Genomic DNA, 54,445 nt, shown 5'->3' with positions numbered 1-54,445 from the left:
TCGTCGCCGTTGTGGATGCGCCCCAGGGCTTCCAGCTTGCTGGCCTGGAAGCTCTGGATGCCGATGGACAGGCGGTTGATACCCAGCTGCCGGTAGGCGCGGAATTTCTCCTGCTCGAAGGTGCCCGGGTTGGCTTCCAGGGTGATCTCGATGTCGGGCGCGAACGGAATGCGCTGCTCCACGCCCTCCAGCAGCCGCCCTAGCGCCTTGGCGCTGAACAGGCTGGGCGTGCCACCACCGAAGAAGATCGAGCTCAGGGGGCGCCCGTAGGCGGCCGGCAGGTCGATGTCCAGGTCGGCCAGCAGCGCGTCCACGTACTCTTCTTCCGGCAGCTCCGGGCTGGCGGCGTGGGAGTTGAAGTCGCAGTACGGGCATTTGCGCACGCACCACGGGATATGGATGTACAGGGCCAGGGGCGGCAGCACGGGCAACGGCGCCCGCGGTGCTACCGAGGAAAAACCATCCTCACCGGCAAACAGCGTGGTGGTGGTCATGCAAGGCCCAGGCGTTGACGCAGGATGGCCATGGCGCGGGCGCGGTGGCTCAGCTGGTTTTTTTCCACCGGGCTCAGCTCGGCGCTCGAGCAGTCGCGCTCGGGCACCCAGAACAGCGGGTCGTAGCCAAAGCCGTGGTCGCCGCTGGCGGCGTGCAGGATGCGCCCGTGCCACAGGCCTTCGCACAAGATGGGCAGCGGGTCATCGGCGTGGCGCACCAGGGCCAGCACGCAGACGAACTGCGCGCCGCGCTCGGCGTCCGGCACGTCCTTCAGGGCGTCCAGCAGCTTGGCGTTGTTGGCCGCGTCGCCCTTGCCGTCGGCGTAGCGCGCCGAGTAGATGCCCGGCGCACCGCCAAGGAAGTCCACCGCCAGGCCCGAGTCGTCGGCCAGGGCCGGCAGGCCGGACAGGCGCGAGGCGTTGCGGGCCTTGAGGATGGCGTTCTCGACGAACGACAGGCCGGTCTCTTCCGGCTCTACCTGGCTGAATTCGCCCACCGAGCGCAGCTGCACGCTGCCGCCCAGCATGGCCTGGAGTTCCTTGAGTTTGCCGGCGTTGTGGCTGGCCAGCACGAGTTGCGTGAAGTTCATGAGTCGCCCGGGAAGAGTTCTTGGTCGAAGGTCAGGCGGTGTTCGTCACCGGCCGCCTTGACGCTCAGGTCAAAGGTATAAGTCGCGTCCTGCGGAATCTGAAACTGTGTAACGTAGGACACGGCGCCCTGTTCGGTTACCTGGGTGAAGGTCAGCTGCTCTTTCTTGCCGCCCGGCCCGCTGACGGTGCCGCTGATGGCGGCGGGGAAGGACTTGCCGGCCTTCTCCAGTGCCACGTTGAGCACGCCCAGGTTTTTGCCGCGCAGCAGCCCTGCAGCCTTGGCGATGCCTGGCTGGAGGATGCTGGAGGTGATCGCATTGTAATGCACCGTCAGCTCGCCGAACTGTTCCTGGCGGTTGTCCCTGGCCGCATCGGCGGCGAAGGCCGGCAGGGCGAGGCAGCAGGTAAGCAGGAGCAGGGCGAGCTGGCGCATGATCGATCTCCGTGGGTGGGCAGGTCACACCGCCAGGCGATGCTCCTGCAGGCCCGGGCTGTTGACCCGGTAGATGCCGATTTCACCCAACAGATTAGGCCACAGTTTGCTCGCCCAGCCATGCCTGTGCTGGTGGTCTACCGCCAGACGGTCGAGGACCTGGGCGCTGCGCTCGCGGCACAGCTCCTCGAAGTCCTCGAAGGTGCAGAAGTGGATGTTGGGCGTGTTGTACCAGGTATACGGCAGGAATTCCGACACCGGCATGCGGCCGTTGCGGGCCAGGTACCAGCGGCAGCGCCAGTGGCCGAAGTTGGGGAAGGTGATGATGCACTGGCGGCCCACGCGCAGCATCTCGTCGAGGATGCGGTCGGGGTATTCCACGGCCTGCAGCGCCTGGGTCATCACCACCACGTCGAAGCTGTTGCTGGCGAAGTTGCCCAGGCCCTTGTCCAGGTCCTGCTCGATGACGTTGATGCCCTTGCGCACGCACTCGTTGATGTTGGCGGCGTCGATTTCCAGGCCGTAGCCGGTCACCTGCTTGTTGTCCCGCAGCCAGGCCAGCAGTTCACCGTCGCCGCAACCGAGGTCGAGCACGCGGCTGCCGGCCGGAATCCAGTCCTGGATGATTTCAAGATCGGCTCTCATGGCTTCCTCAGATCGCAATTCGGTTCATGTAGCTGGTGAAGGCCTGCAGGTAGCGCGGGATCGGGATCAGGAAGGCGTCATGGCCTTGCGGGGCGTCGATCTCCAGGTAGCAGACGTTCTTGCGCGCAGCCATCAGCGCGTCGACGATCTCCCGCGAACGGGCCGGGGAGAAGCGCCAGTCGGTGGTGAACGACATCACGCAGAAGTCGGCCGTGGCGTGCTTGAAGGTCTCGGCCAGGTCGTCGCCGTGCTGGGCGGCCGGGTCGAAGTAGTCCAGCGCCTTGGTCATCAGCAGGTAGGTGTTGGCGTCGAAACGCCCGGAGAACTCCTCGCCCTGGTAGCGCAGGTAGCTTTCCACCTGGAATTCCACGCTGTGGAAGTCGTAGTTGAGCTTCTCGCTCTTCAGGCCACGGCCGAATTTCTCGCCCATGGAGTCGTCCGACAGGTAGGTGATGTGACCCACCATGCGCGCCAGCATCAGCCCGCGCTTGGGGATGACCCCGGCTTCCTGGAACGAGCCACCGTGGAACTCGGGGTCGGTGAGGATGGCCTGGCGCGCCACTTCGTTGAAGGCGATGTTCTGCGCCGACAGCTTGGGCGCCGAGGCGATGGCCACGCAATGGCGCACGCGGTCGGGGTAGGTGATGGTCCACTGCTGGGCCTGCATGCCGCCCAGGCTGCCACCGACTACGGCGGCCCACTGGTGGATGCCAAGGTAGTCGGCCAGGCGCGCCTGGCTGTGCACCCAGTCTTCCACGGTCAGCACCGGGAAATCGGCGCCAAACGGCTTGCCGGTGTCCGGGTTGATGCTGCTGGGGCCGGTGGAGCCGTTGCAACCGCCGAGGTTGTTGAGGCTCACCACGAAGAACTTGTTGGTGTCGATCGGCTTGCCGGGGCCGATGCAGCTATCCCACCAGCCGGGCTTGCGGTCATCGGCCGAGTGGTAGCCGGCGGCATGATGGTGCCCCGACAGCGCGTGGCAGATGAGGATCGCGTTGCTGGCGGCGGCGTTGAGCTGGCCGTAGGTTTCGTAGATGAGGTCGTAGGCGTTCAGCGCGCGGCCACAGGCAAGGGCCAGGGGTTCGCTGAAGTGGGCTATTTGCGGTGTGACTAAACCGACGGAATCTTCGGGGAAGACAGTGGACATCGACCCTGCTCTCGCATAAATGAGGCGTAAGTCTAAAGACCCCTGCACCCAGCGGCAAGCGGCGCCGGTGACGCGGCCTGCGGCCGCTGCTACAAGGCCTGTAGCAGCGGCCGAAGGCCGCGTCCCGGGAGGTCAGATCAGCATACGCAGGATGCTTGGCATCATGGTCATGGCGGCGAGGTTGTTGATCACCAGCATGTCCAGCAGCTTGAGCACCATGAACGCCAGGATCGGCGAGATGTCCAGGCCGCCCAGGTTGGGCAGGATGCGGCGGAACGGCGCAAGGGCCGGTTCGCAGATCTGGTTGACCAGCTCGGCGCCCGGGTTGTGGCTACCCGGCGCTACCCAGGAGAGAATCACGCTGATGATCAGCGCGTAGAAGAAGATCTTCAGGAACAGCGCGGTGACGCCAATGATCGACCAGATCAGCAGCTGCAGCGGGTTGCCGGTGGTGCCGTAGGCCAGCAGCAGGGTCAGGCCCATGACGATCAGCTGGATGACGATGGCCAGTAGCAGCGACGACATGTCCAGGCCGAACAGGCTGGGCACGATGCGGCGGATGGGCTTGAGCAGCGGCTGGGTGGCGCGCACCGCGAACTGGCTCAGCGGGTTGTAGAAGTCGGCGCGCACCAGTTGCAGCACGAAGCGCAACAGCACGATCAGCAGGTACAGGCTGCCGACGGTTTGAATGATGTAGATGCCTGCGGTGTTCAATCCGATCATGTCGGCTCCTTACTTGCCCAGTTGTTCGGCCATCTCGGCCGAGCGGTGTGCAGCGGCGCCCAGCGCCTTTTCCACCAGGGCTTCGAAACCACCGGCCTGGAACGATTTGATTGCAGCTTCGGTAGTGCCGGCCGGCGAGGTGACGCGGCGGCGCAGCTCGGCGGCGTCGACGTCGCTGGAAACCGCCATGTGCGCGGCGCCCAGGGCGGTCTGCAGGGTCAGTTTGGCAGCGGTCTCGCGCGGCAGGCCAAGCTTCTCGCCGGCGGCGGTCATGGCTTCGATCAGTAGGAAGAAGTACGCCGGGCCACTGCCCGAGACGGCGGTGACGGCGTCCAGTTGCTGTTCTTCGTCCAGCCACAGGGCGATGCCCACGGCCGACAGCAGTGCCTCGGCCTGCTGGCGTTGCTGCTCGGTGACCTGCGCGGTGGCGTACAGGCCGCTGACGCCCTGGCGCAGCAGCGCCGGGGTGTTGGGCATGCAGCGCACGATGGGCTGCTGGCCCAGCCACTGAGTCATGCTGGCGCAGGTGATGCCGGCGGCGATGGAAACCACCACCTGGTTGGGCGCAAGGCTGGGGCGCAGGGCCTCGCACACGGCCTTCATGGCCTGCGGCTTGACCGCCAGCACCACCACGTCGGCGCCTGCCACGGCCTGGCCGTTGTCGGCGAAGGTTTCGATGCCGTGTTCGGCGCTGATGCGCGCGCGGGTCTCTTCGCCCGGGTCGCTGGCGCGGATCTGCTGTGCTTCCAGGCCTTGGGCGCGCAGGCCGCCGATCAGGCTGGCGGCCATGTTGCCGGCGCCGATAAACGCAATACGAGTCTTGCTCATGTCAGGTCCTTGAGAGGTTGCGGGGGTACCCGCGCTACGGCTGCTGGCCATAGTCGCGGGCGCCGAACAGGGCAGTGCCGATACGCACCCAGGTGGCGCCTTGTGCAACGGCGGCTTCCAGGTCGTGGCTCATGCCCATGGATAAAGTGTCCAGTGGCAGGTTCAGGCTGGCCTGCAGGCTGCGCACGGTGGCGAAGGCCGCGTCTTGCTCGGCACGGTCCTGGGTAGGTTCGGGAATCGCCATCAGGCCGCGCAGTTTCAGGCGCGGCAGGGCGGCAATGGCCTGGGCCAGCGCCGGCAGGTCCGCAGGGGTGCAGCCGGACTTGCTGGCCTCGCCACTGACGTTGACCTGGATGCAGATGTTCAGCGGTGGCAGGTCGGCCGGGCGTTGCTCGGACAGGCGTTGGGCGATTTTCAGGCGATCCACGGAGTGTACCCAGGCGAAGTGCTCGGCAATGGCACGAGTCTTGTTCGACTGAATGGGGCCGATGAAATGCCAAGTCAAGGGCAGGTCGGTCAATTGCGCCTGTTTGCCCAGGGCTTCCTGCAGGTAATTTTCGCCGAATTCGCTGATTCCGGCGGCGAACGCCTCGCGAATGGCCTCGGCGGGCTTGGTCTTGCTGACCGCCAGCAGGCCGATGCTCGCAGGGTCGCGCTGCACGGCCTGTGCGGCGGCGTCGATTCGGGCGCTTACCCGTAAAACGTTGTCTGCTATCGTGGACATTAATTTGTGCCAGCGGGTCTTGGGGTCCGGGGCATTCTACCTGCTTGTCTGTTTTTGGGGAGTCTCATGGACATTACTGAATTGCTGGCTTTCAGCGCCAAGCAAGGCGCTTCCGACCTGCACCTGTCCGCCGGGCTGCCGCCAATGATCCGGGTCGATGGTGATGTACGCAGAATCAATTTGCCAGCACTGGATCACAAGCAGGTCCACGAGCTGATCTACGACATCATGAACGACAAGCAGCGCAAGGACTTCGAGGAGTACCTGGAGACTGACTTCTCCTTCGAAGTACCTGGCGTGGCACGCTTCCGGGTCAACGCCTTCAACCAGAACCGCGGCGCTGGCGCAGTGTTCCGTACCATCCCCTCCAAGGTGCTGACCATGGAAGACCTGGGCATGGGCGATGTGTTTCGAAAGATTACCGATGTGCCCCGCGGCCTGGTGCTGGTCACCGGCCCCACCGGTTCGGGCAAGTCCACCACGCTGGCAGCGATGATCGACTACCTGAACAACAACAAGCACCACCACATCCTCACCATCGAGGACCCGATCGAGTTCGTCCACGAGTCGAAGAAGTGCCTGGTCAACCAGCGCGAGGTGCACCGCGACACCCTGGGCTTCTCCAACGCCCTGCGCTCAGCCCTGCGTGAAGACCCGGACATCATCCTGGTGGGCGAGATGCGCGACCTGGAGACCATCCGCCTGGCGCTGACCGCGGCCGAGACCGGCCACCTGGTGTTCGGCACCCTGCACACCACCTCGGCGGCCAAGACCATCGACCGGGTGGTGGACGTATTCCCGGCAGAGGAGAAATCCATGGTCCGCTCCATGCTCTCCGAATCGCTGCAGGCGGTGATCTCCCAGACCCTGCTGAAGAAAATCGGCGGTGGCCGTGTGGCGGCGCACGAAATCATGATCGGCACCCCGGCCATCCGCAACCTGATCCGCGAGGACAAGGTGGCGCAGATGTACTCGTCGATCCAGACCGGCGGTGCGCTGGGCATGCAGACCCTCGACATGTGCCTCAAGGACCTGGTGGCCCGCGGGCTGATCGGCCGCGAGGCGGCGCGCGAGAAGGCCAAGACCCCCGACAATTTCTGACCGCTGGACGCGAGGTGTAGGCCATGGAATTCGAAAGGCTGTTGAAACTGATGGTCGACAAGGCCGGTTCCGACCTTTTCATCACGCCAGGCCTGCCACCCTCGCTCAAGGTGCACGGCAAGATCATGCCGGTCACCAAGAACGCCATGAGCCCCGAGCAGGTGCGCGAGGCCGTGCTGGGGCTGATGAGCGAGCCCCAGCGGCTGGAGTTCGCCGAGCACCGCGAGTGCAACTTCGCCATCCACGCCCGCGACATCGGCCGCTTCCGCGTCAGCGCGTTCTGCCAGCGCAGCCTGCCGGCCATGGTCATCCGCCGCATCGAAAGCCGCATCCCCACCTTCGATGAGTTGAAACTGCCCGACACCCTCAAGGGCCTGGCCATGCTCAAGCGCGGCCTGGTGCTGGTGGTGGGGGCGACGGGCACCGGCAAGTCCTCGACCCTGGCGGCGATGATCGACCACCGCAGCAAGCACAGCAGCGGCCACATCATCACCATCGAGGACCCTATCGAGTTCCTCCATGAACACCAGAACTGCATCGTCACCCAGCGCGAGGTGGGCATCGACACCGACTCGTTCGAAGTGGCGCTGCGCAACACCCTGCGCCAGGCGCCGGACGTGATCATGATCGGCGAGGTGCGCAGCCGCGAGACCATGGGCCAGGCCCTGAGCTTCGCCGAGACCGGCCACCTGTGCGTGGCCACCCTGCATGCCTCCAACGCCGACCAGGCGCTGGAGCGGGTGATCAGCTTCTTCCCCCAGGACCGCCACACCCAGGTGTGGATGGAGCTGTCGCTGAACCTGCGCGCCATCATCGCCCAGCAACTGGTGCCCACCCCGGATGGAACTAGTCGGCGTGCCGTGGTCGAAATCCTGGTGAATACGCCGCTGATGGCCGACCGCATTCGCCGGGGCGAGGTGCCGGGGCTGAAAACCCTGATGCGCCGCACCAACGACCAGGGCATGCGTACCCTGGACCAGGCGTTGTACGAGTTGTACCGGGAGAAGGCGATCAGCTACGAGGACGCGCTGGCGTACGCCGATTCGGCGAACGATTTGCGGTTGATGATCAAGCTGGAGTCGAGCACGGGCGCGGAGCCCAGGGAGGGGTTGAACCTGGCGCCGGAACGGGGCCCGACGCCAGGGTCACGGTGAATCAGCGCTGGACCACGCGCATGGCCTGGTCCTTTGGCAGGACGCGCTTGGCAACAACGTAGTGTTCCTGCCAGTACGGCTTGTTCAGGGTATCGATGGTCACCGACTTGCCGCGACGCGGCGCGTGGATGAAGCGATCGTTGCCCAGGTAGATGGCCACGTGGTTGACCCGGCGGCTCTTGATGTTGAAGAACAGCAGGTCGCCCGGCTTCAGGTCCTTCTGGTCCACCTTCTGGCCGTGGCCGGCGGCCATGGCGTTGGAAGTGCGCGGCAGGTCAACCGCATGCACGTCGTTGAAGGCGTATTTCACCAGCCCGCTGCAATCGAACCCTTTACTTGGGCTGCTGCCGCCCCAACGATAGGGAGTACCCAGGACGTTGACCGCGCGCGACAGCACTTCGCTGCTCTGCTTGGGCGACATCTGGGCCACGGCCTTGGCCGCCGGGCTGTTGCTGCTGCCGCTGTTGCGGCCGTGGCGGTTGCGCCCCGACTGCTTCTTGCTGCGGCTGGTGGATTTGCTGGCCAGCACCTCGGTACGTTCTACCGGGGTGGATGTATGTTCTGCTGCGCCGGTCTTGGCAGCGTGACCGGTGAAGCCGGCGGGTAGTCGTTGCTCACGATTGGTGGCGTGGGCGGCCAGTGGCAATAAAAGGCAGATGGTTAGCCATGTCTTCAAAAATGGACGCATTCGGCAAGGCTCTTGTGGGTAAGCGCGCAACTTTATAACAGCTTTTTGATCAGTTTTTAACCCGCTGGTCGGCAGTGATCCTGATCGAAAAGTGATCAATCTACGGCAAATTCCCACAATTTTTGCGTGGAAGTCAGGCGGGGCAAGGGTTTGCTCGACTCGGTGGTCACACAACCACACGTCGGCACGGGACAAAAAAGTCACATAAATGTTTAGAAAATTTAATTATCAGAGGGTACGAAGCCGCTCATGAACAGCTATCAGCAAGACAGCCAGTACCAGGACACCCACAGCGTGGTGCTGGGTTACCTGTTGTGGATTTTCGGTTTTACCGGGTCGCATCGCTTCTATTACGGCAAGCCGATCACCGGCACGTTGTGGTTCTTTACCTTCGGCCTGTTCGGCATTGGCTGGCTGATCGACCTGTTCCTGATACCAGGGATGGACCGCGAGGCGGACATGCGTTTCTTCGCCGGCCCCACCGACTACAGCGTGGCCTGGATCCTGTTGACCTTCCTGGGGGTGTTCGGGGTGCATCGCATGTACCAGGGCAAATGGATCAGTGGCCTGATCTACCTGCTCACGGGCGGGTTCTTCCTGATTGGCGTGCTGTATGACTTCTGGACGTTGAATGACCAGATTTCGCTGAAGAACGCGCAGAACCGATAAGCAGCGGCGCCTGGGGACGCGGCCTGGCGGCCGCTGCCACAGGGATTTGCGTCAGCCGTTGTGGGCGATGTGGCCGTCCACCAGGGTGTAGCGCACCACGCCCGGCAGGGTATGGCCGATGAACGGGCAGTTGTCGCCCTTGGACAGCCAGCGCTCGCCCGCCACGGTGGACACGTTGCGGGCGAACAGCACCAGGTCGGCCGGGCCACCCACTTTCAATTCGCCTACCGGCAGGCGCAGGGCCGCGGCCGGGCCGCTGCTCAGGCGTGCCAGCAGGGTGGGCAGGTCCAGCAGGCCGTCTTCCACCAGGGTCAGCGCCAGTGGCAGCAGCAGCTCGACGCTGCTGATGCCCGGCTCGGTGGCCCCGAACGGCGCCAGCTTGGCGTCGCGCTCGTGGGGCTGGTGATGGCTGGAAATGGCCTGGATCACCCCGGACCTGACCCCCTCACGCAGGGCGTCGCGATCGGCGCGGGTGCGCAGCGGCGGCTGCACGTGGTACAGGCTGGAGAAGTCGATCAGCGCCTCGTCGGTGAGGATCAGCTGGTACAGCGCCACATCCGCCGTCACCGGCAGGCCACGGGCGTGGGCCTGGGCAATCAGCTCCACGCCACGGGCGCTGGTCAGCTGGCTGAAGTGCGCGCGCACGCCGCTCTGTTCCACCAGCAGCAGGTCGCGGGCCAGGGCCACGGTCTCGGCGGTTTCCGGAATACCGGCCAGGCCCAGGAAACTGGCGGTGGGGCCTTCGTGGGCCAGGCCACCCTGGGCCAGGTCGCGGTCCTGGGAGTGGAACACCACGGTCAGGTCGAAGGTGGCGGCGTATTCCAGCGCCCGGCACAGGGTGCGGGTGTTCTGGAAGCTTGCCAGGCCGTTGCCGAAGGCCACGCAACCGGCGTCACGCAACGCCACCAGCTCGGCCAGCTGTTCGCCTTCCAGGCCCTTGCTCAGGGCGCCGATGGGGAACACCTTGGTGTGGCCGGCCTCGCGGGCGCGGTCCAGGATCAGTTCGGCCACCGCCGGGGTGTCCAGCACCGGCCTGGTGCGTGGCGGGCAGCACAGGCTGGTGGCGCCACCGGCGGCAGCGGCGCGGGTTTCGCTGGCGATGGTGCCCTTGCGGCTGTAGCCCGGCTCGCGCAGGGCCACGCTCAGGTCCACCAGGCCCGGGGCGGCAATCAGGCCCTGGGCTTGCAGCACCTGGCTGGGCACGAAGCCTGCGGGCGCGGCGCCCATGGCCAGCAGCTTGCCTTCGCTGATGTGCAGGTCGCAGACCTGGTCCAGGCCGGTGGCCGGGTCGATGACGCGAGCGCCGAGGATACTGAGGCTCACTGGGCGTTCTCCTGGTCGAGTTGACGCTGGGCATTCTGGCCGCTCATGGCCATGGACAGCACGGCCATGCGCACGGCGATGCCATAGGTGACCTGGTTGAGGATGACCGAGTGGGCGCCATCGGCCACTGCCGATTCTATTTCCACGCCGCGGTTGATCGGCCCGGGGTGCATCACGATGCAATCGGGCTTGGCGCCGGCCAGGCGCGCGGTGGTCAGGCCGAACAGGCGGTAGAACTCACCCTCGCTGGGCAGCAGGCCGCCGGCCATGCGCTCGCGCTGCAGGCGCAGCATGATCACCACGTCGACGTCCTTGAGGCCCTGGGCCAGGTCGGTGTACACCTTGACCCCGTATTGCTCCACGCCAACCGGCAGCAGGGTCTTGGGCGCCACCACGCGGATGTCCGGGCAGCCCAGGGCCTTGAGCGCGATCATGTTCGAACGTGCCACCCGCGAATGCAGGATATCGCCGACGATCGCCACCGACAGGTGCTCGAAGCCGCCTTTGTGCCGGCGGATGGTCAGCATGTCGAGCATGCCCTGGGTGGGGTGCGCGTGGCGGCCGTCGCCGCCGTTGATGATCGCCACCTCCGGGCACACGTGCTCGGCGATGAAGTGCGCGGCGCCGGAATCGGCGTGGCGCACCACGAACATGTCGGCGGCCATGGCCTCCAGGTTGCGCAGGGTGTCGAACAGCGTCTCGCCCTTGCTGGTGGAGGACGTGGACACGTTCAGGGTGATGACGTCCGCCGACAGCCGCTGGGCCGCCAGCTCGAACGTGGTGCGGGTGCGCGTGGAGTTCTCGAAAAACACGTTGCACACGGTCTTGCCGCGCAGCAGCGGGACCTTCTTGACTGCCCGCGCGCCCACTTCCAGGAACGAGTCGGCGGTGTCGAGGATCTCGGTCAGCAACTCGCGGGGCAGGCCGTCGAGCGAAAGGAAATGGCGCAGCTGGCCCTGGTCGTTGAGCTGCAGCGGGCGCTTGGCGTCGATAGGCGTCATCACGGGAACTCTCAAAGGGCGGAGGCGAGGTCCTGGCGCTCGAGGGCGAGCGGGGCGGGCCCGGTCAGTTTGATCCGTTGGTGCGGTGCCAGCGACAGGGTGGCGCCGACGACGTTGGGGCGAATCGGCAGCTCGCCGGCGTCCAGGTCCAGCAGGCTGACCAGGGTCACGCTGGCCGGGCGGCCGTAGTCGAACAGTTCGTTGAGGGCGGCGCGCACGGTGCGGCCGCTCATCAACACGTCATCCACCAGCACCAGGTGCTGGCCTTCGATCTCGAACGGCAGGTCCGAAGGGCGCACTTGCGGGTGCAGGCCGTTCTGGCTGAAGTCGTCGCGGTAAAAGGACACGTCGAGGGTGCCCAGCGGCGCGTCCTTGCCCAGGGCGTGCAGCAGGGCCTGGGCCACCCACACACCGCCGGTGCGGATGCCGATGAAGCGCGGCTCGGCGATGTTGCGCCGGGCCAGGTGCGCCGTGAGGTCGGCCGCCATCTGGCTGATCAGCTGGGCGGGGTTTGGAAGGCTCATGACTTGCTCCTTGAGAGACCGGGCGGCGCGCGCCCGGCGGTGCAACGGGGATGTTCAGGCACCGAACTGGCCGGCGTGCTCCTCCAGCCAGCCCTGCAGCAGCAACGCCGCGGCGATGGCGTCCACCGGGTTGTCGCGGTAGCTGCCTTTCTGGCCGCCACGGTCGCGGCGCTGGCCCTTGGCCTCGAAGGTGGTCAGGCGCTCGTCGTGGGTGTGCACCGGCAGGTTGTAGCGGCCGTTGAGGCGGCGGGCGAACTTCTCGGCGCGCTCGCACATCTCGCTGGGGGTGCCGTCCATGTTCAGGGGCAGGCCGACGACAATGGCGTCGGGCTTCCACTCCTTGATCAGGGCTTCCACCTGGTTCCAGTCGGGCACGCCGTTCTGGGCCTTGAGGGTGCACAGCTCGCGGGCCTGGCCGGTGATGACCTGGCCCACGGCGACGCCGATCTGCTTGGTGCCGTAGTCGAAGCCCAGCAATAGACGAACCTGGGCCATCAGGCGTGCCCCGCCTGGTTGGTCAGCAGGCTGAGGTTGACCCCCAGCAGGGCGGCGGCGGCGCTCAGGCGCTGCTCGCTTTCCATGCCGAACAGGATGTCGGCGTCGAACGGGCAGGTCAGCCAGGCGTTCTCGGCCAGTTCGGCCTCCAGCTGCCCGGCTTCCCAGCCGGCGTAGCCCAGGGTGATCAGGCTCTGCTTGGGCCCCAGGCCGTCGGCGATGGCGAACAGCACGTCCTGGGAGGTGGACAGCGAGATGCCGCCCAGGTCCACGGTGGCCTGGTAGGTCGGGCCGCTGGGGTGCAGCACGAAGCCGCGGTCGGTCTGCACCGGGCCGCCACTGTAGATGGGGATGTGCTGGCAGCTGGCGGGCGGGTCGACGTCCGGGCGCAGTTGCTCGAGGATATCGGCCAGGTTCAGCTCCTGGGGCCGGTTGACCACCAGACCCATGGCGCCATTGGCCGTGTGCTCGACGATGTAGGTCAAGGTCTGCGCAAAGTTCGGGTCCGCCATGTGGGGCATGGCGATCAGGAATTGATGCTTGAGGTAACTCGGATCGACGTTCTTCATGGCCTGTAGTGTGGCGCCGCCCAGGCGGGCTGACAAGCCGACTTTCAAGACTGTTTTCGTGCCAATCAGTTGCTGGAAAGACGATCGCCCTTGGCAAAGCGCCAGGTACGGATGATTTCCAGGCGGTCGACGTCCGACAGGTCGCCGGTGAACGGCGCGAACGGCGCGGCCAGGCGCACGATGCGCTGGGCGGCCTGGTCCAGCAGCGGCTGGCCGGAAGACTCCAGCACCATCACGTCGTACAGCGAGCCGTCGCTGTTGATCGAGACCATCAGCCGCAGGCTGCCGTAGATCTGCTGGCGGCGGGCTTCCTCGGGGTAGTTGAGGTTGCCGATGCGCTCGACCTTCTTGCGCCAGTCGTCCTTGTACCAGGCACCCTTGTCATGCATGGTCGAGGCGGCCGTCAGGCGGTGGATGCGCGGGCGCTTGGCATACAGCTGCTGCTCGTGGGCCAGCTCGGCCTCCAGGCTGGAGATCTCGCTGGACAACTTGGTGCTGTCGAAGTCGGGGGTAGCCTTCTGCGGCTGGGCCTCCTGCTTGACTGCGTCGCGACGGGTGTCGACCTTCTGCGGCTTGGGCGCCACGGTGGTCACGGCCTTTTTCACCGGCGCGGTCTCGGGCTTGACCTCGGGCTTGGCCACGGGCGGTGGGGTGACCTTGTTGATGACGTTGTCCTGGAACGGCGCCACCTCGGTGGTCTTGGGCAGTGCCTTCTTGTCCAGGGTGCCGCTGCCTTGCTGGTTGTCCTGGGCCAGGTAGTCGGCCTTCTTCGGCGCCTTGGCATCCTTGAAGGTGGACAGGGTGATTTCCAGGGTCTGGCGGATTTCCGCAGGCTTGACCATGGTGAAGCTCACACCCAGGATCACCGCCACGTGCAGCAGGGCGGCGACGAACAGCGTGAAGCCGAGCCGGTCCGCCGGGCGCACGGAAGCACGGGAATACTTGGCAGGAAGATCGGTTACGGCAGTCATCGGGTATCCGGCAGTCATGCGGCGCGGGGGTCAGTCCGCCAGCGCACGCCCCACAGCTGAAAAAGGGCGTGCATCATAACGCACTGGGCGGAAAAACCCCCGGCTTGTCGCTCAGCGGGCCTTGAGCTTGCGATCGATGGCATCCATCAGCTGGCCGCCGATGTTGGTGCCGAACGCAGCGTCGATCTCGCGGATGCAGGTAGGGCTGGTGACGTTGATCTCGGTGAGGTTTTCACCGATCACGTCCAGGCCCACGAACAGCAGGCCCTTGGCGCGCAGGGTGGGGCCCACCTGCTCGGCGATCCAGCGGTCCTTGTCGCTGAGCGGGCGCGCCTCGCCACGGCCACCGGCGGCCAGGTTGCCACGGGTCTCGCCGGCGGCGGGGATGCGCGCCAGGCAGTAGGGCACCGGCTCGCCGTCGATCATCAGGATGCGCTTGTCGCCGTCCTTGATGGCTGGCAGGTAGCGCTGGGCCATGATCTGCTGGGTGCCGTTGGCGGTCAGGGTCTCGAGGATCACCGACAGGTTGGGGTCGCCCGGGCGGTGCCGGAAGATCGAGGTGCCACCCATGCCGTCCAGCGGCTTGAGGATGACGTCGCCGTGCTCGGCGGCGAACTCGCGCAGGATGTCGGCGCGGCGGCTGACCATGGTCGGCGGGGTCAGCTGCGGGAACAGCGTGGCGAACATCTTCTCGTTGCAGTCACGCAGCGATTGCGGCTTGTTCACCACCAGCACGCCGTCGTTCTCGGCCTGTTCCAGCAGGTAGGTGCTGTAGACGAACTCCAGGTCGAAGGGCGGGTCCTTGCGCATCAGGATCACGTCGAGGTCGGCCAGCGGCGCGTCCACTTCGGATTCGAACTCGAACCAGTGCTCGGGGTTGGCGAACACTTTCAGCGGGCGCATGCGCGCGCGGGCCTGGCCCTTGGCCTGGTAGAGGTCCTGGATTTCCATGTGGAACAGGGTCCAGCCGCGCTCCTGGGCAGCCAGCAGCATGGCCAGCGAGCTGTCCTTTTTGTAGGAGATTTCGGCGATGGGGTCCATGACAATGCCGAGGCGTACGCTCATGGGAAGCTCCTTTGGGCGGCTTGGGCCGCCGTGGACAGGTCTTGAAAAGTGGCGTCAGGGTGGCGCCGACGGGCCGCCGGGTCAAGGGGGCGCTTGATGGAATGCACCGAGCGAGTGTGCTAAAAAGGCTTGTTGATGTGGGAGCCGGTTCCCGGCCAGTTTTTCAGCCTTCCAAAGCAGACCCTTATGGAACAGCACCACGCAGCGCTCAAGGTCATGGTCATCGACGACTCCAAGACGATTCGTCGCACCGCCCAGATGCTGCTCGAAAACGTCGGCTGCGAGGTCATCACGGCCACCGACGGCTTCGATGCATTGGCCAAGATCGCCGACAATCATCCGCGTATCATCTTTGTCGATATCATGATGCCGCGCCTGGACGGTTACCAGACCTGTGCGCTGATCAAGAACAACAGCGCGTTCAAGGCCACCCCGGTGATCATGCTGTCGTCGCGCGACGGCCTGTTCGACAAGGCCCGCGGGCGCATCGTGGGCTCCGACCAGTTCCTGACCAAGCCCTTCAGCAAGGAAGAACTGCTGGGCGCCATCAGGGCGCACGTACCGGGCTTCGCCGCCGCGCACTAATCAATGAAATGGGGAACACCATGGCTCGTATTCTGATCGTCGACGACTCGCCGACCGAAATGTACAAACTGACCAGCATGCTCGAGAAGCACGGTCATGAAGTGCTCAAGGCCGAGAACGGCGCCGATGGCGTGGCCCTGGCCCGCCAGGAAAAGCCCGATGCGGTGCTGATGGACATCGTCATGCCTGGCCTCAACGGCTTCCAGGCCACCCGTCAGTTGCACAAGGACGCCGAAACCGCGCACATCAAGGTGATCATCATCACCACCAAGGACCAGGAGACCGACAAGGTCTGGGGCACCCGCCAGGGCGCCAAGGACTACCTGACCAAGCCGGTGGAAGAAGAAACCCTGATCAAGACCCTGAACGCCGTGCTGGCGGGCTGATAGCCGGCCATGGCGCAGACCGCCTTCGAACTGTTGCTGGACATCGACCAGCGCTGCCGGCAGCTGGCGGCGCAGCTGCCGTCCCAGGAAAACCACCTGCAGACCTGGAGCGGCATCGGTTTCCGCCTGGGCAGCCACTGGTACGTGGCGCCCATGGGCGAGGTGGCCGAAGTGCTGCACGAGCCGCGCCTGAGCCGCGTGCCGGGGGTGAAGCCCTGGCTGCTGGGCGTGGCCAACGTGCGTGGGCGGCTGTTGCCGGTGCTGGACCTGAGCGGCCTGCTGGGCCACGAGCCCCTGGCCGTGCACAAGCACCGGCGGGTGTTGGTGATCGACCGTGACGAATGGATTGCCGGGCTGCTGGTGGACGAGGTGGGCGGCCTGCAGCATTTTCCGCTGCACAGCCTCGACCTGTCGGTGGCCGGCGACCTGCCGGCGGGCATGGCGGCCTTCGTGCAGGGCCACTTCCAGCGCGACCAGCTGTGGCACGTGTTCAGCCCGTTCGCGCTGGCCCACCTGCCCGGGTTCATGAACGTGGCTCTTTGATATGCTCCCAGTACAGGCGGGGGCCTGACCATGAACAAGGCAAACACCACTGGCAAACCGGCACAGCGCTCGCGCAGCAGCGCGCAGATCGCGGGGCTGTTCGTCGCCCTGATCGTCTCGATCATGCTGCTGTTCGCCAACTTCGCCTACCTCAACACCCAGTCCAACTACGACAAGCAGTACATCGGTAATGCCGGCGAACTGCGGGTGCTGTCGCAGAACATCGCCAAGAACGCCACCGAAGCCGCGTCCGGCAAGCCCCAGGCGTTCAAGCTGCTGGCCGAGGCGCGCAACGACTTCGACCGCCGCTGGAGCCTGCTCAAGTCCGGTGACACCAGCACCGGCCTGCCGCCGGCGCCGGCCGCCGTGCACCAGGACATGCGCCTGGTGCAGCGCGACTGGGAAAGCCTGCGCAAGAACACCGACGCCATCCTCGCCAGCGAGCAGACGGTGCTGTCGCTGCACCAGGTGGCTGCCACCCTCGGCGAGACGGTGCCGCAGCTGCAGGTGGAATACGAAAAGGTGGTGGAAATCCTCCTGCAGCGCGGCGCTCCCGCCAGCCAGGTGGCCGTGGCCCAGCGCCAGTCGCTGCTGGCCGAGCGTATCCTGGGCTCGGTGAACACCGTGCTCTCGGGTGACGAGACGGCTGCGGCGGCCGCCGAGTCCTTCGGCCGCGACGCCAACCGCTTCGGCCAGGTGCTGCGCGGCATGCTCGACGGCGACCCGAGCATCCAGATCAGCCAGGTGCAGGACCGCGACGCCCGCGCGCGGCTCAAGGAAATTGCCGAGCTGTTCGAGTTCGTCTCCGGCTCCGTGGACGAAATCCTCGAGACCTCGCCGCAGCTGTTCCAGGTGCGCGAGGCCTCCACCACCATCTTCGGCCTGTCCCAGACCCTGCTGGACGAGGCCTCGCACCTGGCCATCAGCTTCGAGAACCTGGCCGGCAGCCGCACCTTGGATACCGTCGGCGGCTACGTGCTGGGCCTGCTGGCCCTGGGCTCGATCATCCTCATCGGCCTGGTGATGGTGCGCGAGACCAACCGCCAGCTGCGCGAAACCGCGCTGAAGAACGAACGCAACCAGGCGGCGATCATGCGCCTGCTGGACGAGATCGAGGACCTGGCCGACGGCGACCTGACCGTGACCGCCTCGGTGACCGAGGATTTCACCGGCACCATCGCCGACTCCATCAATTATTCCATCGACCAGCTGCGCGATCTGGTGGCCACCATCAACCTCACCGCCGAGGAAGTCGCCGCCGCCGTGCAGGACACCCAGGCCAGTGCCCGCCAGTTGGCGCGCGCCTCGGAGATGCAGGCGCAACAGATCAGCGAGGCGTCCATGGCCATCAGCGACATGGCCGAGTCCATCGACCGGGTGTCCACCAACGCCTGGGAGTCGGCCAAGGTGGCCGAGCGCTCGGTGACCATCGCCAGCAAGGGCAGCGAGGTGGTGCACAACACCATCCGCGGCATGGACAACATTCGCGAGCAAATCCAGGACACGTCCAAGCGTATCAAGCGCCTGGGCGAGTCTTCCCAGGAAATCGGCGACATTGTCAGCCTGATCGACGACATCGCCGACCAGACCAACATCCTCGCCCTCAACGCTGCCATCCAGGCGTCCATGGCCGGCGAGGCCGGGCGCGGCTTTGCCGTGGTGGCCGACGAGGTGCAGCGCCTGGCCGAGCGCTCGTCGTCGGCCACCCGCCAGATCGAGATGCTGGTGCGCGCCATCCAGGCCGACACCAACGAAGCCGTCATCTCCATGGAGCAGACTACCTTCGAGGTGGTGCGCGGTGCGCGCCTGGCCCACGACGCCGGGGTGGCGCTTGAGGAAATCGAAGGCGTATCCGAGGACCTGGCGGCGTTGATCCAGACCATTTCCGCCGCCGCGCAGCAGCAGACCAGCTCGGCCGGGCAGATTTCCCATACCATGTCGGTAATCCAGCAGATCACCGAACAGACCTCGTCCGGCACCACCACCACCGCCGAGAGCATCGGCAACCTGGCCCACATGGCCAGCGAGATGCGCCGCTCGGTGTCGGGTTTTACCTTGCCCAAGGCCAGGGAGCCGGGCTGAGTTGAGGCACCACCAGGGGATGCGCCATGGCTGACCGCCACGATTACGTAGCGCTGGAGTGGGTCCGCGGTGAAATCGCCGAGACCCTCGCGCAGGCTCGCGCGGCCCTGGAAACCTTTATCGCCGAACCCCACGCCGGCGAGGCCATGGGCCGCTGCCTGGGCTACCTGCACCAGGTGCACGGCAGCCTGCAGATGGTCGAATTCTACGGCGCGGCCCTGTTCGCCGAGGAAATCGAACACCTGGGCCGGGCCCTGGCCCACGGCCGCGTCACCCAGCAGGCCGAAGCCGTGAAATGGCTGCTGCTGGCCTTCACCCAATTACCTCTTTACCTGGACCAGGTGCACCTGGCCCGGCGCGACCTGCCTCTGGTGGTATTGCCCTTGATCAATGATTTGCGCGGCGCACGTGGTGCGGCGCCGTTGGCGGAAAACAGCCTGTTCGGCGTTGACCTGCCCACCCCCGAAGCCCTGGACGTGAACCAGTTGGCCCAACTCGACAGCCCGGAGTGGCCCGAACTGCTGCGCAAGCTGCGCCAGAGCCTGCAGCAGGCCCTGGTGGGCCTGGTGCGCGAGCCGGAAGTAGCCTTGCACCTGGGGCAGATGGCGCGGGTGTTCGACCGCCTGGAAAACCTGTGCCACGGCGCGCCGCTCAGCCCGCTGTGGCAGGTGGCGGCGGCGCTGGTGGAGGGTTTGCAGCACGGCAGCGTGTTGCCCAGCCCGGCGCTGAACAGCCTGTTCAAGGAGTGCGACCGCGAGCTCAAGCGCCTGCTGGAAGAGGGCGTGGTCGGCATCAACCAGGCCGCGCCGGCGCAACTGCTCAAGGGCCTGCTGTTCTACGTGGCCACCGCCCGCGGCCAGTCGCCGCGCCTGCAGGTGCTGCGCGAGGCCTATGAACTGGGCGAGCCGCCCTTGCCGGGGCGCTCCCTGGCCCAGGAGCAGGCGCAACTGGTGGTGCCCGACCCCGACGCCTTGCGTTCGGTGGTCAGCGCCCTGTGCGAGGAGCTGGTGCGGGTCAAGGAACAGCTCGACCACTTCGTGCGTGGCGACCGCCAGCAGGTCTCGGCGCTGGATGGCCTGGTGCCGTCGCTGCGCCAGGTCACCGACACCCTGGCGGTGCTGGGCTTCGGCCAGCCGCGCAAGGTCATCCTCGACCAGATGGCAGTGATCCACGGCCTGGCCCAAGGCCTGCGCGAGCCCAGTGATTCGGTGCTGATGGACGTGGCCGGGGCGCTGCTGTACGTGGAATCGACCCTGGTGGGCATGGTCGGCCCTGACGAGCCAAGCCGCGCCGACGACAGCCACCTGCCCAGCACCGACCTGACCCAGATCCACCAACTAGTGATCAAGGAAGCGCGCTTCGGCCTGCAGCAGGCCAAGGACATGATCAGCGAATACCTGGAGTCGGGCCGCGACCGTGAGCGCCTGCAACCCCTGCCGGCGCTGCTCACCCAGGTGCGCGGCGCCCTGGCGATGATCCCGCTGGTGCGCGCCGCGGCGCTGCTGGAGACCTGCAACGACTACATCAAGGCGCACCTGCTGGCCGACCCGCAGCAACCCGGCGCCCGGCAGATGGACAACCTGGCCGATGCCCTGAGCGCCATCGAGTATTACCTGGAGCGCCTGAGCAACGACCCCCAGGCGCCGGGCGAACGCGTGCTCGACGTGGCCGAGGAGGGCCTGGCCGCGCTGGGCTACTTGCCCACGGCGTTGGACGTGCCGGTGCTGGAAGAAGTGCTGAGCCCCACCGAGGCCCTGGTGCTGCGCGACCTGCAGCCGCTGGCCAGCCCCCAGGTGGCGCAGTCGCTGGCCCAGGTGCTGGCCAGCCCCGTGCCCGCGTTCAACCCGCCGGCGCAGTCGGCCCCCGGCAGCCTGCTGCCGCCGCCTGCCGACGAGCCACCGGTGGACGATGAGCTGCGCGAAGTGTTCCTGGAAGAGACCGACGAGGTCTTGCAGGTGCTGCGCGAATACCTGCCGCGCTGGGCCGCCGACCATGCCGACCGCCGCGCGCTGGCCGAACTGCGCCGGGCCTTCCATACGCTCAAGGGCAGCGGCCGCATGGTCCGCGCGCTGGTGCTGGGCGAGCTGGCCTGGGCCTGCGAAAACCTGCTCAACCGCGTGCTCGACGACAGCGTCCGCGACACAGCCCAGGTGCAGCAATTGCTTGAACAGGCCCAGGCGCTGCTGCCACGCCTGGCGGCCGACTTCGCCAGCCACCGCCAGCGCCAGTGCGACGAGGTCGACCTGCTGGCGGGCCAGGCCCATGCCCTGGCCGGCGCCAAGGCCGATGAAACCGAGTTGGACCCGCAGCTGCTGGACATCTTCCGCAGCGAAGCCCTGGGCCACCTGGCCACCGTCGAGCGCTTCCTCGCGGTCGCCGGCGGCCAGCCGCTGGCCGTGGACGACCCCCTGCAACGCGCCCTGCACACCCTCAAAGGCAGCGCCTACATGGCCGGCGTGCTGCCCATGGCCGAGCTGGCCACGCCGCTCGATGCCCTGACCCGCGAATACAAGGCACACCAGCTGGACCTGGACGCCCTGGAGCTGGACCTGCTCGGTCGCGCCGTAAGCTGTTGGCACGCCGGGCTGGCCCAGCTGGCCAGCACGCCGCTGGCCCCCATTCCCGGTGCCGCAGCGCTGGCCGCCGAGGCCAGCGCGCACCTGGAACAGCGCCTGGCGCCCCTGGGCGATGCGCCCCGGGCGCGGCGCGATCCACAGGCCACCCAGGCGTTCCTGGGCCAGGCCATGGACATTCTCTACGACACCGAGACCCTGCTGCGCCGCTGGCGCCAGCAGCCCAACGACCGCAACGAGCTGGAGCGCCTGCTGGACGAGCTGACGCGGCTGGGCGAGGGCGCGCAGTGGGCCGACCTGCCCGACGTGGACGAGCTGTGCGAAGCGCTGCTGGACCTGTACGGCGCGGCGGAGGAAAGCAGCGTCAACGTCAACGCGGCGTTCTTCGACGAAGCCGAGCGCGCCCATGACGGCCTGATCGACATGCTCGACCAGGTGGCCGCCGGCCAGGCCGTGACGCCCCAGCCGGAGCGCATCCGCGCACTGCACGCGCTGGTGGAGCAGGGCCTGGCCCCCGGCGCCATGGGACGCGTGGGCGCGGACGGCATCACTGAACTGCCGGCGCATGCCAGCCATGCCGATGACAGCGTGCTGGCGTTCTTCCTCGACGAAGGCGCCGACCTGCTCGAGAGCGCCGACCAGGCCCTGCAGCGCTGGCTGGCCGACCCCGACAACCTGGCGCCGCTGACCTCGCTGCAAGGCGACCTGCACACCCTCAAGGGCGCGGCGCGCATGGCCGACGTGGCGGCCATCGACGAGCTGGCGCAGCAGTTGGAGTTGCACTACGAGGCCCTGGGCAAGCGCCGCCTGGCCTTCAGCGAAGCCCAGGCCACGCTGCTGCTCGACAGCCACGAACAGCTGGCGGCCATGCTCGAGCAACTGCGCCGCGGCCAGGCTGCCAGCAGCGCTGAAGACCTGGTGCAGGCCCTGGCCGCAAGCCGCCACGGTGCCGTGCCCGAGCCAGAGGAGAGCAACCAGGCTGCGGCCGGCGCGGGTGATAACGAACTGCTGGAAGTGTTCCTCGAAGAGGGCTTCGACATCGTCGAAAGCTCTGGCGCCGCCTTGCAGCGCTGGCAGGCCGAGCCACGCAACACGCTGGAAATCGAGAACCTGCTGCGTGACCTGCACACCCTCAAGGGCGGCGCGCGCATGGTCGAGATCGCGCCCATCGGCGACCTGGCCCACGAGCTGGAATTCCTCTACGAAAACCTGTCTGCCGGCGTGCTGGCGCCCAGCCCGCCGTTGTTCAGCCTGCTGCAGAACGGCCATGACCGCCTGGGCAACATGCTCGACGCCCTGCGCCGGCACCAGCCGGTCAACGCCGACCCGACGCTGATCGCCGCCATCCGCGGTTTCGTCAGCCCGGTGCCGGCCACGCCGCAGCCCGAGCGCGCGGTGCTGCTGCCCGAGCCGCCCGCGGCATTGCAGGAGCGTGCACCGGGCGACATGGTCAAGGTGGCCGCCGAGCTGCTTGAAGACCTGGGCAACCTGGCCGGCGAGACCTCGATTTTCCGCGGCCGCATCGAACAGCAGGTCAACGACGCGCAGGTGGCCCTGGGCGAAATGGAAACCACCATCGAGCGCATGCGCGAGCAGCTGCGCCGCCTGGACACCGAGACCCAAGGCCGCATCCTCAGCCGCCAGCACGCCGACAGCGAGCGCCAGGGCTACGAAGACTTCGACCCGCTGGAAATGGACCGCCATTCGCAGCTGCAGCAGCTGTCGCGGGCGCTGTTCGAGTCGGCCTCCGACCTGCTCGACCTGCAGGAAACCCTGGCCGCCCGCAACCAGGACGCGCACAAGCTGCTGCAGTTGCAGGCGCGGGTGAACACCGAGCTGCAGGAAGGCCTGATGCGCACGCGCATGGTGCCGTTCGAACGCATGCTGCCACGCTTGCAACGGTTGGTGCGGCAGGTGGCGGGCGAGCTGGGCAAGGAGGTCGAGTTCGACGTCGGCAACGCCGAGGGCGAGATGGACCGCAGCGTGCTGGAACGCATGCTGGCGCCGTTGGAGCACATGCTGCGCAACGCCGTCGACCACGGCCTGGAGCCGGCCGAAGTGCGCCTGGCCAAGGGCAAGCCGGCACGCGGGCGTATCAGCCTGAACCTGCTGCACGAGGGCGGCGACATCGTCATCGAACTCAGCGACGACGGCGCCGGCGTGCCGCTGGACGCGGTGCGGGCCAAGGCCGTCAAGCGTGGGCTGATCAGCGCCGACAGCGACATCAGCGACCATGAGGTGCTGCAGTTCATCCTCGAGCCGGGGTTCTCCACGGCAGCCAAGGTCACGCAGATTTCCGGGCGCGGCCTGGGCATGGACGTGGTGCACGAGGAGGTCAAGCAGCTGGGCGGCTCGATGATCATCGATTCGCGGGCGGGGCAGGGCGCGCGGTTCCAGATCCGCCTGCCGTTCAGCGTGTCGGTGAACCGCGCGCTGATGGTGCAGTGCGCCGAGGAGGTCTACGCGCTGCCGCTCAATGGCCTGGAAGGCATCGTGCGGGTGATGCCTGCCGAGCTTGAAGAGTATTACCACCTGGATCCGCCGCGGTATCACTATGGCGGCCAGAGCTACGACCTGCGCTACCTGGGCGACCTGCTGTACAACACGCCGCGGCCCAACCTGCTGGGCCAGACCGCACCGCTGCCGGTGCTGCTGATCCATGGCCACGACCACCAGATGGCCGTGCAGGTGGATGCCCTGGCCGGTTCCCGGGAAATCGTGGTGAAGAACCTGGGGCCGCAGTTCGCGGCGGTGCAGGGCCTGTCCGGCGCCACCATCCTGGGCGACGGGCGCGTGGTGCTGATTCTCGACCTGCTGGCCCAGGTGCGCGCCGCCCATGCGCGCCAGTCGCAAGCGCAACCGGCCAGCGTGCAGCCGCTGCTGCCCGTGGCCGAGCCTGCCAGCAGCCGGCCACCGCTGGTGATGGTGGTGGACGACTCGGTCACCGTGCGCAAGGTCACCAGCCGCCTGCTGGAGCGCCACGGCATGACCGTGCTGACGGCCAAGGACGGCGTCGATGCCATGGCCCTGCTGCAGGAACACGTGCCTGACGTGCTGCTGCTGGACATCGAGATGCCGCGCATGGACGGCTTCGAGGTGGCCACGCAGATCCGCCATGACCCGCGCCTGAAAGACCTGCCGATCATCATGATCACCTCGCGCACCGGCCAGAAGCACCGCGAGCGGGCCATGGCCATCGGCGTCAACGATTACCTGGGCAAGCCGTACCAGGAATCGGTGCTGCTCGACAGCATCGCCCAATGGAGCCGCAGCCATGCTTGACCGTGCCATCGGCCGCCGCACCACCCTCACCGCGCTGCTGCTGCCGCTGGCGGACCGCACCCTGGTGCTGCCCAACGTGGCGGTGGCCGAACTGATCGGCTACCAGTTCGGCCAGCCGGCCCCCGACCGCCCGACCTGGCACCTGGGGCACATCACCTGGCGCAACCAGGTGCTGCCGCTGGTGAGCTTCGAAGCCGCCTGCGGCGCGGCGCCGGTGGTGGGCCCGCAGGCGCGCATCGTGGTGCTCAACGCGGTGGGGGGCAGCCCGCTGCGCTTCATCGGCCTGCTGGTACAGGGCGTGCCGCGTTCGTGCCGGCTCGACAGCCAGCTGAGTTACGTCGACGTGCCGCTGGCGCCCCTGGAAGTGGCGGCGGTGCAGGTCGGCGAACAAGTCGCCAAGGTGCCCGACCTGATCGGCATCGAACGCCTCCTGGACGCAACATCCTGACGTAGCAGCTGCCGCAGGCGGCGTCCGGCGCCACGCGATACGCCTGACCCTGCGCGGCGTTTGCGGACGCGGCCTGGCGGCCGCTGCTACAGGTGTCGCTCCACCCACCACCATTAACCTCAAGGTAACAATCCCGCCGAGTGCTTGATTGATGCCCCCGCCCCACGCGCCTAAGGTCTACCCACGACATTCCCGCCGTGGAGGCCCCATGACAATCACAAATACCCCCGAGCCACAGTGGTCGCGGCGGCGCAGCGAGAAGCAGCGGCGCCTGGCGCAGGTAAGCGCCCGGGCCGACGGCGTGGTGCTGCCCACCGATGGCATCGTCGCCGCGCTGGAAGCGCTGCTGATGCCTGGCGACCGGGTGGTGCTGGAAGGCAACAACCAGAAGCAGGCGGATTTTCTCTCGCGCTCCCTGGCCCAGGCCGACCCCGGCAAGCTGCATGACCTGCACATGATCATGCCCAGCGTCGGCCGCCCCGAGCACCTGGACCTGTTCGAAAAGGGCATCGCCCGCAAGCTCGACTTCTCCTTCGCCGGCACCCAGAGCCTGCGCATCAGCCAGCTGCTGGAAGACGGCCTGCTGGAAATCGGCGCCATCCATACCTACATCGAACTCTACTCGCGGCTGGTGGTGGACCTGATCCCCAACGTGGTGCTCTCGGCCGGCTTCATGGCCGACCGCCAGGGCAACATCTACACCGGCGCCAGCACCGAGGACAGCCCGGCGCTGATCGAGCCGGCGGCCTTCAGCGACGGCATCGTCATCGTCCAGGTCAACCAACTGGTGGACGACGTCAGCGACCTGCCGCGCGTGGACATCCCGGCCAGCTGGGTGGATTTCGTGGTGGTGGCCGACCGGCCGTTCTACATCGAGCCGCTGTTCACCCGCGACCCCCGGCACATCAAGCCGGTGCACGTGCTGATGGCGATGATGGCGATCCGCGGCATCTACGAAAAACACAACGTGCAGTCGCTGAACCACGGCATCGGCTTCAACACTGCCGCCATCGAACTGATCCTGCCCACCTACGGCGAGTCCCTGGGCCTGAAGGGCAAGATCTGCCGCAACTGGACCCTCAACCCGCACCCCACGCTGATCCCGGCCATCGAAAGCGGCTGGGTGCAGAGCGTGCACTGCTTCGGCACCGAGCTGGGCATGGAGAACTACATCGCCGCCCGGCCAGACGTGTTCTTCACCGGCCGCGACGGTTCCATGCGCTCCAACCGCATGTTCTGCCAGCTGGCCGGCCAGTACGCCGTGGACCTGTTCATCGGCGCCACCCTGCAGGTGGACGGCGACGGCCATTCCTCCACGGTCACCCGCGGGCGCCTGGCCGGCTTCGGCGGCGCGCCGAACATGGGCCACGACCCGCGCGGCCGCCGTCACGGTACGCCGGCGTGGCTGGACATGCGCCGCCCTGGCGCCGATGCCAACGCCACCTTGCTGGAGCGCGGGCAGAAGCTGGTGGTGCAGATGGTCGAGACGTTCCAGGAGGGCGGCAAACCGACCTTCGTCGAGACCCTGGACGCAGTGGACGTGGCGAAGAAGACCGGCATGGCCCTGGCGCCGATCATGATCTACGGCGACGACGTCACCCACCTGCTCACCGAAGAGGGCATCGCCTACCTGTACAAGGCGCGCTCGCTGGAAGAGCGCCAGGCGATGATCGCAGCCGTGGCCGGGGTGACCGCCATCGGCCTGCGTCACAACCCGGCCGACACCGCGCGCATGCGCCGCGAAGGGCTGATCGCGCTGCCCGAGGACCTGGGCATCCGCCGCACCGACGCCACCCGTGAATGGCTGGCGGCCAAGAGCATCGCCGACCTGGTGGAATGGTCCGGCGGCCTCTACAACCCCCCTGCGAAATTCAGGAGCTGGTGATGCATGCGCTCATAGCTCAACCGAACGCACCGACCCTGGCCGAGCGGCTGGCCGACCTGGCGGTGGACGCGCTGATCGACGAAGCCGACCTGTCGCCCAAGCCTGCCTTGGTGGACCGGCGTGGCAGCGGCGCCCATGACGACCTGCACCTGGGCCTGATGCACGCCTCGGCGCTGGCCCTGTGGCCGGCGTTCCAGGCCATGGCCGAGGCGGCGATGCTCGGCGGTCACATTGACCTGCCCCTGCGCGAAGCCCTGGGGCGCCACGGCCGCGAGGGCGAGGCCGACATGCTGCGCACCACGGCGGGGGTGAACACTCACCGTGGCGCCATCTGGGCCCTGGGCCTGCTGGTGGCTGCCGCAGCGCTGGCACCGGCCAACCTTGCGGCGGCCGCGGTGGCCGAGCGCGCCGGCGCCCTGGCGCGCCTGCCGGACCGCCTGGCGCCGCAACCCCTGAGCCACGGCCGGGTGGTACAACAGCGCTATGGCGCCGGCGGTGCCCGCGCCGAAGCCCAGGCCGGGTTCCCCACGGTCATCCAGCACGGCCTGCCGCAGTTGCGCGCCAGCCGCCTGGCCGGGCATGGCGAGCAGAACGCGCGTTTGGACGCGCTGCTGGCAATCATGGCCACCCTGGCCGATACCTGCGTGCTGTACCGCGCCGGCCCCGAGGGGCTTGCGGCCATGCAGCAAGGCGCGCTAGCCGTGCTGGCGGCCGGTGGCAGCGCCACCCTGGCGGGCCGCCGGCGCCTGCATGCACTGGACCAGCAACTGCTGGCCCTCAACGCCTCGCCCGGTGGCGCCGCCGACCTGCTGGCCGCCTGCCTGTTCATCGATCGCCTGAAACGTGGCGAGCATTCACGGAGCCTTGCCTGATGGAAACCCTGAACTTCGAATTCCCCGCCGGGCAACCGGCCCGTGGCCGCGCCCTGGTGGGTTGCGTGGGCTCGGGCGACCTGGAAGTGCTGCTGGAGCCGGGCACCGCGGGCACCCTGGCGATCCAGGTGGTGACCTCGGTCAACGGCGCAGCGCAGCGCTGGGAACACCTGTTCGCACGGCTGTTCAGCGGCCAGGCGCTGCCGGCCCTGCGCATCGACATCAATGATTTCGGCGCCACCCCCGGGGTGGTCCGCCTGCGCCTGGAACAGGCCCTGGAGGAGATCGGCCATGACTGACACCACGCGCCTGCTGCAACAGCACAGCTTCATCGAACTCGGCGCCCGCCAGCGGGCCAGGGCCTTGCTGGACGAGGGTAGCTTCCACGAGCTGATCGACCCCTTCCAGCGCGTCATGTCGCCCTGGCTGGCGCGCCAGGGCGTGGTGCCCCAGGCCGACGACGGTGCGGTCATCGCCAGGGGCACGGTCAACGGCCGCCCGGTGGTGCTGGCCGCCATCGAAGGCGCGTTCCAGGGCGGCAGCCTGGGCGAGGTCAGCGGTGCCAAGATCGCCGGGGCGCTGGAGCTGGCCGCCGCCGGCAACCGCAAGGGCATTGCCACGGCTGCCATCCTGCTGCTGGAAACCGGTGGCGTGCGCCTGCAGGAAGCCAACCTTGGCCTGGCGGCGATTGCCGATATCCATGCCGCCATTGTCGACCTGCGCCAGTACCAGCCGGTGATCGGCGTGATTGCCGGCAGCGTCGGCTGCTTCGGCGGCATGTCCATCGCTGCCGGGCTGTGCAGCCATTTGATCGTGACGCGCGAGGCGCGCCTGGGGCTCAACGGCCCGCAGGTGATCGAGCAGGAAGCCGGCATCGGCGAATACGATTCGCGCGACCGGCCCTTTATCTGGAGCCTGTGCGGTGGCGAGAAGCGCTTCGACCAGGGGCTGGCGGATGCCTACGTGCGTGACGACGTGGCCCAGATCCAGGCCAGCGTGGTGGACTGCCTGGCCCAAGGCGTGCCGACGCAGCTGCGCAGCCAGCAGCACGGGCACTTCCTGCAACAGCTGGCGGCGGTCGAGCGCCTGCCCGCCAGCCAACCACTGCCGGCCTCCACCCGTGGCGCCAGCTGGTTTGCCGCCCTTACAGCCAACACCCGTCCGGTCGCTGGCCTGCCAGCCTCGGTCCGTGCCGCCGACAGCGACAGCGCTCGCTTCATCGCGGTGGTCGCCGACCCCGAGAACCCGTTCCCCCGCGCCCGCCAGGGTGAAGTTGGCCTGCTGGAGGGCTGGGGGCTGGCCAAGGCGGTGGACGAGGTGATCAGCGCGGACCGCGATGCGCCGCGCAAGCGTGCGCTGGTCGCCATCGTCGATGTGCCCAGCCAGGCCTACGGCCGCCGCGAGGAAGAGCTGGGCATTCACCAGGCCCTGGCCGGAGCGGCCGATGCCTACGCCCGTGCACGCCTGGCGGGCCACCCGGTGGTGGCGCTGCTGGTGGGCAAGGCCATGTCCGGCGCGTTCCTGGCCCACGGCTACCAGGCCAACCGGCTCATCGCGTTGCGTGACCCGGGCGTGCAGGTGCATGCCATGGGCAAGGCCTCGGCGGCGCGGGTTACCCAGCGCAGTGTCGAGGCGCTGGAAGCCCTGGCCGCCAGCGTGCCGCCCATGGCCTATGACATAGACAGCTACGCCAGCCTGGGGCTGCTGTGGGAAACCCTGTCGGTGGCGCAGATCGAGCAGCCCACCGCCGAAGACGTGAGCCGCGTGCAAGCCTGCCTGGCCCAGGCGCTGGCGGATATCGGCGCGGATGACCGCGAGCTTGCCGGCCGCCTGGGGGCGCCGAACCGGGCCGCTTCGGCGCGGGTGCGCCAGCTGTTGCGCGAGCAATGGCAGTGATCCGCCCCCACGACCTGCTGTGGGGCCTGACGCCGGCGATGCTGCCGGCCGATGCTCCGGCCTGGGCAGCCCCGGTGCTGGTCGACGGGCAGCCGGTGGTGGTGCGCCGCGCCAGCGTGGCAGCCGGGCAGGTGGCGGTGGGTGTACGCGGCATCAGTCGTGACCAGCGCTACGCCACCACCATGCCCCTGGCGGCAGTCAGCCGCCAGGTCAGCCCGGAAGCCTTGACCCATTGCGTGGGCCAGCGCGACTGGCCGGCCCTGCAGGCGCTGTACCGGCTGCGCCCCCGGTTGGATGCCTGCGGCCTGGTGTGGGGCGTGAGCGGCAGCGCCGGGTTCGAGCTGGCCAGCGGTTGCGCTGCGCTGCACGAAGGTAGCGACCTGGACCTGATTCTGCGCACGCCGCAGGCCCTGTCGCGGGATGCGGCGCGACGATTATTGAGCGTGCTGGAACCGGCCGTTGACCTGCAATTGCAGACCCCTGCCGGTGCGGTGGCGTTGCGCGAATGGGCCGGCAACAGCCACAAGGTGCTGCTCAAGGCTGCCGACGGCGCGCGGTTGGTCTGCGATCCCTGGAGCCTGGCCTCGTGAGCACCCTGCTGGCGTTTCCCGGCCAGGGTGCGCAGCAGCCCGGCATGTTGCATGGCCTGCCGGATCACGCCGTGATCAAGGCCTGCCTCGACGAGGCCAGCGCGGCGTTGGACGAGAACGTACTCGGCCTCGACACTGCCCAGGCCTTGGCCCACACCCGCGCCGTGCAGCTGTGCCTGCTGGTGGCGGGCGTGGCCAGCGCGCGGCTGTTGCTGCAGGACGGCCCGCTGCCCGACTACGTGGCGGGCTTGTCCATCGGCGCCTATCCCGCCGCCGTGGTCGCCGGTGCCCTGGACTTTGCCGACGCGGTGCGCCTGGTGTCCCTGCGCGGCGAGCTGATGCAGGCGGCTTATCCCCGCGGCTACGGCATGACCGCCATCGTCGGCCTGGAGCTGGCGCGGGTCGAACAACTGCTGGCCGAGGCCGAAGGCCCGGTGTACCTGGCCAATATCAACGCCGACAACCAACTGGTGATCGCCGGCAGCGACGCGGCGATGGCCGCCGTGGCTGCCCGGGCCCGGGCCGAGGGCGCCGGGCTGGCCAGGCCGCTGGCCGTCAGCGTGCCGTCCCACTGCCCGCTGCTGGCAGAACCGGCGCAGCAACTGGCCGCGGCGTTTGCCGAGGTCGAGTTGCAGGCGCCGCGCATTCGCTACCTCAGCAGCACCAGTGCCCGGCCGATCGTGCAGGCCGAGCGGCTGCGCGATGACCTGGCCTTCAACCTGTGCCGTGTCGTCGACTGGCGCGCGCTGGCCCGCACCGCCTTCGAGCGCGGCGTGCGCCTGCACATCGAAATGCCGCCGGGCACCGTGCTCACCGGCCTCAGCCGCCGCGCGTTCAGCGAGGGCACCCTGGTTGCCTGGCAAGGCACCCGCCTGGATACCTTGCAGGCATTGATGCAGGAGGAAGCCCGGCGCCCCCAATAATCTGCAACCGCCCGACAAAAACAACAATCGAGGACAACGACAATGATTATCTACGGTGTGGCATTGCTGGCTATCTGTACCCTGGCCGGGGTTATCACGGGCGACCTGCTCGGGGTGCTGCTGGGGGTCAAATCCAACGTGGGCGGGGTGGGGATCGCCATGATCCTGCTGATCTGCGCGCGCCTGTACATGGCCCGGCGCGGCGGCCTGAGCAAGGACTGCGAGATGGGCGTGGGCTTCTGGGGCGCGCTGTACATTCCCGTGGTGGTGGCCATGGCCGCCCAGCAGAACGTGGTGACCGCCCTGCACGGCGGCCCGGTGGCGGTGATCGCGGCCATCGGCTCGGTGCTGATCTGCGGCTCGACCATCGCCCTGATCAGCCGCACCCACAAGGGCGAGCCGCTGCCGCCCGAAGTGCCTGAAGCGGTTGAACCGGTAGGGGCGCACTGACATGTGGAACCTCATCGAACATGCCCTGGAAAACAACGGCCTGGTCACCGCGTTCGCCTTCGTCGGCGTGGTGATGTGGGTCTCGGTGCAGCTGTCGCGGCGCCTGACCTTCGGCCGTGTGCACGGCTCGGCGTTTGCCATCGTCATCGGCCTGGTGCTGGCCTGGGTGGGTGGCACCCTGACCGGCGGGCAAAAGGGCCTGGCCGACCTGTCGCTGTTCTCCGGCATCGGCCTGATGGGTGGCGCCATGCTGCGCGACTTCGCCATCGTCGCCACCGCCTTCGAGGTGCAGGCCACCGAGGCGCGCAAGGCCGGCTTCATCGGCGCCTTCTCGTTGCTGCTGGGGACCTTGCTGCCGTTCATTTTTGGCTGCTGCGTGGCCTGGGCCTTCGGCTACCGCGACGCGGTGAGCATGACCACCATCGGCGCCGGCGCGGTGACCTACATCGTCGGCCCGGTGACCGGTGCGGCCATTGGCGCCAGTTCGGACGTGGTGGCGCTGTCGATTGCCACGGGGCTGATCAAGGCGATCCTGGTGATGGTCGGCACGCCCCTGGCGGCGCGCTGGATGGGCCTCGACAACCCGCGTTCGGCGATGGTCTTCGGCGGCCTGGCGGGTACGGTCAGTGGGGTTACTGCAGGCCTTGCAGCCACCGACCGGCGCCTGGTGCCCTATGGCGCGCTGACGGCCACGTTCCACACCGGGCTGGGCTGCCTGCTGGGCCCCTCGGTGCTGTACCTGGCCGTACGCGCAATCGTCGGCATGTAGCCGCTGCCGCCAGGCTGCGCTGGCCTGTGTGAACCCCGAAGATCTCCAGCGTAAATGTGGGCCAGCGCAGCCTGGCGGCAGCGGCTACGGGCGTCATCTCAATTTGTTGGTGTACATCCGGCATTCGGCCAGCAATGCCAGCAGGTTGGGATCGCGCTCCTTGGCGCGCAGGAACACCACGCCAATATGCTGCTGCAGGTGGTAGCGCGCCTGTAGCGGCACCAGGCGCACGCGGTTCTCGTACACCGCGGCTACGCGCCCCGGCAGCAGGGCATAGCCCACGCCGGAGCTGACCATGCTCAGCAGGGTGAAGATGTCGTTCACCTGCATCGCCACCTTGGGCTCGAAGCCGGCCTGCCTAAACACCCGCGCACCATCCTGATGGGTGGCGAAGCCCTGGGTCAGGGTGATGAAGGTGTCTTCGCGCAGCTCCGCCAGGTCTACCTCGCTACGCCCGGCGAAGGGCGAGTCGGCCGGGGTGGCCAGGAAGATGTCGTCGGCGAACAGCGGCAGCTGCTCGCAGTCGGGGTCGCTGACGGTCTCGTCCAGGGACACCAGGATGGCGTCCGCCTCCATGTTCTTGAGCTTGTACAGCAGGTCGGTGTTGGAGCCCAGGATCAGGTCGATGTTCAGCTCGCTGCGCCGCAGCTTCAGGCCCATGATCAGCTGCGGCACGGTCTTCACCGTCAGCGAGTACAGCGAACCCAGGCGGAAACGCTCGGCCGAGAAACCTGCCGCCTCGCGGGTCAGGCGCACGGCGCCGACCACGTCCTGCACCAGTTTCTGTGCGTGCTCTTCCAGCACATAGGCACTTTCCAGCGGCGTCAGGTTGCGCCCCTCGTGCTTGAACAGCGGGCAGCGCAGGGCGCTTTCCAGCGAATGGATGGCGCGGTGCACGCTGACGTTGCTGGTATTGAGCTCGGCCGCCGCGCGCCCCAGGTTGCCCGTGCGCATGAAGGCCAGGAAGATTTCCAGCTTCTTCAACGTCAACTCTTCATCAATCAACATCACACTGGCTCTGTTAGGGTAGGGGGCGATTGCATACCAATCGAGACCAAGGAGAAACGACTGCATGTATCACGGCGAACGATTCAACGCCTGGACACACCTGGTCGGTGCGGTGCTGGCGTCCATTGGTGCTGTCTGGATGCTGGTGCTGGCAAGTTTCCAGGGCGACGTGTGGAAGATCGTCAGCATGGCGATCTATGGCGTGACCCTGGTGATTCTGTATAGCGCCTCGACGGTTTACCACAGCGTGCGGGGGCGCGCGAAGGTGATCATGCAAAAGGTCGATCATTTTTCGATCTACCTGCTGATCGCCGGCAGCTACACGCCGTTCTGCCTGGTGACGTTGCGCGGGCCCTGGGGCTGGACCCTGTTCGGCATTGTCTGGGGGCTGGCCGTGATCGGCATGTTGCAAGAGATCAAGCCGCGCTCGGAGGCGCGGGTGCTGTCCATCGTCATCTACGCGGTGATGGGCTGGATCGTGCTGGTGGCAGTCAAACCGCTGCTGGCGACACTGGGCACCGCCGGGTTCGCCTGGCTGGCCACCGGCGGCGTGTTGTACACCGTGGGCATCATCTTCTTTGCCTACGACCAGCGTTTCCGCCACTGGCACGGCATCTGGCACCTGTTCGTGATTGCCGGCAGCCTGCTGCACTTCGTGGCGGTGTTCTTCTACGTCCTCTAGAAGTCGCCCCACAGCTGCTGCGCCACGGCCAGCGCCACCACGGGCGCGGTCTCGGTGCGCAGCACTCGCGGGCCCAGGCGTGCCGAGTGGAAGCCGGCGGCCTGGGCCTGGCCAACCTCTGCGTCGGACAAGCCGCCCTCGGGGCCGATCAGGAACGCCAGGCTGGCAGGCCGGGCATGGCTCACCAGTGGCTCGGCCACCGGGTGCAGCACCAGCTTCAGCTCGGCGTCGCAGGCCTTGAGCCATTCGCTCATCAGCACCGGTGCATGAATCACCGGCACGGTGGAGCGCCCGCATTGTTCGCAGGCGCTGACGGCGATCTGCTGCCAATGGGCCTGGCGCTTCTCGGCGCGTTCGTCCTTGAGGCGCACTTCGCAGCGCTCGCTGATGATCGGAGTGATCTCGCTGACGCCCAGTTCGGTGGCTTTCTGGATGGCCCAGTCCATGCGCTCGCCACGGGACAGGCCCTGGCCCAGGTGAATCCTGAGGCTGGATTCTGGTTGGCCGGCAAAGGCTTCGTCGAGCTGCACGCGCACGCGCTTCTTGCCCACTTCCAGCAGGGCACCACGGTATTCCTGGCCCGAGCCGTCGAACAGCTGCACGGCATCGCCTTCGGCCATGCGCAGCACGCGGCCGATGTAGTGGGCCTGGGCCTCGGGCAGTTCGTGCTCGCCCAGGCTCAGGGGGGCATCGATGTAAAAACGGGAGAGTCTCATGGGGTGTCTCGAATCGGGGCTTCGCAATATCCGTAGCAGCTGCCGAAGGCTGCGTCCGCAGGCAACCCGGTGTTGCGTCGGGACGCAGCCTGCGGCAGCTGCTACGGGGTCATTGGGTGTGGCGGTTAGCCCGGGTCGCGGAAGTCGGGGTGGAAGTCGCTCGGCACGGCCACGCTGACACTGGTGCGGGTGGCGATGTCGATGCCTTCGCTGGCCACCTCGGCCAGGAAGTCGATCTGCTCCGGGGTGATGATGTACGGCGGCAGGAAATACACCACGCTGCCCAGCGGGCGCAGCAGCGCGCCACGGGTCAGGGCGTGGTTGAACACCTGCAGGCCGCGGCGTTCCTGCCACGGGTAGGCGGTCTTGGTGGCCTTGTCCTGGACCATCTCGATGGCCAGCACCATGCCGGTCTGGCGCACTTCCGAGACGTGGGCGTGGTCGGCCAGGTGCGCGGTGGCGCTGGCCATGCGCGCGGCCAGGGCCTTGTTGTTCTCCACCACGTTGTCCTGTTCGAAGATGTCCAGGGTCGCCAGGGCCGCCGCGCACGCCAGCGGGTTGCCGGTGTAGCTGTGCGAGTGCAGGAAGGCGCGCAGGGTGGGGTAGTCGTCGTAGAAGGCGCTGTACACGTCGTCGGTGGTCAGGCAAGCGGCCAGCGGCAGGTAGCCGCCGGTAAGCGCCTTGGACAGGCACAGGAAGTCCGGGCGGATGCCGGCCTGCTCGCAGGCGAACATGGTGCCGGTGCGGCCGAAGCCCACGGCGATCTCGTCGTGGATCAGGTGCACGTTGTAGCGGTCGCAGGCCTCGCGCAGCAGCTTGAGGTACACCGGGTGGTACATGCGCATGCCGCCGGCGCCCTGGATCAGCGGCTCGACGATGACGGCGGCGACGCTGTCGTGGTTTTCGGCCAGGGTCTGTTCCATGGCCAGGAACATGTTGCGCGAGTGCTCTTCCCAGCCCATGCCCTCGGGGCGCAGGTAGCAGTCGGGGCTCGGCACCTTGATGGTGTCCAGCAGCAGCGCCTTGTAGGTCTCGGTGAACAGCGGCACGTCGCCCACGGCCATGGCGGCGATGGTTTCGCCGTGGTAGCTGTTGGTCAGGGTGACGAAGCGCTTCTTGTTCGGCTGGCCGCGGTTGACCCAGTAGTGGAAGCTCATTTTCAGCGCCACTTCGATGCAGGACGACCCGTTATCGGCGTAGAACACCCGGTTCAGGCCCTCGGGCGTCATCTTCACCAGGCGCTCGGACAGCTCGATCACCGGCTGGTGGCTGAAGCCGGCAAGGATGACGTGCTCCAGCTGGTCCACCTGGTCCTTGATGCGTTGGTTGATGCGCGGGTTGGCGTGGCCGAAGACGTTCACCCACCACGAGCTGACCGCGTCCAGGTAGCGCTGGCCTTCGAAGTCTTCCAGCCAGATGCCTTCACCGCGCTTGATCGGGATCAGCGGCAGTTGTTCGTGGTCTTTCATTTGGGTGCAGGGGTGCCACAGGACCGCGAGGTCGCGTTGCATCCACTGGTTGTTGAGGCCCATTTTCTCTCTCCTGGCAGCAGCGTGGTCGCAAGCCTATGCAATGCCTGCCCTGGGAGCAACCGCCAGGGATGAAACCTTGCTCTGCGTTAACGATGACTTAACGCTTTACTTCTATAGTGTTTCATCGGGTATCTAGATATTTCAAAGCGAAATTTTCCGCTTTAATTCGATAGATAAAAAGCTAGTCTTTGTCGAAGAACTTACAGGAACACCGTGATGCAGCTACGCAATTCACCTTCTCGCTATGGTTGGGTCAGCATCCTCCTGCACTGGGGCGTGGCGCTGGCCGTGTTCGGCCTGTTCGCCCTGGGGCTGTGGATGGTCGACCTGGGCTACTACGACCCATGGCGCAAGGCCGGCCCCGACCTGCACAAAAGCATCGGCCTGACCCTGTTCTTCTTCATGCTGTTGCGCGTGGTATGGCGCTTCATCAGCCCACCGCCGCCGCCACCGCCCACCCAGGGCCGGCTGACGCGCATCGCGGCGAAGCTGGGCCATGCCTTCCTTTACCTGGACCTGTTCCTGGTAATGGCGGCCGGTTACCTGATCTCCACGGCCGACGGCGTGGGCATCCCGGTGTTCGGCCTGTTCGAAGTACCCGCGCTGATCAGCGGCCTGCCCAACCAGGCGGAAACCGCGGGTGACGTGCACCTGTACCTGGCCTGGATCCTGGTGATTTTCGCTGTACTCCATGGCCTGGCCGCCCTGAAACACCATTTCATCGATCGTGATGCGACCCTGGTACGCATGCTGGGCCGCAAAGGCTGACCTTCAACTCAACCCAAGGAATACCGCACATGTTGAAAAAGACACTGGCCGCTCTGGCTCTGGGCACCGCACTGCTGACGGCCGGCCAGGCCATGGCTGCCGACTACACCATCGACAAGGAAGGTAACCACGCCTTCATCAACTTCAAGATCAGCCACCTGGGCTACAGCTTCATCTACGGCACCTTCAAGGACTGGACCGGTACCTTCAGCTTCGACGCTGCCAAGCCTGAAGACAGCAAGATCAGCATCACCCTGAACACCAAGAGCGTCGACACCAACCACGCCGAGCGCGACAAGCACATCCAGAGCAAGGACTTCCTGGAGACGGACAAGTACCCAACCGCTACTTTCGTGTCGACCAGCGTCAAGCCAACCGGCAAGAATGCTGATGGCAAGCTGACCGCCGACGTGACCGGCGACCTGACCCTGCACGGCGTGACCAAGCCGGTCGTGGTCAAGACCGTGTTCCTGGGCGAAGGCAAGGACCCATGGGGCGGCTACCGTGCCGGCTTTGAAGGCACCACCACCATCAAGCGTTCTGATTTCGGCAAGATGATGGACCTGGGCCCGCAGTCCGACACCCTGACCCTGGACATCACGTTCGAGGGCGTGCAGAAGAAGTAATTCTTCGGCGCACAAAAAAACCGCAGCCAATGGCTGCGGTTTTTTTATGCCCAAGCCCCGTAGCAGCGGCCGTCAGGCCGCGTCACGGGTGCGCCGCGAAGTATCAACCTTCGCGGTTGCGGGTCAGCAGCGCCGGCTTCTCGCCGTTGCGACGGCTAGGCAGCGACTCCAGCTGTTCCAGCTGCTCGGCAGTCGGGAAACGATCGATCTTCGATTCCTTGTGCACGATGCGCGGCTGGTTTTGCGGGGCACGCGAGTTGCTCACCGCCGGCTCCTGGCGCGGCTGGTCATCACGGGCCGGACGACGGTTGCGGCTAGCGCCACCGTTGTTGTCGCGACGCGGCTGGCTATCACGGGCACCGCCACCATTGCTGCGCGGGCCGCTGCTGCGCTTGTCACCGGCCGGCTTGCCAGCCGGGCGACCCTGGCGCGGCGCCGAGGCCGGGGCTGCGCCACCAACGGCGGCAGGTGCGCCCGGGCGACGGTTGCGGCCCTGGTTCTTGTTCTGGTACGGGCTGACGTAGTCGGCGCGGTTACCAAAGTTGTCGACTTCGTCATCCAGGAACTCGTCCGGCGCGCGGTCGGCAGGAGCTACCGGCGGCTTTGGAGTGGACTGGGCCTGACGTGGCTTCTGGTCACGGGGTTGGCGTTCAGAACGCGCCCCGGCGGGCTTTTCCTTGCCTTGCTCCTTGCCTTGTGGCGCGGCAGCACGGCGCTCCTTGCCTTTGTCCTTGCCCTTGTCCTTGCGACCACCACCTTCGGCGGCCTTGGTCCCTTCGCGCGGCGTGCGGGCGTTGCGCGGCTGGTTGGCCTGCGGGCGCTCGCGCACCTCTGGCTTCTCGGCCTCCACGGCGCTGATGTCGAAGCCCATCAGGTCACCGTCCGGGATCTTCTGCTTGGTCATGCGCTCAATGCTTTTGAGCAGCTTTTCCTCGTCCGGGGCAACCAGCGAGATGGCCTCGCCGCTGCGACCGGCACGGCCGGTACGGCCGATACGGTGCACGTAGTCTTCATCGACGTTGGGCAGCTCGAAGTTGACCACGTGGGGCAACTGGTCGATGTCCAGGCCGCGGGCGGCGATGTCGGTGGCAACCATGATGCGTACCGAGCCGGCCTTGAAGTCGGCCAGGGCCTTGGTGCGCGCGTTCTGGCTCTTGTTGCCGTGGATGGCGACAGCGCTCAGGCCGTGCTTTTCCAGGTACTCGGCCAGGCGGTTGGCGCCGTGCTTGGTGCGGGTGAACACCAGCACCTGCTCCCAGGCACCCTGGGTGATCAGGTGCGCCAGCAGCGAACGCTTGTGGCTGGCAGGCAGGCGGTAGACCCGTTGCTCGATGCGCTCCACCGTGGTGTTCGGCGGGGTGACTTCGATGCGCTCGGGGTTGTGCAGCAGCTTGCCGGCAAGGTCGGTGATGTCCTTGGAGAAGGTGGCCGAGAACAGCAGGTTCTGGCGCTTGGCCGGCAGGCGTGCCAGCACCTTCTTGACGTCATGCACGAAGCCCATGTCGAGCATGCGGTCGGCTTCGTCCAGCACGAGGATTTCCACGTGGGACAGGTCGACGCTGCCCTGGCCGCACAGGTCGAGCAGGCGGCCGGGGCAGGCCACCAGCACGTCGACGCCGCGGGACATGGCCTGGACCTGCGGGTTCATGCCTACGCCGCCGAAGATGCAGGCGCTGACGAACTTGAGGTCACGGGCGTAGATCTTGAAGCTGTCGTGCACCTGGGCCGCCAGCTCGCGGGTGGGGGTCAGGACCAGTACGCGCGGTTGGCGCGGGCCGTGACGCTGGGATTTGTCCGGGTGACCGTTGGGGAACAGCCGTTCCAGGATCGGAAGGGCGAAGCCACCGGTTTTACCAGTACCTGTCTGTGCCGCGACCATCAGGTCGCGACCTTGCAACACGGCGGGGATGGCCCGCTGTTGCACCGGAGTAGGCTGGGTATAGCCCGCCGCCTCGATGGCACGGACTAAAGCCTCGGAGAGACCGAGGGAAGCAAAGGACATGAGTAATCCTGTTCTAGTGAGGGCTTTGCCCAATGGGAATCTTGCCTGGCGCGACACGTGCGTGGGGGCACTGTCGCGTCCGGTCCTGCCGGGCCTTCAATGCGCATCCGGACCTGGCTGAGCGGGCGTGAGCCTGGCGGTCGAGCGGGTCGGGATGCCTTTTGCAAGGCCGGGCGTCCGGGCGTAAGCCTGGCGGGAAGGTCGGAGTATAACAGAGCAATCACAGCGCGCTGCGTTCCTGCTGCTCAACGGTTTTCACTACCGTTGACGGGCTTGCATAGCGGGCCAGCAACTGCGCGTAGGCAGGCTCGCGCTTGAAGCGCCGCAGCTCGATGGAAAAGCGCAGGGCCAGCTGGTCCATGCCGGCGCCGCGGCGCACGGCCAGGTACTGGGGCTCGCGGTTGACCACCAGGGGCAGGGCGCTGACCTGGCCCTCCAGGCCCATGGCCTGGGCGGTGAAGTTGCCTACGCGAATGTCGGTGATGATCAGGTCGACCCGGTTGCGCACCAGCTTGCCGAAGTTGGCCTCCTGGCTGCTGGCGGCCTCGCGGCGGAACGCGCTGGCCTGCATGAACGGATCGCCATAGTTGTAGCCGGCCGAGGTGCCGATGGTCAGCCCTTGCAAGTCGTCCAGGCTGCCGGCTGGGTGCGGCCTGGCGTTGGCCTGGAACAGCACGAACTGCACGTCGGACAGCGGCTCGTCGGGGTACAGCAGGGTGGTTTCGCGCTCGCTGGTGCGGAAAATATCCAGCACGCCATCGGCCTCGCCCTGATCGAGCATGGCCAGGCAGCGCTTCCACGGCAGGAACTGCCACTGGATCTCCACCCCCAGGCGTTCGAACACCTGGGCCGCCACTTCGTAGTCGATGCCCATGCCCTGGCCGTTCTGCTGGTAGGCATAGGGCGCCCAGAAGTCGGTGACAATACGCAGCTTCTCAGCCTGGGCGGCAAGGCTCAGGCACGTCAGGCACACGGCTGTCAGCAGGGAGAGGTAGGCAGGCATGGAGCCGAAGATACGACGCCTATTGCGGGTTTGGCAACGCAATCAGCGGCTTCAGGCGGTAGAAACAAAAAAGGCCTTGAATAGTATCAGGGCCTTTTCGTGTGCTGAGTGAAAGCGTCTAGCGCGGCAGCTTCAGGTTGTTCCACACCGCCAGGCTTGGCTCGGCCTGGTTCAGGGTATAGAAGTGCAGGCCCGGTGCGCCGCCGTCGAGCAGTTGCTCGCACATGCGGGTGATCACCTGCTCGCCAAACTGCTGGATGCTGGTGACGTCGTCGCCGTAGGCTTCCAGCTGCTTGCGGATCCAGCGCGGGATCTCGGCGCCACAGGCGTCGGAGAAGCGGGCCAGCTTGCTGTAGTTGGTGATGGGCATGATGCCCGGCACGATCGGGATGTTCACGCCCATTTTCTGCACGCGCTCGACGAAGTTGAAGTAACTGTCGGCGTTGAAGAAGTACTGGGTGATGGCACTGTCGGCGCCGGCGTTGGCCTTGCGCGCGAAGTTCTTCAGGTCATCCTCGAAGTTGTGCGCCTGGGGGTGCATCTCCGGGTAGGCGGCGACTTCGATGTGGAAGTGGCTGCCGGTCTCGGCACGGATGAATTCCACCAGGTCGTTGGCGTGGCGCAGCTCGCCGCTGGCCATGCCCATGCCCGAAGGCAGGTCGCCACGCAGGGCAACGATGCGCTTGATGCCGGCATCCTTGTACTGCGCCAGCAGGGCGCGCAGGTCGGCCTTGCTGTCGCCCACGCAGGACAGGTGCGGGGCAGCGGGGACTTTCACTTCGTTCTCCAGCTGCAGCACGGTGTTGAGCGTGCGGTCGCGGGTAGAACCACCGGCACCGTAGGTGCAGGAGAAGAAATCGGGGTTGTAGCCGGCCAGTTGGCGGGCAACGTTCAGCAGTTTTTCATGCCCAGCGTCGGTCTTGGTGGGGAAGAACTCGAAGCTGAAGCGGCGTTCCTGAGACATGATTACACCTATCTGGAAACTCGAAAGCCGTGGGATCGTAGTGCCCCGGACGCCGCCTGGCGGCAGCTGCTACAAGGGGCAATCCTGGTAGCAGCTGCCGAAGGCGGCGTCAGGGCCTGCGATCAGTAGCGGTAAGCGTGCGGCTTGAACGGGCCTTCCACGGTCACGCCGATGTAGTCGGCCTGCTGCTTGGTCAGCTTGGTGACCACGCCGCCGAACCCGCGGACCATTTCCAGGGCCACTTCTTCGTCGAGTTTCTTCGGCAGTACTTCAACGGTCAGGCGCTCGGCTTGCTGGGCTGGCGACAGGTCGGCGAATTTCTGCTCGAACAGGAAGATCTGTGCCAGCACCTGGTTGGCGAACGAACCATCCATGATGCGGCTTGGGTGGCCAGTGGCGTTGCCCAGGTTCACCAGGCGGCCTTCGGCCAGCAGAATCAGGTAGTCGTCGTTCTGGGCGTCGAAGGCGCCGGCACCGGTACGGTGGATCTTGTGTACCTGTGGCTTCACTTCTTCCCATGCCCAGTTCTTGCGCATGAAGGCGGTGTCGATTTCGTTGTCGAAGTGACCGATGTTGCAGACCACGGCGCGCTTTTTCAGGGCCTTGAGCATGTTCGCGTCGCAGACGTTGACGTTGCCGGTGGTGGTCACGATCAGGTCGATCTTGCCCAGCAGGGCCTTGTCGATGCTGGCTTCGGTGCCGTCGTTTTCACCGTTGATGAACGGCGAGACCAGCTCGAAACCGTCCATGCAGGCTTGCATGGCGCAGATCGGGTCGACTTCGGTGACCTTGACGATCATGCCTTCCTGACGCAGGGACTGGGCCGAGCCCTTGCCCACGTCGCCGTAGCCGATCACCAGGGCCTGCTTGCCCGACAGCAGGTGGTCGGTGCCGCGCTTGATGGCGTCGTTCAGGCTGTGACGGCAGCCGTACTTGTTGTCGTTCTTGCTCTTGGTAACCGAGTCGTTGACGTTGATGGCCGGGATCTTCAGTTCGCCCTTGGCCAGCATGTCCAGCAGGCGGTGCACGCCAGTGGTGGTCTCTTCGGTCACGCCGTGGATGCGTGCCAGCATCTGCGGGTATTTCTTGTGCAGGATTTCGGTCAGGTCGCCGCCGTCGTCCAGGATCATGTTGGCGTCCCACGGCTGGCCATCCTTGAGGATGGTCTGCTCGATGCACCACTCGTACTCTTCTTCGGTCTCGCCTTTCCAGGCGAACACAGGAATACCGGCGGCAGCGATGGCGGCAGCGGCCTGGTCCTGGGTGGAGAAGATGTTGCAGGAAGACCAGCGCACTTCGGCACCCAGGGCAACCAGGGTTTCGATCAGCACGGCAGTCTGGATGGTCATGTGGATGCAGCCCAGGATCTTCGCGCCCTTGAGCGGTTGCTCACCGGCGTACTTGCGGCGCAGGCCCATCAGTGCTGGCATTTCCGATTCGGCGATGATGGTCTCGCGGCGGCCCCAGGCGGCCAGGGAGATGTCGGCAACCTTGAAGTCGGTGAAACCTGCAGGCGTGTGTACAGCGCTCATGAAGAGCCTCCATTCGTAATGTGCGAATGGGCGCCGTTGTGCGTTTAGAGCCCGTACGGACCAACCGTGCGGGCAACGCCCCATCCGAGCCTGACAGGTATCCCTGCTGCAGCGCCCCTCGGACGGGTGGCGGGAACGGCCGGGAATGACATTGGCCGTTGTGATCAAACGGGGCGATTATATAGAGGAAGGCGTCGCTTCCCAAGGGGCTGCGACGATAACCGCCCAAAGGTTTATCGGCTCCATAGCAAGACTGCAATGGAGGCGGCGGGCAAGCTCTGCGATGATGATTGCCTTGAATGGCAAGTCGGTCAGGAGTCACGCATGAATTTCCACACCCGCAAGTGGGTAAAACCCGAAGACCTCAACCCCAATGGCACCCTGTTCGGTGGCAGCCTGCTGCGCTGGATCGACGAGGAAGCGGCGATCTACGCCATCGTCCAGCTGGGCAACCAGCGCGTGGTGACCAAGTACATCTCGGAGATCAACTTCGTCAGCGCCTCGCGCCAGGGTGACATCATCGAGCTGGGCATCACGGCCACCGAATTCGGCCGCACCTCCATCACCCTGACGTGTGAAGTGCGCAACAAGATCACCCGCAAGAGCATCCTCACCGTGGACAAGATGGTCTTCGTCAATTTGGGCGAGGACGGCCTGCCGGCGCCGCACGGGCGCACGGAAATCCGCTACATCAAGGACCAGTTCGACGCCGAAACCGCGGAATAACACGAACATCTGCGTAGCCGCTGCCGAAGGCTGCGCTGGCCCTCCCATACGCCCGCGAAATCAGGGTTGGAATACGGGCCAGCGCAGCCTGCGGCAGCGGCTACGGTCAGTGTGTTGCTTCTTCGGGCGGGGTATCGCGGGTGACGCTTTTCACCAGCTTGCCGATACTCAGGCCCTGCAGCAGGATCGACGACAACACCACGATGTAGGTGATGCTCAGCAGCAGGTCGCGCTCCGGGCCCACCGGCAGCGCCAGGGCCAGCGCCACCGACACCCCACCGCGCAGGCCACCCCAGGTGAGGATGCGGATGGTGCCCTTGGGCACGCTGCGCCAGCGGCGCAACAGCAGGATCGCCGGGGCCACGGTGAGCAGCCGCGACAGTAGGATCGCCACCGCCAGCAGGCTGGACGCGATCACGTGCATCCACGAGAACGGCAACAGCAGCAGTTCCATGCCGATCAACGCGAACAGCAGCGCGTTGAGCATGTCATCCAGCAGCTCCCAGAAACCGTCCATGTAGCGCCGGGTCATGTCGTTCATGGCCAGCTTGCGCCCCAGGTTGCCGATGATCAGCCCAGCGGTGACCATGGCGATGGGCGCCGACACGTGCAGCTCGTAGCACATGGCCGAGCCACCGATCACCAGTGCCAGGGTCAGCATGACCTCCACCTGGTACTGCTCGATGCTCTTGATCATGCGGTACACCACGTAGCCGATCAGTGCGCCGAACAGCACGCCGCCGATGGCCTCGTGCACGAACAGCATGGCGGTTTCGCCCAGGGTCGGCGTCGCACCCTGCTGGGCAATGCCCAGCAGCACGGTGAACACCACCACTGCGGTGCCATCGTTGAACAGCGATTCACCGACGATGGTGGTCTTCAGTGGCTTGGAGGCGTTGGCGGTCCGCAGCACGCCCAGCACCGCGATGGGGTCGGTGGGCGAGATCAGCGCGCCGAACAGCAGGCAGTAAAGGAAGCTCACGTGCCAGCCGAACATGCCGAAGATCCAGAACGCCAGCGTGCCGATCACCAGGGTGGCGATCAGCACGCCGAAGGTGGCCAGCAGGCCGATGGGCCAGCGGTAGCTGCGCAGGTCGCTGAGGTTCACGTGCAGGGCGCCGGCGAACAGCAGGAACGCCAGCATCCAGTTCATCAGCAGGTCGCCGAAGTCGATCTGGCCGATCAGGCCCTGCACCCGGGCTTCAAGGCCGGGGTAACCGAGCACGCTCAAGCCTTGCAGCAACAAGGAGAACATCAGCGCCGTGACCATCACGCCGATGGTGGGGGGCAGGCCGATGAAGCGGAAATTGACGTAGGTGAGAAGGGTGGTAAGGCAGATAAAGGCGGCGACTAACTCGAGCATCCGGGCTCCCATGGTGGTGTGACGGAGTGGCGCGCGCAGGCGCCATGTAGGGGTTGGACGAGCACGTAACTCGTTGTGACACAGGCACGAATGTCGCACTTGTTACAAAGTCTTGCGAAGACCCGCACCGCAGCCTTGGACCCACGCTAAGATAGGCCCGTTCATTTCTCCCCGGCCTCTCGGATGCCTAAGGAAACCCCGCGTGCTCGCCACAGGTTTGGTGCTGTTCGCCGCGTTGTTGCACGCGGCCTGGAATACCCTGGTGAAATTCAGTTCCGAGCGCCTGCTGGTGGTGGCGGCCATGGACTCGGTGGCGCTGTTGCTGGTAGCGGTATTGCTGCCCTTCGTGCCAGTGCCACCCGCCGAGATCTGGCCGTGGATGCTGGCGTCCGCCGGCTTCGAGCTGCTGTACCGCTACCTGCTGATCCAGGCCTACAAGGTGGGCGACCTGGGGCTGGTGTACCCGTTGATGCGCGGCCTTTCGCCGTTGATCGTGCTGGGGCTTACCCTGGCCACCGGTCGCGAGGCACTCTCGGGCCATCAGGTGGTCGGAATCCTGTTGATCCCGTGCGGCATGGCATGCCTGCTGTGGCAGGGCGGGGGCGGTGATCGCCTGCCCTGGCGGATGCTGCCGGTGGTGGGGCTGATTGGCCTGTGCATTGGTTGCTACACCTGGCTGGACGGGCAGGCGATACGCCGCTGGCCGGAGCCGCTGGGCTACCTGACCTGGCTGACGCTGATCAGCGCCTGGCCGTTCCCGCTGCTGGCGGTAACCACCCGGCGCGCCAGCTTCCGGCACTTCTGGCGCACCCAGTGGCGCATCGGCCTGAGCGTCGGCTTCTTCGTGTTGGCGAGCTACGCCCTGGTGCTGTGGGCAATGCAGCTGGGCTCCATAGCCGAAGCCGCGGCATTGCGCGAGATCAGCGTGATCCTGGTGGTGCTGCTGGGCATGCGTTACCTGAAGGAACCCTTTGGCCGCCCGCGGCTGCTGGCGTGCGCGCTGGTGCTGGTGGGCATGTTGATCATGAAACTTTAATAAGAGATCCGCTAAATGACCGTTGCTTTCTGGTGTGTCCTGATTGCCCTGGTGCTGCCGTTCGTGTGCACCAGCATCGCCAAGTTCAGCGGTGGCAAGTTCGGCCCGCGGCAAAACCATGACCCGCGCACGTTCCTGGCCAACCTCGACGGTTTTGCCAAGCGTGCCCATGCCGCGCAGCTGAACAGCTTCGAGGCGTTCCCGGCGTTCGCGGCCGCGGTGATCATCGCCGATATCTGCCATAACGCCCAGCAGGTGACCATGGACGTGCTGGCGGTGTTGTTCATCACCAGCCGCCTGCTATACATCATCTGCTACCTGGCCGATTGGGCCATGCTGCGCTCGCTGGTGTGGTTCGTCGGCCTGGGGCTGATCGCCAGTTTCTTCTTCATTTCCATGTGACCGGGCGCCCATGACCCTCAAGACTTTCACCGTGCTGACCCTGGCGTGCCTGGCCCTGAGCGCCTGCGGCGGCGTGGACCCCAATTCGCCGCTGGGCCAGCGCAAGGCAATCTTCAAACAGATGCTGCACACCAGCGAGGACATGAACGGCATGCTGTTGGGCCGCTTGAGCTTCGACGGCCCGCAGTTCGCGGCCAGTGCGGTGAAGCTCGACCAGCTGGCGCACCAGCCCTGGCAGCATTTTCCCAAGGTGCGAGAGGAAGACCACACCAGCGCCAAACCCGAGGTGTGGGAGAAACAGGCGCGGTTCCAGCAGCTGGCCCAGGCGCTGGAGGTGTCAACCGGTGAGCTGGTCGAAGCCAGCCGCGCGCAGCCGCTGGCGGCTACCAGCCTCGACGGGCCGATGCAGAAGGTGGAAAACGCCTGCAAGGCCTGCCATCGGGAATTCCGCGACCACTGAGGGCGGGTTATTTGTCCAGCTCGTCCAGGGCTTGCTGCAGTTCCTTGCGGGACTGCGCCAGCTTGTCCTTGCGGCTGTTGATCTTGTCGGCGTCACCTTTCTTCATGGCCTTGTCCAGGTCGGCCTGGCGCTTGGCCACTTCGTGACGGGCGTCGAGCACCTTGTTTTCGCGCTCTTTCTGCAGGCCGGCGTCGGTGCAGTGCTCCTTGTTCTCGGCCAGCGCTTTTTCCAGGCCAGCCTGTTGCGCGCCATTGCCGTGGGCGCGGGCCTGCTCGATCTGTTCGTTGATGGCCTGTTGCTTGGCCGCGCAGCCCTTGAGTTCAGCGGCGTCTTCGTCGGCGGCCAGCAGCGGCGTGGCTACTGCGCAGCACAGGGCGAGCGCTGTGAGGAGAGGTAAGGGTTTCATGGTGACTCCATGTGATGGACTGCGCTATTGGAAAACTAATTGAAGCCTTTGTCTGTAGGAAGTTTCCTTCCGTCCCGTAATTATTCCCGTTGCAGCGGCCGCCAGGCCGCGCCCCGGACCCTGCGGCGTTCCCATGACGCGGCCTGCGGCCACTGCTACGGGAATGCGGGGATGTTGGCGTTGTGCAGCTGTTCGGCCAGCAGTTGGACTTGCGGGTGGTTGAAGAACTCGTGCAGCTGCCGGGCCTTGGTGGCGCCGATGCCGGGCTGTTCACGCCATTGCTCGGGTGTGCGTGATGCCAAGGTCTGCCAGCGGTCCTGAGGGGCCAGCCTGGCTCCGGCAGGCATGCCAAGGGCGCGCAACCATTGCTCCAGGCTGCGCTCGCGGGCCAGGGTGAGGCTGGCGAGCAGGCGTTGCCCGGGTATTTCGTGCAGTTCCAGCCAGTCCAGCAAGCCCTGCACCTGGCCAGTGTTGATCAGCCGTTGCCAGGTGCCGGGCCCCACGTGTGGCAGATCCAGGCCCTGCTTGCCACTGAGCCAGGCAAGGCGCGCCAGGAACTGGCCTTCACAGCCCGGCTCGGGCTGCCAGCAGCTGAGCCCGTGGTAGCGGCTGCTGTCGGGGGCGGTGACGGCGACGCGGTCCGGGCTGCGCCAGACCAGGCTATTGAAACGGGGGATGGTCAGCCCTGCCAGGTCAATGGCCACCTGGTCGCCGGGGCGAATGTCCAGCGCCTGCCAACGGGCCAGCGAGCCGATGCTGACGCGCTTCACGGTGCGGTCGTCGAGGCGCACCGGCAACAGCTCGAGCACGGGCGTGATGCGGCCGCTGCGGCCGATGCTGAAGGTCACGTCGCGCACCTCGGCCAGGGCTTGGGCGTACGGGTATTTCCAGGCGGCAATCCAGTACGGCACCTTCGCCTGCCAGCGCGAGGCTGGCGGGCGGCGGCTCTGGCGCAGGATCAGGCCGTCGCTGGCGAACGGCAGGGGGCTGGTGTACCACTGCTCGCGCCAATGGCTGGCATCCGCCACCGTCTGGATCGGCTGGCTGTAGGCGGCAGGCTCGGCAAACCCCAGCGCCTGCAGGTCGGCAAGGCGCTCGGGCAGCGTGGCGGGCCCCTCGGGCCAGTCCCAGACAAACAGCCCCAGGTTGGCGCCGTCTTCCATTGACAGGGTGTTGCGCGCCATCAGTCCCGCCACCTTGCTGCGGGCGTTGTCGCTGCCGGCGGTGGCCTGCACGTGCCCTGCGTAGCGCCAGTACAGCTCGCCCTGCAGCACCAGGTCGACAGGCTGTGGCAGGGTGGCCGGAATCGCGCTGATCGAGCGCGCGGCAATGCTCCAGTCCTGCCCGCGCACGCCATCGCCGCGGCTGATCAACTGGTGCAGGCTGCCTTGGCGATAAACCAGGGTGACGGCGACGCCATCGACCTTGGGCTGCACCCACACCTCTTCGCGGCCCTTGAGCCAGGCGGCGACGCTGTCTTGTTCGGCATGTTTGCCCACGCCGGTGTGGACGATGGGGTGAGGTACGGGGCCGGCGGCGGTGGCCAGCGGGGAAGGGGTGGCCGGGGCGTGTTCGGGGAAGCAGCGGCGCCAGTTTTCCAGGCGCAGGCGTGACTGGTCGTACAGTTCGTCGGCAATGGCTGAAGCACCCTGGCGGTGGTAACGATCGTCCCACTGGGTCACCTGCGTCTGCAGGGCACCCATCTGGCGGATGGCCTTGGCAGCGTCCCACGGCGGGCACTCACTGGCGTGGACCGTGGGCAACAGCAGGGCGAGCAGCAGCAAAAAGACTTTCATCGTCGGCGTCCTTGCACGACTGGGCGAACCCCAAGCCTAGGAAAGCTTTGCTACCGGCGCCCAGCCGTCTGGTTACCGGGTGCTACCGACTCAGCGGTTGGCCGGGGTGTCGCGGTGTTCCTGGTTGCTGTGGGCCGGCGCCTTGCGCGCCTGGACCTTGTGCTTGGGCGCCGGGGCCTTCTTGGTGACGATCTTGTGCTGCGGCGCCTTGTGCACCTGCACCTGGGCGTTGTCGTGGCGGTCAGGCGAGTTGGCCATGGTGGCCATGTTGGCGGCCTGGGCGTTGATGGCAAACAGGCCCAGCAGGGCGGCGGCGGGGGCGAACAGCGAAATGCGCATCGGAACCTCAAAGTCTGAAAATAAACGTTGCCCGTGGAGAGGGCAGGCATAGGAGCGAAAAAGCCCCGGCCAGTTTCCCGGCCGGGGCTTTTTATTTGGTGTCGGTCTTGTTACAGGCCGGCAGCAGCACGCAGCGCGTCGGCGCGGTCGGTGCGTTCCCAGGTGAACGTGGTGAAGGTGTCATTGCCCACGGTCACTTGCTCCGGGGTACGGCCGAAGTGGCCGTAGGCCGCGGTCGCCTGGTACATCGGGTGCAGCAGGTCGAGCATGGTGGTGATCGCGTACGGACGCAGGTCGAAGTGCTCGCGGACCAGGTTGATGATCTTGTCATCGCTGATCTTGCCGGTGCCGAAGGTGTTGATCGAGATCGACGTAGGCTGGGCCACGCCGATGGCGTAGGACACCTGGATCTCGCAACGGTCGGCCAGGCCGGCGGCAACGATGTTTTTGGCCACGTAGCGACCGGCGTAGGCTGCCGAACGGTCAACCTTGGATGGGTCCTTGCCGGAGAACGCGCCGCCGCCGTGGCGGGCCATGCCGCCGTAGCTGTCGACGATGATCTTGCGGCCGGTCAGGCCACAGTCGCCCACCGGGCCACCAATGATGAAGTTGCCGGTAGGGTTGATGTGGAACTGGGTGTCACGGTGCAGCAGCTCGGCCGGGATCACCTTCTTGACGATCTCTTCCATCACGCCTTCACGCAGGTTGGCGTAGGAAACGTCCGGGTTGTGCTGGGTCGACAGCACGATGGCGTCGATGCCCACGACCTTGCCGCCTTCGTAGCGGCAGGTAACCTGGGACTTGGCGTCCGGGCGCAGCCACGGCAGCAGGCCCGACTTGCGCGCTTCGGCTTGGCGCTCTACCAGGCGGTGCGAGAAGCAGATCGGCGCTGGCATCAGCACGTCGGTCTCGTTGCTGGCGTAGCCGAACATCAGGCCCTGGTCGCCGGCGCCCTGGTCTTCAGGCTTGCTGCGGTCAACGCCCTGGGCGATGTCCACGGACTGCTTGCCGATGATGTTCATCACGGCGCAGGTGGCGCCGTCGAAACCGACTTCGGAGCTGTTGTAGCCGATATCGACGATCACCTTGCGGACGATGTCTTCCAGGTCGACCCAGGCCGAAGTGGTCACTTCGCCAGCGATGATGGCGACACCGGTCTTCACCAGGGTTTCGCACGCGACGCGGGCGAACTTGTCCTGGGTGATGATGGCGTCCAGCACCGCATCAGAAATCTGGTCGGCGATCTTGTCCGGGTGCCCTTCAGAGACGGACTCGGAGGTGAAAAGAGAATATTCGCTCATCTCGACGGTTTCCTAAATTTACCGATGGTGAGTGTCGCCAGCCGGCCGCTGAAAATGACGGACCTGAATCTGGAAACCATTACGTAAGCCTACATACAGGCTTTCCCCGGGAACCAGTCCCGCAGCAGCGGCCCAAAAGGCCAGATCTTCCTGTTCGAAACCCAGCCACAGGTCGCCACAGGCGTCCCTGGCCCAGCTCTGGTTGTGACTGCACAGCTCGGTCACCAGCAGGCTGCCGCCCGGTTTCACCCGGGTGGCCAGTTGCTTGAGGGCCTGGGCCGGCTCGGGAAAGTGGTGCAAGACCATGTTCAGTACCACGCAGTGCGCCTGCACGCTGGTGTCGCCCAGGGCGTCGGCCAGGTGCAGCTGGACGTTGTCCAGGTTCTCGCGCTGGCACAGCTGGCGGGCCAGGTCGAGCATCTCGGCACTGTTGTCCAGCGCCGTCACCTGGGCAAAACGGCTGGCCAGGTCGGGCAGGAATGCACCGTCGCCGGGGCCGATTTCCAGGGCGCTGGCCTGGGTATCGAAGCTGAGCTTGTCGAGCAACGCCAGCACGCTGTCGCGGTACTGCGCCAGCCCGGCGATCAGGTCCTGCTGCGCACGGAATTTCTCTTCCATGCGCGAGAAAAAGTGTTCGCTGGTGGCCGCGCGCTGGCGCTGCACCAACGCCATGCGTGCCTCGGCGTCGGCCGGCAGGTCGAGGTCGTCGACCTCGTCCAGCAGCGCCGCGTACAGGCGGCCGCCCAGCGCGCCGGTGTCGGGCAGGGCGCGGCGATAGAAGATCGCGTTGCCTTCGCGGCGGGTGGCCACCAGGCCTGCCTGGGCCAGCACCTTGAGGTGGTGGCTCATGCCCGACTGGCCGATGGCGAAGATCTGCGCCAGTTCCAGCACGCCGAACGAGTCGCTGGCCAGGGCGCGCAACACGTTCAGCCGCAGCGGGTCGCCGCCGGCCTTGCACAGGGCGGCCAGCTCGTCGCTGTATTCGTGGCGGATCGCGGGCGCAGGTAGATTCATAGGGTCGGCAGTCTAGTCAGCGAAATGCCACCCCGCAAGACCAATATCAAAAAGTTTTGATATTGGTCGATGGATGGAATCCCTGGCCGGCAAAAGGGGTCCACTGCAGGTATACGTTGCAGGCCGATCGACATTTAGGCTCCGCAAGGCAGGAAAAACGCTGCGCAATGACTATCTGTCATTGCCCAGAGGCGTGGCCTGGGGGAAAATGCCGGTCTTTTCGAAATCCGTACTTTTTATAAAGCCCAGGAGATAAGCGATGCCCAGCCGTCGTGAGCGTGCCAACGCCATTCGTGCCCTCAGCATGGATGCCGTGCAAAAAGCCAACAGCGGCCATCCCGGTGCCCCCATGGGCATGGCGGATATCGCCGAAGTGCTTTGGCGTGACTTCTTGAAGCACAACCCGACCAATCCGTCGTTCGCCAACCGCGACCGTTTCGTGATGTCCAATGGTCACGGTTCGATGCTCGTCTACTCGCTGCTGCACCTGACCGGTTACGACCTGTCGATCGACGATCTGAAAAACTTCCGCCAGCTGCACAGCCGTACCCCGGGCCACCCGGAATTCGGCTACACCCCGGGTGTGGAAACCACCACCGGCCCATTGGGCCAAGGCCTGGCCAACGCCGTCGGCTTCGCCATCGCCGAAAAGACCCTGGGCGCCCAGTTCAACCGCCCAGGCCACAACATCGTCGACCACCACACCTACGTGTTCCTGGGTGATGGCTGCATGATGGAAGGTATCTCCCACGAAGTCGCTTCCCTGGCCGGTACCCTGGACCTGGGCAAGCTGATCGCCTTCTACGACGACAACGGCATCTCCATCGACGGCGAAGTCGAAGGCTGGTTCACCGACGACACGCCGAAGCGTTTCGAAGCCTACAACTGGCAGGTGATCCGCAACGTCGACGGCCATGACGCCGACGAGATCAAGACCGCCATCGAGACCGCCCGCAAGAGCGACCGTCCGACCCTGATCTGCTGCAAGACCACCATCGGCTTCGGTTCGCCGAACAAGCAGGGCAAGGAAGAATCCCACGGCGCGCCACTGGGTGCCGAGGAAATCGCCCTGACCCGCGCCGCGCTGAAGTGGAACCACGGTCCTTTCGAAATCCCGGCCGACATCTACGCCGAATGGGACGCCAAGGAAGCCGGCCGCGCGCTGGAAGCCGACTGGGACCAGCGCTTCGCCGCCTACTCCGCCGCACACCCTGAGCTGGCCAACGAGTTCATCCGCCGCATGGCTGGCGAGCTGCCAGCCGACTTCGCCGAAAAGGCCGACGCCTGGATCGCCGAAGTGGTTGCCAAGGGCGAGACCATCGCCAGCCGCAAGGCCAGCCAGAATGCCCTGAACGCCTACGGCCCGCTGCTGCCTGAACTGCTGGGCGGCTCGGCTGACCTGGCCGGTTCCAACCTGACCTTCTGGAAGGGCAGCAAGAGCGTCAGCGCCGAAGAGCCAGGTGGCAACTACCTGCACTACGGCGTGCGCGAGTTCGGCATGGGCGCCATCATGAACGGTATCGCCCTGCACGGCGGTTTCGTGCCCTACGGCGCCACCTTCCTGATCTTCATGGAATACTGCCGCAACGCCGTGCGCATGTCGGCCCTGATGAAGAAGCGCGTGCTGTACGTGTTCACCCACGACTCCATCGGCCTGGGCGAAGACGGCCCTACCCACCAGCCGATCGAGCAGCTGGCCAGCCTGCGCTGCACCCCGAACCTGGACACCTGGCGCCCAGCCGATGCCGTGGAATCGGCAGTGGCCTGGAAGCACGCCATCCAGCGCAACGACGGTCCTTCGGCGCTGATCTTCAGCCGCCAGAACCTGCAGAACCAGCCGCGCGATGCCGCGCAACTGGCTGACATCGCCCGTGGTGGCTACATCCTCAAGGACTGCGACGGCGAGCCGGAGCTGATCCTGATCGCCACCGGTTCCGAAGTTGACCTGGCCGTGAAGGCCCAGGCCAAGCTGGCCGAGCAGGGCCGCAAGGTCCGCGTGGTGTCGATGCCGTGCACCAGCGTGTTCGAAGCCCAGGACGCCAGCTACAAGCAGGCCGTGCTGCCACTGGAAGTCAGCGCGCGCATCGCCATCGAGGCCGCGCACGCCGACTACTGGTACAAGTACGTAGGCCTGGAAGGCCGCGTCATCGGCATGACCACCTTCGGCGAGTCGGCCCCTGCGGCCGCCCTGTTCGAAGAGTTCGGCTTCACCGTCGACAACATCGTCGGTACTGCCGAAGAACTGCTGGAAGACTGAAAGCGGTAAAGCAGCCCTGCCTCCTTCTGTAGGAGCCGGGCTTGCCCGCGATGGCCATACCTCGATATCGGCGGTGTGGCCAT

Annotated in this window: 54 protein-coding genes, 1 pseudogene and 1 riboswitch (1 of these 56 cut by a window edge); of the genes and pseudogenes, 26 read left to right on the top strand and 29 right to left on the bottom strand. The window is 66.3% G+C overall.

What is annotated here, in order from left to right; genetic code table 11:
* From hemW to AC0Z2B_RS24970, 8 genes are all read right to left on the bottom strand, one after another.
* A protein-coding gene (gene hemW / locus AC0Z2B_RS25005) for a radical SAM family heme chaperone HemW (protein WP_476300166.1) crosses the window boundary here: on the bottom strand, window positions 1–494 show its start. 709 nt of this gene lie to the left of the window's left edge; only the first 494 of its 1,203 coding nucleotides appear in the window; the start codon lies at window positions 492–494; the stop codon falls past the left edge of the window.
* Complete coding sequence (rdgB, locus tag AC0Z2B_RS25000) at window positions 491–1,084, bottom strand: RdgB/HAM1 family non-canonical purine NTP pyrophosphatase (protein ID WP_416427355.1); 594 nt, start codon at window positions 1,082–1,084, stop codon at window positions 491–493. Before rdgB ends, hemW begins: the two co-directional genes overlap by 4 nt.
* On the bottom strand, window positions 1,081–1,518 hold the full coding sequence (locus AC0Z2B_RS24995) for a DUF4426 domain-containing protein (protein WP_416427354.1): 438 nt from the start codon (window positions 1,516–1,518) through the stop codon (window positions 1,081–1,083). Before AC0Z2B_RS24995 ends, rdgB begins: the two co-directional genes overlap by 4 nt.
* Before the next feature lie 24 nt (window positions 1,519–1,542).
* A complete protein-coding gene (metW, locus tag AC0Z2B_RS24990; protein ID WP_416427353.1) occupies window positions 1,543–2,163 on the bottom strand; it encodes a methionine biosynthesis protein MetW in 621 nt (206 codons plus the stop codon).
* 7 nt (window positions 2,164–2,170) lie between these two features.
* Window positions 2,171–3,310: a homoserine O-succinyltransferase MetX gene (gene metX, locus AC0Z2B_RS24985; RefSeq protein ID WP_476300163.1), complete on the bottom strand. Its 1,140-nt coding sequence runs from the start codon at window positions 3,308–3,310 to the stop codon at window positions 2,171–2,173.
* 132 nt (window positions 3,311–3,442) lie between these two features.
* Window positions 3,443–4,033, bottom strand: a complete 591-nt coding sequence (locus AC0Z2B_RS24980; RefSeq protein ID WP_473004770.1) for a YggT family protein — start codon at window positions 4,031–4,033, stop codon at window positions 3,443–3,445.
* Between the two features lie 9 nt (window positions 4,034–4,042).
* Window positions 4,043–4,861 (bottom strand): pyrroline-5-carboxylate reductase, encoded by an 819-nt coding sequence (gene proC, locus AC0Z2B_RS24975; protein WP_476300161.1) that lies wholly within the window; start codon window positions 4,859–4,861, stop codon window positions 4,043–4,045.
* A gap of 34 nt (window positions 4,862–4,895) precedes the next feature.
* Window positions 4,896–5,585, bottom strand: a complete 690-nt coding sequence (locus AC0Z2B_RS24970) for a YggS family pyridoxal phosphate-dependent enzyme (protein ID WP_476300159.1) — start codon at window positions 5,583–5,585, stop codon at window positions 4,896–4,898.
* 66 nt (window positions 5,586–5,651) lie between these two features.
* Here AC0Z2B_RS24970 and AC0Z2B_RS24965 point away from each other — a divergent pair, with 66 nt between their 5' ends.
* Together AC0Z2B_RS24965 and AC0Z2B_RS24960 are read left to right on the top strand one after the other, a co-directional pair.
* Window positions 5,652–6,686 carry a type IV pilus twitching motility protein PilT gene (locus tag AC0Z2B_RS24965; protein ID WP_476300157.1) on the top strand — a complete coding sequence of 345 codons (1,035 nt, stop codon included), beginning with the start codon at window positions 5,652–5,654 and terminating at the stop codon, window positions 6,684–6,686.
* A gap of 23 nt (window positions 6,687–6,709) precedes the next feature.
* Window positions 6,710–7,840, top strand: coding sequence for a PilT/PilU family type 4a pilus ATPase (locus tag AC0Z2B_RS24960; protein WP_476300155.1), 1,131 nt, complete (start codon window positions 6,710–6,712; stop codon window positions 7,838–7,840).
* Window position 7,841: 1 nt separating this feature from the next.
* Here the strand turns inward: AC0Z2B_RS24960 and AC0Z2B_RS24955 are convergent, their stop codons facing one another.
* Window positions 7,842–8,528, bottom strand: a complete 687-nt coding sequence (locus AC0Z2B_RS24955) for a C40 family peptidase (RefSeq protein ID WP_416427345.1) — start codon at window positions 8,526–8,528, stop codon at window positions 7,842–7,844.
* 249 nt (window positions 8,529–8,777) lie between these two features.
* On the opposite strand from AC0Z2B_RS24955, the gene AC0Z2B_RS24950 reads away from it, so the two are divergent.
* A complete protein-coding gene (locus tag AC0Z2B_RS24950) occupies window positions 8,778–9,197 on the top strand; it encodes an NINE protein (RefSeq protein WP_416427344.1) in 420 nt (139 codons plus the stop codon).
* Between the two features lie 51 nt (window positions 9,198–9,248).
* Here the strand turns inward: AC0Z2B_RS24950 and AC0Z2B_RS24945 are convergent, their stop codons facing one another.
* The 7 genes from AC0Z2B_RS24945 to gshB form a co-directional block, all read right to left on the bottom strand.
* Window positions 9,249–10,520, bottom strand: a complete 1,272-nt coding sequence (locus tag AC0Z2B_RS24945; RefSeq protein WP_476300153.1) for a dihydroorotase — start codon at window positions 10,518–10,520, stop codon at window positions 9,249–9,251.
* Window positions 10,517–11,521: an aspartate carbamoyltransferase catalytic subunit gene (locus tag AC0Z2B_RS24940; RefSeq protein ID WP_473006913.1), complete on the bottom strand. Its 1,005-nt coding sequence runs from the start codon at window positions 11,519–11,521 to the stop codon at window positions 10,517–10,519. The genes AC0Z2B_RS24945 and AC0Z2B_RS24940 overlap by 4 nt, the downstream gene beginning before the upstream one ends.
* A gap of 11 nt (window positions 11,522–11,532) precedes the next feature.
* Window positions 11,533–12,045, bottom strand: coding sequence for a bifunctional pyr operon transcriptional regulator/uracil phosphoribosyltransferase PyrR (gene pyrR / locus AC0Z2B_RS24935; RefSeq protein ID WP_476300151.1), 513 nt, complete (start codon window positions 12,043–12,045; stop codon window positions 11,533–11,535).
* A gap of 54 nt (window positions 12,046–12,099) precedes the next feature.
* The gene (gene ruvX / locus AC0Z2B_RS24930) at window positions 12,100–12,540 is read right to left on the bottom strand and encodes a Holliday junction resolvase RuvX (protein ID WP_416427340.1); all 441 of its coding nucleotides are present in this window, start codon (window positions 12,538–12,540) and stop codon (window positions 12,100–12,102) included.
* On the bottom strand, window positions 12,540–13,109 hold the full coding sequence (locus tag AC0Z2B_RS24925; protein WP_416427489.1) for a YqgE/AlgH family protein: 570 nt from the start codon (window positions 13,107–13,109) through the stop codon (window positions 12,540–12,542). Before AC0Z2B_RS24925 ends, ruvX begins: the two co-directional genes overlap by 1 nt.
* 65 nt (window positions 13,110–13,174) lie before the next feature.
* On the bottom strand, window positions 13,175–14,080 hold the full coding sequence (locus tag AC0Z2B_RS24920; RefSeq protein ID WP_416427339.1) for an energy transducer TonB: 906 nt from the start codon (window positions 14,078–14,080) through the stop codon (window positions 13,175–13,177).
* Window positions 14,081–14,191: 111 nt separating this feature from the next.
* Complete coding sequence (gshB, locus tag AC0Z2B_RS24915) at window positions 14,192–15,145, bottom strand: glutathione synthase (protein WP_416427338.1); 954 nt, start codon at window positions 15,143–15,145, stop codon at window positions 14,192–14,194.
* A gap of 186 nt (window positions 15,146–15,331) precedes the next feature.
* On the opposite strand from gshB, the gene pilG reads away from it, so the two are divergent.
* The 15 genes and pseudogenes from pilG to madM all read left to right on the top strand — a co-directional run bounded on the left by pilG (window position 15,332) and on the right by madM (window position 32,429).
* Window positions 15,332–15,730, top strand: coding sequence for a twitching motility response regulator PilG (pilG, locus tag AC0Z2B_RS24910; RefSeq protein ID WP_476300149.1), 399 nt, complete (start codon window positions 15,332–15,334; stop codon window positions 15,728–15,730).
* A 20-nt stretch (window positions 15,731–15,750) separates the two neighbouring features.
* Window positions 15,751–16,116 carry a twitching motility response regulator PilH gene (gene pilH / locus AC0Z2B_RS24905; protein ID WP_416427336.1) on the top strand — a complete coding sequence of 122 codons (366 nt, stop codon included), beginning with the start codon at window positions 15,751–15,753 and terminating at the stop codon, window positions 16,114–16,116.
* A 9-nt stretch (window positions 16,117–16,125) separates the two neighbouring features.
* Window positions 16,126–16,659, top strand: a complete 534-nt coding sequence (locus AC0Z2B_RS24900) for a chemotaxis protein CheW (RefSeq protein ID WP_416427335.1) — start codon at window positions 16,126–16,128, stop codon at window positions 16,657–16,659.
* A gap of 30 nt (window positions 16,660–16,689) precedes the next feature.
* Entirely contained in the window at window positions 16,690–18,741 is a 2,052-nt protein-coding gene (locus tag AC0Z2B_RS24895; RefSeq protein WP_476300146.1) for a methyl-accepting chemotaxis protein, read from the top strand.
* A gap of 26 nt (window positions 18,742–18,767) precedes the next feature.
* Window positions 18,768–24,596: a hybrid sensor histidine kinase/response regulator gene (locus tag AC0Z2B_RS24890; protein WP_476300144.1), complete on the top strand. Its 5,829-nt coding sequence runs from the start codon at window positions 18,768–18,770 to the stop codon at window positions 24,594–24,596.
* Window positions 24,589–25,044: a chemotaxis protein CheW gene (locus AC0Z2B_RS24885; RefSeq protein WP_476300142.1), complete on the top strand. Its 456-nt coding sequence runs from the start codon at window positions 24,589–24,591 to the stop codon at window positions 25,042–25,044. The genes AC0Z2B_RS24890 and AC0Z2B_RS24885 overlap by 8 nt, the downstream gene beginning before the upstream one ends.
* A 208-nt stretch (window positions 25,045–25,252) precedes the next feature.
* Window positions 25,253–26,929, top strand: coding sequence for a malonate decarboxylase subunit alpha (gene mdcA / locus AC0Z2B_RS24880; protein ID WP_476300140.1), 1,677 nt, complete (start codon window positions 25,253–25,255; stop codon window positions 26,927–26,929).
* Complete coding sequence (locus AC0Z2B_RS24875) at window positions 26,929–27,801, top strand: triphosphoribosyl-dephospho-CoA synthase (RefSeq protein ID WP_476300138.1); 873 nt, start codon at window positions 26,929–26,931, stop codon at window positions 27,799–27,801. Before mdcA ends, AC0Z2B_RS24875 begins: the two co-directional genes overlap by 1 nt.
* Complete coding sequence (locus tag AC0Z2B_RS24870; protein WP_416427328.1) at window positions 27,801–28,100, top strand: malonate decarboxylase subunit delta; 300 nt, start codon at window positions 27,801–27,803, stop codon at window positions 28,098–28,100. Before AC0Z2B_RS24875 ends, AC0Z2B_RS24870 begins: the two co-directional genes overlap by 1 nt.
* A pseudogene (locus AC0Z2B_RS24865) lies at window positions 28,093–28,828 on the top strand (biotin-independent malonate decarboxylase subunit beta); the annotation flags it as partial. The gene AC0Z2B_RS24870 and the pseudogene AC0Z2B_RS24865, both read left to right, overlap by 8 nt.
* Window positions 28,829–28,905: 77 nt before the next feature.
* A complete protein-coding gene (gene mdcE / locus AC0Z2B_RS24860; protein WP_476300193.1) occupies window positions 28,906–29,697 on the top strand; it encodes a biotin-independent malonate decarboxylase subunit gamma in 792 nt (263 codons plus the stop codon).
* Entirely contained in the window at window positions 29,688–30,287 is a 600-nt protein-coding gene (locus AC0Z2B_RS24855; RefSeq protein WP_476300136.1) for a malonate decarboxylase holo-ACP synthase, read from the top strand. Before mdcE ends, AC0Z2B_RS24855 begins: the two co-directional genes overlap by 10 nt.
* Complete coding sequence (gene mdcH / locus AC0Z2B_RS24850) at window positions 30,284–31,210, top strand: malonate decarboxylase subunit epsilon (protein ID WP_476300133.1); 927 nt, start codon at window positions 30,284–30,286, stop codon at window positions 31,208–31,210. The genes AC0Z2B_RS24855 and mdcH overlap by 4 nt, the downstream gene beginning before the upstream one ends.
* A gap of 42 nt (window positions 31,211–31,252) precedes the next feature.
* Window positions 31,253–31,660 carry a malonate transporter subunit MadL gene (gene madL / locus AC0Z2B_RS24845; RefSeq protein WP_416427325.1) on the top strand — a complete coding sequence of 136 codons (408 nt, stop codon included), beginning with the start codon at window positions 31,253–31,255 and terminating at the stop codon, window positions 31,658–31,660.
* 1 nt (window position 31,661) lies between these two features.
* The gene (gene madM, locus AC0Z2B_RS24840) at window positions 31,662–32,429 is read left to right on the top strand and encodes a malonate transporter subunit MadM (RefSeq protein ID WP_476300130.1); all 768 of its coding nucleotides are present in this window, start codon (window positions 31,662–31,664) and stop codon (window positions 32,427–32,429) included.
* A 93-nt stretch (window positions 32,430–32,522) separates the two neighbouring features.
* On the opposite strand, the gene AC0Z2B_RS24835 is transcribed toward madM, so the two are convergent.
* The gene (locus AC0Z2B_RS24835; RefSeq protein ID WP_476300127.1) at window positions 32,523–33,437 is read right to left on the bottom strand and encodes a LysR family transcriptional regulator; all 915 of its coding nucleotides are present in this window, start codon (window positions 33,435–33,437) and stop codon (window positions 32,523–32,525) included.
* Between the two features lie 64 nt (window positions 33,438–33,501).
* Between AC0Z2B_RS24835 and trhA the strand changes: the two genes are divergently transcribed.
* On the top strand, window positions 33,502–34,119 hold the full coding sequence (gene trhA, locus AC0Z2B_RS24830) for a PAQR family membrane homeostasis protein TrhA (RefSeq protein WP_416427321.1): 618 nt from the start codon (window positions 33,502–33,504) through the stop codon (window positions 34,117–34,119).
* Here the strand turns inward: trhA and AC0Z2B_RS24825 are convergent.
* Entirely contained in the window at window positions 34,116–34,835 is a 720-nt protein-coding gene (locus AC0Z2B_RS24825) for a 16S rRNA (uracil(1498)-N(3))-methyltransferase (RefSeq protein ID WP_416427319.1), read from the bottom strand. The genes trhA and AC0Z2B_RS24825 overlap by 4 nt on opposite strands.
* A 125-nt stretch (window positions 34,836–34,960) precedes the next feature.
* Window positions 34,961–36,367 (bottom strand): adenosylmethionine--8-amino-7-oxononanoate transaminase, encoded by a 1,407-nt coding sequence (locus tag AC0Z2B_RS24820; RefSeq protein WP_476300125.1) that lies wholly within the window; start codon window positions 36,365–36,367, stop codon window positions 34,961–34,963.
* Window positions 36,368–36,583: 216 nt separating this feature from the next.
* Here AC0Z2B_RS24820 and AC0Z2B_RS24815 point away from each other — a divergent pair, with 216 nt between their 5' ends.
* Complete coding sequence (locus AC0Z2B_RS24815) at window positions 36,584–37,135, top strand: cytochrome b (RefSeq protein WP_416427317.1); 552 nt, start codon at window positions 36,584–36,586, stop codon at window positions 37,133–37,135.
* Window positions 37,136–37,164: 29 nt separating this feature from the next.
* The gene (locus AC0Z2B_RS24810; RefSeq protein ID WP_158152935.1) at window positions 37,165–37,761 is read left to right on the top strand and encodes a YceI family protein; all 597 of its coding nucleotides are present in this window, start codon (window positions 37,165–37,167) and stop codon (window positions 37,759–37,761) included.
* A 103-nt stretch (window positions 37,762–37,864) separates the two neighbouring features.
* Here AC0Z2B_RS24810 and AC0Z2B_RS24805 read toward each other — a convergent pair whose 3' ends face one another.
* The 4 genes from AC0Z2B_RS24805 to ahcY form a co-directional block, all read right to left on the bottom strand.
* Window positions 37,865–39,763 carry a DEAD/DEAH box helicase gene (locus tag AC0Z2B_RS24805; RefSeq protein ID WP_476300123.1) on the bottom strand — a complete coding sequence of 633 codons (1,899 nt, stop codon included), beginning with the start codon at window positions 39,761–39,763 and terminating at the stop codon, window positions 37,865–37,867.
* 220 nt (window positions 39,764–39,983) lie between these two features.
* Entirely contained in the window at window positions 39,984–40,766 is a 783-nt protein-coding gene (locus AC0Z2B_RS24800; protein WP_416427315.1) for a substrate-binding periplasmic protein, read from the bottom strand.
* 118 nt (window positions 40,767–40,884) lie between these two features.
* Entirely contained in the window at window positions 40,885–41,730 is an 846-nt protein-coding gene (gene metF, locus AC0Z2B_RS24795; protein ID WP_416427312.1) for a methylenetetrahydrofolate reductase [NAD(P)H], read from the bottom strand.
* Between the two features lie 122 nt (window positions 41,731–41,852).
* On the bottom strand, window positions 41,853–43,262 hold the full coding sequence (gene ahcY / locus AC0Z2B_RS24790; RefSeq protein WP_476300120.1) for an adenosylhomocysteinase: 1,410 nt from the start codon (window positions 43,260–43,262) through the stop codon (window positions 41,853–41,855).
* Window positions 43,263–43,283: 21 nt separating this feature from the next.
* Window positions 43,284–43,388, bottom strand: a riboswitch (S-adenosyl-L-homocysteine riboswitch).
* A gap of 198 nt (window positions 43,389–43,586) precedes the next feature.
* On the opposite strand from ahcY, the gene AC0Z2B_RS24785 reads away from it, so the two are divergent.
* Window positions 43,587–43,988, top strand: a complete 402-nt coding sequence (locus AC0Z2B_RS24785) for an acyl-CoA thioesterase (RefSeq protein WP_416427307.1) — start codon at window positions 43,587–43,589, stop codon at window positions 43,986–43,988.
* A gap of 106 nt (window positions 43,989–44,094) precedes the next feature.
* Here AC0Z2B_RS24785 and AC0Z2B_RS24780 read toward each other — a convergent pair whose 3' ends face one another.
* The gene (locus AC0Z2B_RS24780) at window positions 44,095–45,351 is read right to left on the bottom strand and encodes a cation:proton antiporter (RefSeq protein WP_416427306.1); all 1,257 of its coding nucleotides are present in this window, start codon (window positions 45,349–45,351) and stop codon (window positions 44,095–44,097) included.
* A gap of 202 nt (window positions 45,352–45,553) precedes the next feature.
* On the opposite strand from AC0Z2B_RS24780, the gene AC0Z2B_RS24775 reads away from it, so the two are divergent.
* The 3 genes from AC0Z2B_RS24775 to AC0Z2B_RS24765 are packed head-to-tail and all read left to right on the top strand — an operon-like array spanning window position 45,554 to window position 47,249.
* Entirely contained in the window at window positions 45,554–46,387 is an 834-nt protein-coding gene (locus AC0Z2B_RS24775; protein WP_476300117.1) for an EamA family transporter, read from the top strand.
* Window positions 46,388–46,402: 15 nt separating this feature from the next.
* Window positions 46,403–46,789 (top strand): MAPEG family protein, encoded by a 387-nt coding sequence (locus tag AC0Z2B_RS24770; RefSeq protein WP_473004753.1) that lies wholly within the window; start codon window positions 46,403–46,405, stop codon window positions 46,787–46,789.
* 10 nt (window positions 46,790–46,799) lie between these two features.
* Window positions 46,800–47,249 (top strand): c-type cytochrome, encoded by a 450-nt coding sequence (locus tag AC0Z2B_RS24765; RefSeq protein WP_476300115.1) that lies wholly within the window; start codon window positions 46,800–46,802, stop codon window positions 47,247–47,249.
* Between the two features lie 7 nt (window positions 47,250–47,256).
* Here AC0Z2B_RS24765 and AC0Z2B_RS24760 read toward each other — a convergent pair whose 3' ends face one another.
* The 5 genes from AC0Z2B_RS24760 to AC0Z2B_RS24740 form a co-directional block, all read right to left on the bottom strand.
* Window positions 47,257–47,655: a DUF1090 domain-containing protein gene (locus AC0Z2B_RS24760; RefSeq protein ID WP_416427302.1), complete on the bottom strand. Its 399-nt coding sequence runs from the start codon at window positions 47,653–47,655 to the stop codon at window positions 47,257–47,259.
* Between the two features lie 155 nt (window positions 47,656–47,810).
* Window positions 47,811–49,451 carry an NAD-dependent DNA ligase LigB gene (gene ligB, locus AC0Z2B_RS24755; protein WP_476300113.1) on the bottom strand — a complete coding sequence of 547 codons (1,641 nt, stop codon included), beginning with the start codon at window positions 49,449–49,451 and terminating at the stop codon, window positions 47,811–47,813.
* A 90-nt stretch (window positions 49,452–49,541) separates the two neighbouring features.
* Window positions 49,542–49,790 carry a hypothetical protein gene (locus AC0Z2B_RS24750; protein WP_416427300.1) on the bottom strand — a complete coding sequence of 83 codons (249 nt, stop codon included), beginning with the start codon at window positions 49,788–49,790 and terminating at the stop codon, window positions 49,542–49,544.
* A gap of 110 nt (window positions 49,791–49,900) precedes the next feature.
* Window positions 49,901–51,091, bottom strand: a complete 1,191-nt coding sequence (gene metK, locus AC0Z2B_RS24745; RefSeq protein WP_416427299.1) for a methionine adenosyltransferase — start codon at window positions 51,089–51,091, stop codon at window positions 49,901–49,903.
* 18 nt (window positions 51,092–51,109) lie between these two features.
* Window positions 51,110–52,105 carry an ArsR/SmtB family transcription factor gene (locus AC0Z2B_RS24740; RefSeq protein WP_416427298.1) on the bottom strand — a complete coding sequence of 332 codons (996 nt, stop codon included), beginning with the start codon at window positions 52,103–52,105 and terminating at the stop codon, window positions 51,110–51,112.
* Between the two features lie 259 nt (window positions 52,106–52,364).
* Here AC0Z2B_RS24740 and tkt point away from each other — a divergent pair, with 259 nt between their 5' ends.
* Window positions 52,365–54,362 (top strand): transketolase, encoded by a 1,998-nt coding sequence (gene tkt / locus AC0Z2B_RS24735; RefSeq protein WP_476300111.1) that lies wholly within the window; start codon window positions 52,365–52,367, stop codon window positions 54,360–54,362.
* Window positions 54,363–54,445: the final 83 nt, after the last annotated feature.

This window comes from Pseudomonas sp. GYB4201, from assembly GCF_056312595.1.
This window is presented reverse-complemented; position numbering and strand designations above follow the sequence as displayed.

Coding starts and splice junctions, on each gene's coding strand:
- AC0Z2B_RS24970 (WP_476300159.1), bottom strand. CDS start 5,585: ATGTCCACGATAGCAGACAACGTTTTACGGGTAAGCGCCCGAATCGAC.
- AC0Z2B_RS24925 (WP_416427489.1), bottom strand. CDS start 13,109: ATGAAGAACGTCGATCCGAGTTACCTCAAGCATCAATTCCTGATCGCC.
- AC0Z2B_RS24780 (WP_416427306.1), bottom strand. CDS start 45,351: ATGCTCGAGTTAGTCGCCGCCTTTATCTGCCTTACCACCCTTCTCACC.
- AC0Z2B_RS24960 (WP_476300155.1), top strand. CDS start 6,710: ATGGAATTCGAAAGGCTGTTGAAACTGATGGTCGACAAGGCCGGTTCC.
- AC0Z2B_RS24855 (WP_476300136.1), top strand. CDS start 29,688: ATGGCAGTGATCCGCCCCCACGACCTGCTGTGGGGCCTGACGCCGGCG.
- AC0Z2B_RS24940 (WP_473006913.1), bottom strand. CDS start 11,521: ATGACGCCTATCGACGCCAAGCGCCCGCTGCAGCTCAACGACCAGGGC.
- AC0Z2B_RS24885 (WP_476300142.1), top strand. CDS start 24,589: ATGCTTGACCGTGCCATCGGCCGCCGCACCACCCTCACCGCGCTGCTG.
- AC0Z2B_RS24870 (WP_416427328.1), top strand. CDS start 27,801: ATGGAAACCCTGAACTTCGAATTCCCCGCCGGGCAACCGGCCCGTGGC.
- proC (WP_476300161.1), bottom strand. CDS start 4,861: ATGAGCAAGACTCGTATTGCGTTTATCGGCGCCGGCAACATGGCCGCC.
- AC0Z2B_RS24875 (WP_476300138.1), top strand. CDS start 26,929: ATGCATGCGCTCATAGCTCAACCGAACGCACCGACCCTGGCCGAGCGG.
- AC0Z2B_RS24760 (WP_416427302.1), bottom strand. CDS start 47,655: ATGAAACCCTTACCTCTCCTCACAGCGCTCGCCCTGTGCTGCGCAGTA.
- AC0Z2B_RS24820 (WP_476300125.1), bottom strand. CDS start 36,367: ATGGGCCTCAACAACCAGTGGATGCAACGCGACCTCGCGGTCCTGTGG.
- pilG (WP_476300149.1), top strand. CDS start 15,332: ATGGAACAGCACCACGCAGCGCTCAAGGTCATGGTCATCGACGACTCC.
- rdgB (WP_416427355.1), bottom strand. CDS start 1,084: ATGAACTTCACGCAACTCGTGCTGGCCAGCCACAACGCCGGCAAACTC.
- ahcY (WP_476300120.1), bottom strand. CDS start 43,262: ATGAGCGCTGTACACACGCCTGCAGGTTTCACCGACTTCAAGGTTGCC.
- AC0Z2B_RS24750 (WP_416427300.1), bottom strand. CDS start 49,790: ATGCGCATTTCGCTGTTCGCCCCCGCCGCCGCCCTGCTGGGCCTGTTT.
- trhA (WP_416427321.1), top strand. CDS start 33,502: ATGTATCACGGCGAACGATTCAACGCCTGGACACACCTGGTCGGTGCG.
- AC0Z2B_RS24965 (WP_476300157.1), top strand. CDS start 5,652: ATGGACATTACTGAATTGCTGGCTTTCAGCGCCAAGCAAGGCGCTTCC.
- AC0Z2B_RS24770 (WP_473004753.1), top strand. CDS start 46,403: ATGACCGTTGCTTTCTGGTGTGTCCTGATTGCCCTGGTGCTGCCGTTC.
- AC0Z2B_RS24955 (WP_416427345.1), bottom strand. CDS start 8,528: ATGCGTCCATTTTTGAAGACATGGCTAACCATCTGCCTTTTATTGCCA.
- AC0Z2B_RS24895 (WP_476300146.1), top strand. CDS start 16,690: ATGAACAAGGCAAACACCACTGGCAAACCGGCACAGCGCTCGCGCAGC.
- metK (WP_416427299.1), bottom strand. CDS start 51,091: ATGAGCGAATATTCTCTTTTCACCTCCGAGTCCGTCTCTGAAGGGCAC.
- AC0Z2B_RS24890 (WP_476300144.1), top strand. CDS start 18,768: ATGGCTGACCGCCACGATTACGTAGCGCTGGAGTGGGTCCGCGGTGAA.
- AC0Z2B_RS24980 (WP_473004770.1), bottom strand. CDS start 4,033: ATGATCGGATTGAACACCGCAGGCATCTACATCATTCAAACCGTCGGC.
- AC0Z2B_RS24800 (WP_416427315.1), bottom strand. CDS start 40,766: ATGCCTGCCTACCTCTCCCTGCTGACAGCCGTGTGCCTGACGTGCCTG.
- AC0Z2B_RS24920 (WP_416427339.1), bottom strand. CDS start 14,080: ATGACTGCCGTAACCGATCTTCCTGCCAAGTATTCCCGTGCTTCCGTG.
- AC0Z2B_RS24950 (WP_416427344.1), top strand. CDS start 8,778: ATGAACAGCTATCAGCAAGACAGCCAGTACCAGGACACCCACAGCGTG.
- pilH (WP_416427336.1), top strand. CDS start 15,751: ATGGCTCGTATTCTGATCGTCGACGACTCGCCGACCGAAATGTACAAA.
- metF (WP_416427312.1), bottom strand. CDS start 41,730: ATGTCTCAGGAACGCCGCTTCAGCTTCGAGTTCTTCCCCACCAAGACC.
- AC0Z2B_RS24810 (WP_158152935.1), top strand. CDS start 37,165: ATGTTGAAAAAGACACTGGCCGCTCTGGCTCTGGGCACCGCACTGCTG.
- ligB (WP_476300113.1), bottom strand. CDS start 49,451: ATGAAAGTCTTTTTGCTGCTGCTCGCCCTGCTGTTGCCCACGGTCCAC.
- mdcA (WP_476300140.1), top strand. CDS start 25,253: ATGACAATCACAAATACCCCCGAGCCACAGTGGTCGCGGCGGCGCAGC.
- ruvX (WP_416427340.1), bottom strand. CDS start 12,540: ATGGCCCAGGTTCGTCTATTGCTGGGCTTCGACTACGGCACCAAGCAG.
- madM (WP_476300130.1), top strand. CDS start 31,662: ATGTGGAACCTCATCGAACATGCCCTGGAAAACAACGGCCTGGTCACC.
- tkt (WP_476300111.1), top strand. CDS start 52,365: ATGCCCAGCCGTCGTGAGCGTGCCAACGCCATTCGTGCCCTCAGCATG.
- AC0Z2B_RS24835 (WP_476300127.1), bottom strand. CDS start 33,437: ATGTTGATTGATGAAGAGTTGACGTTGAAGAAGCTGGAAATCTTCCTG.
- AC0Z2B_RS24805 (WP_476300123.1), bottom strand. CDS start 39,763: ATGTCCTTTGCTTCCCTCGGTCTCTCCGAGGCTTTAGTCCGTGCCATC.
- metW (WP_416427353.1), bottom strand. CDS start 2,163: ATGAGAGCCGATCTTGAAATCATCCAGGACTGGATTCCGGCCGGCAGC.
- pyrR (WP_476300151.1), bottom strand. CDS start 12,045: ATGAGCCTTCCAAACCCCGCCCAGCTGATCAGCCAGATGGCGGCCGAC.
- AC0Z2B_RS24740 (WP_416427298.1), bottom strand. CDS start 52,105: ATGAATCTACCTGCGCCCGCGATCCGCCACGAATACAGCGACGAGCTG.
- madL (WP_416427325.1), top strand. CDS start 31,253: ATGATTATCTACGGTGTGGCATTGCTGGCTATCTGTACCCTGGCCGGG.
- metX (WP_476300163.1), bottom strand. CDS start 3,310: ATGTCCACTGTCTTCCCCGAAGATTCCGTCGGTTTAGTCACACCGCAA.
- AC0Z2B_RS24785 (WP_416427307.1), top strand. CDS start 43,587: ATGAATTTCCACACCCGCAAGTGGGTAAAACCCGAAGACCTCAACCCC.
- AC0Z2B_RS24900 (WP_416427335.1), top strand. CDS start 16,126: ATGGCGCAGACCGCCTTCGAACTGTTGCTGGACATCGACCAGCGCTGC.
- AC0Z2B_RS24995 (WP_416427354.1), bottom strand. CDS start 1,518: ATGCGCCAGCTCGCCCTGCTCCTGCTTACCTGCTGCCTCGCCCTGCCG.
- AC0Z2B_RS24815 (WP_416427317.1), top strand. CDS start 36,584: ATGCAGCTACGCAATTCACCTTCTCGCTATGGTTGGGTCAGCATCCTC.
- AC0Z2B_RS24765 (WP_476300115.1), top strand. CDS start 46,800: ATGACCCTCAAGACTTTCACCGTGCTGACCCTGGCGTGCCTGGCCCTG.
- gshB (WP_416427338.1), bottom strand. CDS start 15,145: ATGAGCGTACGCCTCGGCATTGTCATGGACCCCATCGCCGAAATCTCC.
- AC0Z2B_RS24825 (WP_416427319.1), bottom strand. CDS start 34,835: ATGAGACTCTCCCGTTTTTACATCGATGCCCCCCTGAGCCTGGGCGAG.